The sequence below is a fragment of the Streptomyces sp. NPDC005485 genome, assembly GCF_040606085.1.
Taxonomy (GTDB): domain Bacteria; phylum Actinomycetota; class Actinomycetes; order Streptomycetales; family Streptomycetaceae; genus Streptomyces.
Genome location: NZ_JBEXDZ010000041.1, coordinates 1 through 57,671, shown reverse-complemented (window position 1 = coordinate 57,671; position 57,671 = coordinate 1). Strand labels below are relative to the sequence as shown.

Here is a 57,671-nt window from a genome sequence, read left to right as displayed (position 1 = left end):
CCTGGACTGGATCGTGTCCGCACTGGGTGCGGTGTCGGCGGGAGCCGTCCTCGTCCCGCTGAACACACGCTTCAAGGGCTCGGAGGCGGCGTACGTACTCTCGCGCAGCCGGGCGAAGCTGCTGTTCGTGACGGGAACCTTCCTCGGGACGTCGTACGTCGCCTCGCTGCGGCGGGCCTGCGCATCCGGCGGCGGCCGCGGCCCCCTGCCCGCTCTCCCGCACCTGGAGCAGGTGGTGGTCCTCGCGGACGACGCCCCCGCCGACTTCCGCACCTGGAAGGACTTCCTGGCGAGCGGGGACGGGGTGGGCGAGGCGCGGGTCCGGGAGCGGGAGGCGGAGATCTCGCCCTCGTCCCCCTCGGACATCATCTTCACCTCCGGCACGACGGGCCGCCCCAAGGGCGCGGTGATCACCCACGCGCAGACCCTGCGCGGCTACGAGATCTGGAGCGACCTGGCGGGCCTCAGACAGGGCGACCGCTACCTGATCGTGAACCCCTTCTTCCACACCTTCGGCTACAAGGCCGGCGTCATCGCCTGTCTGATGCGCGGCGCGACGATGGTCCCGCAGCCCGTCTTCAACATGGACACGGTGCTCGCGAACATCGCCTCCGAACGCATCTCGGTCCTCCCGGGCCCGCCCACCCTGCACCAGTCGCTGCTGGACCACCCCTCCCGGGAGGCGTACGACCTGTCGGCGCTGCGGCTGGTGGTGACGGGGGCGGCCGTGGTGCCCCTGCGCCTGGTCGAGCGCCTTCGGACGGAGCTCAGGATCGACACCGTACTCACCGCGTACGGCCTCTCCGAGGCGAGCGGCATCGTCACGATGTGCCGTCGCGGCGACGCACCCTCGGTGATCTCCTCGACCTCGGGCCGGGCGATCCCGGGCACGGAGGTCCGCGTGGTGGACTCCACCGGCACCGCACTCGCCCCCGGCGCGCCCGGTGAGGTCCTCGTCCGCGGCTTCAACGTCATGCGGGGCTACTTCGAGGACGCGGAGGGCACGGCGGCCGTCGTTACGGACGACGGCTGGCTGCGCACGGGCGACGTCGGTGTCCTGGACGCCGAGGGCAACCTCCGTATCACCGACCGCATCAAGGACATGTTCATCGTGGGCGGCTTCAACGCGTACCCGGCGGAGATAGAGCAACTGCTCGGCCTGCACCCGGACGTGGCGGACGTGGCGGTGATCGGGGTCCCGGACGGTCGGCTGGGTGAGGTCGGCAAGGCGTACGTGGTCCGCCGCCCGGAGTCCGTCCTGACGGGCGACGACCTCATCGCCTGGTCCCGCCGCGAAATGGCGAACTACAAGGTGCCGAGGGAGGTCGAGTTCGTCCGGGAACTGCCCCGGAACGCGAGCGGGAAGGTGGTCAAGGGGGAGCTGCGGGGGCGGTGACCCGGAGGGCTCGCGGACGCGCTACGGCCGCGTCGGCCAGAGCAGTGCCTGAGCGACGATGACGTTCTCACCGTCGAAGGTGACAGCCGGGCCTTCGTGCAACTCGTAGCCCAGGCCGATCATTTCGCTCACACGACGGCAGAACGAGGCGTCGTCCGGGCCGGTCAGAACGCGGTAGACGGGCAGTCCGTCCGGTGGTGTGCTCATGAGGGAAAGGGTCTCAGACAGACGGGGGCGGGAGGGGAGCCCGCGGTCGTTCACGGCATCCCGGTGGCTGCCTGAGCGAGGGCGGCGCGGATTTCCTCGATCATCTTCGCCGGGCGGTGGAAGACGTCCGTGGCGGTGCAGCGGAGGAGGAGGCGGACCTCGGGGCACTGGAGGACCTGGTTGAAACGGGCGATGTCGTCGCGGTGTGCGGCGCGGGTGCCGTGGTAGGCGTAGCCCTCGATCTCCACGGCCAGCCCTTGCGCCCGGAAGAGGAAGTCCAGGAAGCGGCGGCGGCCGTCGGGGGTTCGGAGTTCCGCCTGGCTCTCGGGGTGCAGGCCCGCGTCGTGCATGCGGAGGCGGGCGATGGTTTCGGCGGGGGAGCCGGCGTGGGGGTCGGCGAGGTGAAGGTGGCCGCGGGCGGCGGCTCCTCCCCGGCGAGGAGCTTCGAGTGCGGCGGCCAGGTCGGTGAGGCGGAGGAGCGGGGCGCGGCGTACGCCGGCGACGGTGCGGCGGGAGAGCGCGGAGTCGACGGCCACCAGGGCTTCGTCGCGGGGCTCCGTACGGAGGAGGTCGACGAGGGTGCGGCTGGGGATGGTGAGGCGCAGGCCCCAGCGGGTCACCGCCTCCCTGGGGGCGAGGGAGGCGCGGTGTACGCGTACGGTGCTTCCCCTCTTCCGGTCCCGACGGGTGGCGAGCTCCGGGTCTGTGAAGACCAGCGACTCGGTGCCGGGCGAGCCGAGCGTTTCGATCCGCCAGAGCGCGGCCGCCGTCCGGTGACTCGCGACGAGCTCGGGCTTCCGCAGCTGCGCCGCGCGGACCCGGTCGAAGAGGGTGACGTCCCGCCCCGGCTCGGCCCAGGCGCCGGGCGTGATCCGGGTCCAGCCCTCGGCGGCGAGGGCGCGCAGGAGGGAACGCGGCGTCCACCCGGCCTCCAGCGCCCGGCAGGTAAGCAGCACCCCACCACTCTGCACCAGCCCGCGCAACGCCTCCCCCCTCGTCATCCCCCCACCCTCCCGCACCCCCACCCGCCCCCGCCCCGCCTGTGCATAACCCGGCCGTGCTGTGGCCGTGCAGGAGTGAAGTGGAAGCTTTCGGCGGCAAAACTGCAGGATAAGGTGCCGAATTCCTCCAGTTACACCTTGCGGAGCAAGGGTGATCGGGGCCCGGAGGGGCGGGCGGGCATGCCTCGGCCGCGGTGGCTCCCCCTCCGCGCCACCGCGGCCGATCCCCGTCGGGATGGAGGTCTACTTGTTGTCCAGGTCCAGGGCCGGCGGGACGGGCGCGTGGCTGTCCATCGTGGTGACGGTGTCTCCGCTGGGCGGCGCGGGTGCGTGGCTGTCCATCGTCTTGATGGAGTCCTCGCCGGGCACAGGCGCGTGGCTGTCGTCCGTGGTCGCGATGAGGTTCGCGGGCGGGACAGGCGCGTGGCTGTCGAGAGTGGTGATGTCCTTGTTCTTCTCGGCATCGCTCATGGCTGAGTACTCCCATGGGATTGAAGGTCTGCTGTCGAGAACGCCCGTTCGGCGACTCCCCCGAGGGCCGCCGAACGGGCGTTCCAAGGCCGCTCACCATATCTGTGGGGCCAGTGCCGATCCGTCTGCCCCCCGACGCGACGGGTCGATGTACCGAGAGTGGCAGCAGCCCATAAACGTTCGATGAACGCCGCCCGGTGCCGCCTCAGGCCCCCGGTCTCAGGTCCGCGCCTCAGGCCGCCGCGATGGGTGTCAGAAGGCTGCGCAACTCGTCGGCTTCCGGAGCCCCCGCCGCCTCGTGGATGGACAGCGCCTCGTTCCAGCAGGCTCGTGCACGGTCCACCTGGCCGAGGCCGTTGAGGGACCTGCCCAGGAGGGTGAGGACGTTCGCACGCATCCAGTCCCCGCCGATGATGCCCGTGCTGAGCGCCTGTTCGGCGTGCTGGGCCGCCTGTGCGGGCCTGCGGGAGGACAGGTGAACCTGGGCGATGCGGAAGTGAGTCGTCCCCTCCCAGAGGCGCTGCCGGTTCTCGACGAAAATCGTGAGCGACTCCGTCAGCTGTTCCAGTGCCTCCGTGGCACGCCCCGCGTGCCCGAGGGCGATCCCCAGGGCGTACCGGGCGTTGGCGAGCCGCACGGTCAGGCCCAACTCGTCGTAGATGGCGATGCCTTGCTGGACGAGTTCGATCCCCGTCATGGTGCGGTCCATGGAGACGAGCACGCGTGAGAGGTTGCACAGGGCGCTGGCCTCGCCGGGACGGTTGTCGTCGGCGCGGAAGGCGTCGATCGCCTTGAGGAGGTGCGCTTCGCCCGCGGCGGGCTCGTTCTTGCAGATGGCGATGATGCCGAGTTCGTTGGGCGCGTTCCCGCTGGTCCAGGGGTCGTCCGCCGCGAGGCCGAGAGCGGTGGCCCGTTCGGCCTCTTCGGTGGCCTCGTCGAAACGGCCGGCAGTGCTCAGCACTTGGGTGAGCGTGACCCGAGCACGTCCCGCCGCCTGTGCGTCGCCCAGAGCGTCCGCCGCATCACGCGCGGCACGGGCGGCAGCCTCGTAGCTCAGCGAGCTGGCGCCGGACTCCGCCAGGTCCTTGGACGCCAGCAGGAGGTCGACGCCGCGCCGCAACGTGCCCTCCCCCAGCGACTGTTGCACGCAGGCCAGAATGCAGGCCGCCTCCGAATGCAGCCAGTCGAGGGCCTTTCCGTCGTCGCCGAACTCCTGGCCCGCCTGCTCGGTCACCTCAAGGTGATCCACGGTCCGGTCCCCGGGGCGCTCGATGGCGTACACCCGTGCCGCGGTGGCCAGATAGAAGTCCAGCAGCCTGGACATCGCCGCATACCGCTCGCTGGGCGGCTGCTCGTCCCTCTCCGCACAAGCACGCGCGTAGAGCCGTACCAGGTCGTGGTAGCGGTAGCGGCCGGGAGCCGCGGACTCCACGAGTGACGTGTCGACGAGGGACTCCAGCAGGTCCTCCGTCTCCTCGGACCCCAGGTCCAGTACGGCTGCGGCCGCGGCCAGTGAGATGTCGGGACCATCCGCCAGCCCCAGCAGCCGAAAAGCGCGAGCCTGCGCCGGCTCCAGCTGTCCGTACCCCAGCTCGAAGGTGGCCTTGACCGCCAGGTCCCCGGCCTGGAGTTCGTCCAGCCGGCGTCGCTCGTCGGCGAGTTTCGCGGCGAGTACCGAGACCGTCCACGTCCTGCGCGCGGCCAGTCGAGAGGCGGCGATCCGGATGGCCAGGGGGAGGAACCCACACGCCGCCACGACGTCCAGCGCGGCTTCCCGCTCCGAAGCGACCCGTTCCGCGCCCACGATCTTCGTGAAGAGCTGCAGGGCCTCCTCGGGGGACATGACGTCCAGGTCGACGAGGTGGGCGCCGGCCAGGTCCACCATCCGTACCCGCGAGGTGACCAGGGCGGCGCACCCCTCCGTCCCCGGCAGCAACGGCCTCACCTGGGCCGCGTCCCGGGCGTTGTCGAGGAGGACCAGCACGCGCCGTCCGTCGAGGACCGACCGGTACAGGCCCGCCCGCTCCTCCAGCGTGTCCGGGATCGCCGAGTCCGCGGTCCCCAGAGCCCGCAGGAACGCGCCCAGCACGGTTTCCGGCTCCGCCGCCCGCGCGCCGGCGCCCTGGAGGTCCACGTACAACTGCCCGTCCGGGAAGGCGGCCCGCGTCTGGTGGGCCACGTGCACGGCGAGGGTCGTCTTCCCCACGCCTCCGATGCCGGCCAGGGCCGAGACCGCCATCACGCTGCCCTCGGCGGTGGACGCGGAGGCGAGGACGTCGCTCAGTTCGGAGACGAAGGACGCCCGGCCGGTGAAGTCGGTGACGGTGGCGGGGAGTTGGGCGGGGCGGACGGGGGCCGCGGCGGGCTCGGCGGCGGGCGCCGAGGGTTCCGCGAGTGCCGGGTCCGCCTGGAGGATGCGCTGCTGAAGGTCGCGCAGGCCCGCGCGGGGGTCGACGCCCAGCTCCTCCGCGAGCAGGCGCCGCGTGTCGGCGTACACCGCCAGTGCCTCCGCCTGCCGCCCGCTGCGGTACAGCGCGAGCATCAGCAGCTCGCGCAGGCGCTCCTGCAGCGGGTGTGCCGCGGTGAGGGCCGTCAGTTCGGAGACGGCCTCCGCGTGGCAGCCCTGCTCAAGGTCCATGTCGAGGCGGGATTCGAGGAGTTGGAGACGCCACTCCTCAAGGCGTGTGCGCTGGGTTTCGGCGTACGGGCCGGGGACGGAGGCCAGGGGCTCGCCGTCCCACAGGCTCAGAGCCTTGTTCAGCAGGGCTCGCGCGTGGCAGAGGTCTCCGGCGTTGCGGGCCTTCTCCGCGTCCGCCGCGAGTTCCTGGGCGAGGGCCAGGTCCAGGGCGCCGTCGCCCAGTGAGCGGATGGCGTAGCCGCCGGACTCGCTGGCCAGGACGCCGGGGTCCAGCACCTTCCGCAGCCGGGAGGCGTACGTACGGACCGCGGCCAGTGCCTGGGAGGGAGGGTCCTCGCCCCACAGGGCGTCGATCAGCTCGGACGCGGTGGCCGTGCGGCCCTCGCGGAGCAGGAGGGCGGCCAGCAGGGCACGTTGCTGCGGGGACCCGGTGGGCAGGGACTCCGCCCCGCGCCAGGCGCGCACGGGGCCGAGCACGCCGAAGCGCAGTGCCGGCGCCGGTCCCTCGGCATGCTGCGGCTCCGGTACCCACTGCTCCGGTACACGCGGCACACCGTCCATCGCTGCCCCCTGCCGAACCCGCCGAACCTGCCGACCCTGCCGAACGTCATGACAAGGAAGCCAGTTTGCCTTGTTCATGGCGGATACGTCAGCCGTGGGAGACAGCGATCACAGGTGGGCGCATGGGACATCACAAGGTCCTCACACGGTCTTCTCACATGTTCGCGCAGAGTCGCACATATCCAGGGGTCCTCCCTGGACGGTGGACAGAGAGCTGACGGACCGTCAGTTCGGCGCTACCGTGGCCCGTATGGAGACCACGGAGAGCACGGAGACCCCTCAGGCGCCCCTGGCGACCTTCCCGAAGATCATCTCGGTCGACGACCACACGGTGGAGCCCCCTGACGTCTGGCAGGCCCGGCTCCCGAAGAAATACCTGGATGTCGGCCCCCGCATCGTCCGTGCCCCGCTGAAGGAGATGACGTTCCTCGGCGGCAAGTTCGCGCCGATCATGGGCAGTCCGGGTGAGGACGGGCCCATCGGCGACTGGTGGGTGTACGAGGACCTGCACCGGCCGCTCACCCGGCTCGACACCGCCGTCGGCTACTCCCGTGATGAGATCAAGCTCGAAGTCATCACGTACGAGCAGATGCGTCCGGGTTCGTACGACGTTGCGCAGCGTCTCGACGACATGGACGTCAACCATGTCCAGTCCGCCCTCTGCTTCCCGACCTTCCCGCGCTTCTGCGGCCAGACCTTCACCGAGGCAAAGGACCGTGAGCTGGGACTTCTCGGTGTCCGCGCCTACAACGACTGGATGGTGGAGGAGTGGTGCGGGCCGGCCGCGCGGGGGCGGCTGATACCTCTCACCCTCATTCCGCTCTGGGACGCCGAACTTGCGGCGGAAGAAGTACGGCGCAATGCCGCCCGTGGCGTACGCGCTGTCGCCTTCTCCGAGATCCCGCCCCACCTAGGGCTGCCCTCCGTCCACACCGACGACTGGGACCCCTTCCTCGCCGCCTGCGACGAGACCGGCACCGTCATCGCCATGCACATCGGCTCCAGCAGCCGCATGCCGTCGACGTCCGCCGACGCGCCGCCCGCCGTCGGCTCCACCATCACCTTCGCCAACTGCTGCTTCTCGATGGTGGACTGGCTGATGAGCGGGAAGTTCGAGCGCTTCCCGAACCTCAAGGTGATGTACGCGGAGGGGCAGATCGGCTGGATCCCCTACATCCTTGAGCGCGCCGACGTGGTGTGGGAGGAGAACCGCGGCTGGGGCGGGGTCGCCGACAAGGTCCACCGGCCGCCGTCCGAGCTCTTCGCCGACCATGTGTACGGCTGCTTCTTCGACGACGCCTTCGGGTTGAAGAACCTGGACGCCATCGGGGTCGGCAACGTCCTGTACGAGACGGACTATCCGCACTCCGACTCCACCTGGCCGGAGTCCCGGCAGGTCGGCGAGGCCCAGATGGGGCACCTGTCGGCGGACGTGGTCGACCGGATCGTGCGGCGCAACGCCATCGAGCTGCTTCAGCTGTCGGCGGACGGCCTCTGGACCCCCTGAGGGATCCTCGTTCATGCCATACCCTCCCACCCCTTGTCTGACGGCCCGTCAGCTACGACCATGGCGGCGACAGCCACCGTTTGACGGACCGTCAGCTGAAAGGTGTGTGGTCCCATGCAGGTGCTGCCCGAAGGGCGACTGGCCTACGGCATGCAGCTCCCGGTGCAGTCGCAGAGCACCATCTACGCGGAGGCGTGGGAGGCCGGCGCCGGACCGGACGACCTCGTCGAGATCGCCCGGGCCGCCGACCGCAGCGGCTTCGCGTACCTCGCGGGCTGCGACCACGTCGCCATTCCGCGCCGTCTCGCGGGCGCCATGAGCACCATCTGGTACGACCCGATCGCCACCCTCGCCTTCCTGGCGGGAGTCACGCGGCATGTCCGTCTCCTCAGCCATGTCGCCGTCGTCGGTCTGCGGCACCCGCTGCTCACCGCGAAGCAGTACGCGACCCTCGACCACCTCTCCGGCGGGCGGCTGATCCTCGGGGTCGGGGCCGGGCACGTACAGGAGGAGTTCGAGGTGCTGGGGGTGGACTTCGAGCGGCGGGGGGCCGTCCTCGACGAGTCCCTCGACGCGCTCAGGGCCGCACTCGGTCCGGATGAATACCCGGTCCACCACGGGAAGTTGTACGACTTCGAGGGGCTCGGGCAGCGGCCCCGGCCGGCGCAGGAGCGCGTGCCCCTGTGGGTGGGCGGGTCCTCGCCCGCCGCCGTGCGCCGGGCCGCCGTCCGGGGTGACGGCTGGCTGCCGCAGGGGGATCCGCGGGACCGGCTGCCGGCCCAGATCGGCCGGATCAGGGAACTGCGCGCACAGTCCGCCGTCCAGGGCCCCTTCGTCATCGGCGCGATCACCGAGCCGCTGTACGTGGGCGAGCCGGCGTGGGACGTGGGCCGCCGCACCCTCACCGGGCGCCCCGACGCTCTCGCCGAGTCGCTGCGGGCGTACCGCGCGATGGGCGTGGACCAGATCCAGGTGCGGTTCCGCAGCCGCGGCCGTAGCGAACTCATCGACCAGATCACCGCGTTCGGGGCCGAGGTCGCCCCCTGTCTCGACTGAGGAGTGGACATGGGCAAGCTGGACGGTCGCGTCGTCATCGTCACCGGCGCCGCGCGGGGACAGGGTGAGCAGGAGGCCAGGCTCTTCGCCGCGGAGGGGGCCAAGGTCGTCGTCGCCGACGTGCTCGACGACCAGGCGGAGGCGCTCGCCAAGGAGCTGGGGGCGCTGCACGTCCGTCTCGACGTGGGCAAGGAGGCGGACTGGACTGCCGCCGTGGCCGCGACGAAGGAGGCGTACGGCCGGATCGACGGGCTGGTGAACAACGCCGGGATCCTGCGCTTCAACTCCCTCGTGGACACCCCTCTCGACGAGTTCATGCAGGTCGTGCAGGTGAACCAGGTCGGCTGCTTCCTCGGCATCAAGGCGGTCGCGGGGGAGATCGCGGCGGCCGGCGGGGGCACGATCGTGAACACCGCCTCGTACACCGCGATGACCGGGATGGCGGCCGTCGGCTCGTACGCGGCGACCAAGCACGCCATCCTCGGGCTCACCCGGGTCGCCGCCATGGAGCTGGCCGCTCAGGGGATACGCGTCAACGCGATGTGTCCGGGCGCCATCGACACCGCGATGTCCAACCCGTCCCTGCTGGACCCGGACGCGGACGCGGAGGAGATGGCGAGGGCCATCGACGGTCTGTACCGCAAGCTCGTGCCGATGGGGCGGATCGGCAGGCCGGACGAGGTGGCGAAACTCGCGCTGTTCCTGACGTCGGACGACTCCTCGTACATCACCGGTCAGCCGTTTGTGATCGACGGGGGCTGGCTCGCCGGCGTCGCGGTCATCTGACTGGCCGTCAACTATTGACGGTCCAGGCGGCCGGTGCCACAGTCGGCGGCAGATGAATCTGACGGTACGTCAGAAAACTCGGCCACATGATCACTGGGGACGGTGAACCTCCTTGGAATTCGGGCTCTTTGTACAGGGATACGTGGGCAAACGCGCCGAGACCGACCCGCTCGCGGAGCACAAGGCGCTGATGGAGGAGACCGAGTACGTCATCCAGGCGGACAAGTCCGGCTTCAAGTACGCCTGGGCGTCCGAGCACCACTTCCTGGAGGAGTACTCGCACCTCTCGGCGAACGACGTCTTCCTCGGCTACCTCGCCCACGCGACCGACCGCATCCACCTCGGCTCCGGGATCTTCAACCCGCTCGCCCAGGTCAACCACCCGGTGAAGGTCGCCGAGAAAGTCGCCATGCTCGACCATCTCACCGAGAACCGCTTCGAGTTCGGCAGCGGGCGCGGGGCCGGCAGCCACGAGATCCTCGGCTTCCTGCCCGGTATCACCGACATGAACTACACGAAGGAAATCTGGGAAGAGACCATCGCCGAGTTCCCGAAGATGTGGCTCCAGGAGGAGTACCCCGGGTTCCAGGGCAAGCACTGGCAGCTCCCGCCGAGGAAGATCCTCCCCAAGCCGTACGGTAAGTCGCATCCGGCGATGTGGTACGCCGCCGGGTCCCCGCCCTCGTACGCGATGGCCGCCCGCAAGGGCCTCGGCGTGCTCGGCTTCAGCGTGCAGAAGGTCGCCGACATGGAGTGGGTGCTCCAGCAGTACAAGACGGCGGTCGTGAACGCCGAACCCATCGGGGACTTCGTCAACGACAACGTGATGGTGACGACCACCGCCATCTGCGCGCCCACGCACGACGAGGCGATCCGGATCGCGGTCAGCGGCGGCCTGCACTACCTGCCCTCGCTCGTCTTCCGCTACCACGACACCTTCCCGCGCCCCGAGGGCTTCCCCGTCTGGCCCGAGACGCTGCCCGAGTACACCCCCGAGTTCGTCGAACTCCTCATCGAGGAAGAGCTGTTGATCTGCGGCGATCCCGACGAGGTGCTCACCCAGTGCAAGCGCTGGGAGCAGGCGGGCGCGGACCAGCTCAGCTTCGGGCTGCCGGTCGGCGTCCCGAAGGAGGAGACCCTCCAGACGATCCGGCTGCTCGGCGAGCACGTCATCCCGAAGATCGACACGGACCCGGTGCACCGCACGACCCGGTTCCGCCAAGCGGCCCAGGGCTAGGGGGGCGCGCCATGCTCGACCACGTCATCAAGGGTGCCACCGTCGTGGACGGGACCGGCGCGCCCGCGTACACCGCGGATGTGGGGATACGGGGCGGCCGTATCGCCGCGATCGGCGACGTGGGTGAGGAGGAGGCGAGGACGAGTGAGGACGCGCGCGGCCTCGTCCTCGCCCCCGGCTTCGTCGACCCGCACACCCACTACGACGCCCAGCTGTTCTGGGACCCGTACGCCACCCCGTCCCTCAACCACGGCGTCACCACGGTCGCGGGCGGCAACTGCGGCTTCACCCTTGCCCCGTTGAACCCGGACCGCCCCGCCGACGCCGACTACACGCGCCGCATGATGTCCAAGGTCGAGGGCATGTCCCTGATCGCCCTGGAGGAGGGCGCGCCCTGGAGCTGGCACTCCTTCGGCGACTATCTGGACGCCCTGGAGGGGCGGATCGCGGTCAACGCGGGCTTCATGGTGGGGCATTGCGCGCTGCGACGGTACGTCATGGGGGCGGACGCGGTGGGCGGACAGCCGACGCCGGAGCAGTTGCGGCGGATGCTGTCGCTGCTGCACGACGCGATGGACGCGGGCGCCTGGGGGCTGTCCACCACCCAGTCGTCCACGCACTCCGACGGCGACGGTAAGCCGGTCGCGTCCCGGCACGCCGGTCCGGCCGAACTCCTCGCCCTGTCCCAGGCGGTGGGGGAGCACGAGGGCACCCAGATCGAGGCCATCGTCGCCGGTTGCCTCGATCAGTTCAGCGACGAGGAGATCGACCTTCTCGTGGACATGAGCGCGACCGCCGGGCGCCCCCTGAACTGGAACGTGCTGACCATCGACGCCTCCGTCCCCGAACGCGTGCCGCGCCAGCTGCTGGCAAGTGAGCGCGCCCGCAAGGCCGGTGGCCGTGTCATCGCCCTCACCATGCCGATCCTCACGCCCATGAACATGTCGCTCGGCACGTTCTGCGCGCTGAACCTGATCCCCGGCTGGGGTCCCGTTCTCGGCCTGCCCGTCCCCGAGCGGATCGCGAAACTCCGCGACGCCGACGTACGCGCCGAGATGCTGCGGCGCGCCGTCAGCAAGGAAGCGGGCGTCTTCCGGCGGCTCGCGAACTTCGGGCGCTACGTCGTCGGGGACACCTACAGCGAGGCCAACGCGGGCCTGACCGGGCGCGTGGTGAAGGACATCGCCGCCGAGCGCGGCCAGGACCCCTTCCACTGTCTGGTCGAGATCTGCGCGGCCGACGACCTGCGTACGGTGCTGTGGCCGATGCCCACCGACAACGACCCCGACTCCTGGGCCCTGCGCGCCGAGACCTGGCGCCATGAGGACGTGATGCTCGGCGGCTCGGACGCGGGCGCCCATCTGGACCGCATGTGCGGGGCCCCGTACACCACCCGTTTCCTGGGCGACTGCCTGCGCGGCCGGAAGCTGATGGGTCTGGAGCAGGCGGTGCGGATGCTGACGGACGACCCGGCGCAGCTCTTCGGACTGCGGGAGCGGGGGCGTGTGCAGGAGGGCTTCCATGCGGACCTCGTCCTCTTCGACCCGGAACGGATCGACGCCGGCAAGGCCACCCTGGTGCACGACCTGCCGGGAGACAGTCCGCGGCTGGACTCGAAGGCGATCGGCATAACCGCGGTGTGGGTCAACGGGGTCGAGGCGATACGCGGTGACGTCGTCACGGGCGCCGTACCGGGCAAGGTGCTCCGCTCCGGGCGGGACACGCGGTCGGTGACCACCAGGTGAGTCACGGACCGCGGGCGGAGGCCAAGTGATGGACAGGCAACGGCTGTTCATAGGCGGGGCGTGGGTCGAGCCGGACGGCGGGCACTACGAGGTGATCGACCCGGCCACCGAGGCGATCGTCGGGCGGGCGCCGGAGGCCTCGCGGGATCAGGTGCACGCGGCCACGGCCGCGGCCCGCGAGGCCTTCGAGACCTGGTCGCGCACCCCGGCCGAGGAGCGCGCCGCCGTCCTGGACCGGACGGCGGAGATCATCCAGCGCAATTTCCTCTCCTACGCCGACCTCGCCCAGGCCGAGAGCGGGGCGACGACGGGGACGGCGCGCGGGATGCAGGTCGGCGTGGGTGCGGCCCGCTTCCGGCGGTACGCGCGTGTGGAGCCCGTGGAGCAGGCCCTGCCCCCGCAGATCAACGAAGCGGGGCCCTTCGGCAGGGCGGCCGTCATGGGCGCGCTCGCCGTACGCCGGCCCGTCGGCGTCGTCACCTGCATCACCTCGTACAACAACCCCTGGGCGAACCCGGCAGGCAAGATCGCGCCCGCGCTGGCCATGGGCAACACGGTGGTCGTGAAACCGGCCCCGCAGGACCCGCTCTCCGTCTACCGGATGGCGGAGGCCCTGGAGGCGGCGGGGGCGCCGCCGGGCGTCGTGAACGTCGTCAGCGGCTCGCGTGCCGAGGTCGGCGAGGCGGCGGTCGACTCGCCCGACGTCGACATGGTCAGCTTCACCGGATCGACCGCCGTCGGGCAGCGCATCGCAGAGGTGTGCGGACGCCACATGAAACGGCAGTTGATGGAGCTGGGCGGCAAGGGCGCCGCGGTCGTGTTCGACGACGCGGATGTCGGGTCCGCGGTGTCGGGCATCGGCACGACGTTCTCCTTCTACAGCGGGCAGATCTGCACGGCACCGACGCGGGTGCTGGCGCAGAGGGGTGTGTACGACCGCCTTGTCGAGCAACTCGCCGCCTACGCCGGTCACTTGAAGGTGGGCGATCCGCGCGAGCAGGGCACGGTCGTCGGGCCGGTCATCTCGGCGGCGCACCGGGACCGGGTGGAGTCGTACGTCGAACTGGGCCGGAAAGAGGGCGCGCGGGTCGCCGCGGGCGGCGAACGACCGCCGTCCGATCACGGTTTCTACGTCTCCCCGACCCTCCTCGCCGACTGCACCCCCGACATGCGGGTGGTCCGCGAGGAGATCTTCGGCCCGGTCGTCGTCGTCCTCCCCTTCGACGAGGAGGGGGAGGCCATCGCCCTCGCCAACGACTCCGACTACGGCCTCATCGACTACGTCTGGTCCGGCGACGTCGCCCGCGCCTTCCGCGTCGCAGGCCGGCTGCGCGCCGGAGGCGTCGGCATCAACACCGTCGGCCGCAACATGGAGGCCCCGTTCGGCGGCTTCAAGAAGAGCGGGGTCGGGCGCGACGTGGGGTCGTACGCGCTGCACGCGTACAGCGAGGTGCAGGCGCTCGTGTGGCCGGGGTGAGGGAGCTGCTCCTCGCAACGCTGCCTCACCCGTCCAGATCCACCCGCACCGTCAGCAGCCCCGACCCCATCACCCGTACCCCCGCACTGTTGAGCCGGGGCAGCTGACGCAGGCGGGCCACGGCGTCGTCCTCGGGGAGGAGGCGGGCCGTGCCGGTGTGCCAGCGGGTGCGGATGCGGACGCGTACGCGCGGGTCGGCCTTGATGTTGCGGACGTACTGCGAGCGCTCGCCGAACTCGGAGACCAGCCAGAAGGAGTCGCCGATGCGGCGGCCGCCCACCGGGGTGCGGCGGGGGAGGCCCGAGGTGCGGCCTGTTGTCTCCAGGAGGGTCTGGGTGGGGAGGCGGCGCAGGACGGGGTTGCCGATGCGGCGCTGGAACGCGGAGACGAGCCGGTACTTGGTCTCGTTGCTGCGGGGTGACGTGGACATCGTGGCCTGGCTCCTGTCCTGGGTGAGGCGGGCTCCGTGGCCGGTGGCCGCGCACTCGCCCACTCCTGCTAGCCTCCCGGCCGACGTGATCATGTGCAACATCGGGGGATGACGATGGCCTTCAGGCGAACAGTGGTACATGTGGCCGCGCTTCTTGCGTTGGCCACGGGGTGCGGCGGTACGGGCGGCGACGAGCCCACGAGCCATCCGACCAAGGACACCAGCATCACCGCCGAGGCCGGGGAGCGGTTCACGCTCACGGTCGATGGCGAGAACTCCTCGACCCGCTCGCACTGGTACCTGGCCACGCCGAAGCCCGACAGTGCGGTGGTCCGCAGTCGCGGGCGGGAGTACAAGGCGGCCCCCGGCACCGAGAAGACGGTCGGTGCCGGCGGCAGCCTCACCTTCACCTTCGAGGCCATCGGCAAGGGCAGTACCGAGATCGTGCTGATGCACTGCACGTTCAACACCTGCAACGACAGCACCGCCTCCCCGGGCCCGCAGACGACCGCGCCCAGCACGGCAGAACCCGAGACCATCACGTACACCGTCACTGTCGGCTGAGCCGTCGGACCGGTCACTCGGGGCGCTTGAGCCGCCCCAGGAAGATCGGGTTGGTGAACGCCGCCAGCGCCCCCGGCAGCGGTCCGAGGGCTGTCTCGTGCCGTACTTCCGCGCGTACGTACGCCGCGTACTGCGCCGTCGTATGCCACTCCACCGTCGCGGAGCCGGAGACCGGGACGACCTCGCTCGTGAACAGGACGCCCTGGTCGGTGACGATGCGGACCGTGCAGCGCGGGGCGCCCGTGACGTCCAGGCGGACCGTCACCGGGGCGTCGGCGCCGACCTCCAACCGCCCGCCGATACCCGCGTGTTCGCCCTTGGGGCCCACCGCGGAGAAGGCGAGCGAGAGGGATTTGGACTCCGCGACGTAGGACCGCCCCGCGCGGATGCCCGCCTGGATCGCCTTGCGGGTCAGGTCGTCGGCGAGCACGACCGTCTGCGGGGTGCCGACCGGGTCGGGGTCGCGGTGGGCGTCGCTGTTGCCCATCGCCGGGAGCCAGTCGCGGCCCGGCCGTCCCTCGCGCACGGAGGCGACGAGCATGCCGTCCCAGTCGGCGAGCGCCACCTCGTCGTCCGGCGTGTACGGGCCGTTCCACACCTCGACCGCGTCCGCCTCGCCGAAGCCGAACTTCCAGTTGCAGCCGATGCAGGTGGCGTGCGGGTGGGCGGGGACGACGAGGCCTCCGGCGCGGCGGATCCGGCGGGCGTAGCGGCCGAAGCGGTTGTCGCGCGCCCGGTAGCGCCAGTCGACGAAGGTGCCGGGGTCGGTGCCGAGGGCCACCACGTGGCCGTTGCGCGTCGTGACCTCCTCGCCGAGCAGGATCAGCAGTTCGCCGTCGGGATGGGGGCCCGCCTGGTCCGCCCAATGGGGGTGCGAGGAATGGGTGTTGTGGTCCGAGGTGTTGATGAAGTCCAGGCCGGCTGCGCGGGCGAGGGCGGCGATCTCGGCCGGGGTGCGGCGGCCGTCCGAGTACCAGGAGTGCAGGTGGCAGTCGCCCCGGTACCAGGCGCGGCCCCGGCCCTTGGCGCGCGACGGCGGGTACACCGGCTTCGGCGCGACGCCCGGTTCGCCGTACGTCAGGGTGATCGTGATCTCGTACGGCAGTCCCTGCGGGGCCACCGTGTAGGGGCCCAGTGCGATGTGCCAGGTGCCGGGCCGGAGGGGGCCGGGAATGTAGCCCGGTGTCGCGTCGTCCGCGCGGACGAAGAACTCCGTGCGGGCCCCGCCCGACCAGCCGCGGAAGCCGGCGCCGCCGAGCTCGGTGCCGCGCTCGTCGAAGAGGCCGATGTCGAGGGCGTTTCCCGCGGTCCCGGCCGGGACGGACGGCTTCTCGTAGGTGTAGGCGACGTGCAGCTCCCGTACGCCGTGCGGAACCTCGACAGGGACGTACACGAAGTCCGGCGAGCCGATCGGCAGCGTGCCGCGGACCGTCTTCGTCTGCGGGTCCTGTCCGGCTGCCGCTGAAGCGAAGGTCACGCTTCCCAACGTAAGCGCCGCGGCGGCTCCCGTCACCAACAGCGCCCGTCTGCCCATCGCGTGGTCGTTGTCCTCACACATGCTGCTCCCAGGTGTCGTGGGGGACATGGGTGGTGCAGGGGTGGTACTCGGACCCTGGTATTCAGCCGTGAACTGCGGGGCAAGGGAAGGGGGTTGAGAGCTTTCGACTTGAAGGCGCGGGTGCTAGGAAGTGCGCATGCGGCCTCTGCGGATCGCCACGACGATCTTCCTCACCGATGAGACGATCACCCCGACCCGGCTGGCCCGGGAGCTGGAGCAGCGCGGTTTCGCCGGGCTGTACCTGCCCGAGCACACCCACATCCCCGTCGAGCGGGCGACGCCGTATCCCGTGGGTGGGGAGCTGCCACCGGAGTACGGGCGCACCCTCGACCCCTTCGTCGCGCTCGGTCAGGCGGCCGCGGTGACGCGGCGGCTGCGGCTGGGCACCGGCATCACGCTGATCGCCCAGCACGACCCGATCGTGCTGGCCAAACAGGTCGCGACGCTCGACCACCTCTCCGGCGGCCGTTTCACACTCGGCGTCGGCTTCGGCTGGAACGTGGAGGAGGCCGCCGACCACGGCGTCGACTGGCGCAGGCGGCGGGAGCTGGGCCGGGATCGGATGGCGCTGATGCGAGCGCTGTGGTCGGCCGAACCGGCGGCGTACGAGGGCGAGTTCGGGTCCGTACGGGCCAGCCATGCGCACCCCAAACCCGTACAGAAGCCGCGCGGTCCGGTGGTCGGGCCGCGCACGCTCGTCGGGGGCGCGGCGGGGCCGAAGCTGTTCGCGCACATCAGTGAGTACGCGGACGGCTGGATGCCGATCGGCGGGCGCGGCCTGGGCGAGACGCTCCCCGCGCTGCGCGCCGTCTGGGCGGAGGCGGGCCGCGATCCCGGAGCCCTCCAGGTCGTCCCGTCCGCCGTGCAGCCCACGCCGGGCAAGCTCGCGCACTACGCGGAGCTGGGCATCGAGGAGGTGGTGCTGCAGCTGCCGCCGGGCGACGAGAGGGAGGTGCTGCGGACACTGGACGCGTACGAACGGTATCTGCCCGGTGGGGACGCCGGTGCCGGTGCCGGTACGGATACGGGTGGCGGCGCCAGTGCCGCCGTGTAACGGTCCGCGACCGGGGACGAAACCGGCGGCTCCTGTCTGTGCTGATCAGCTCGATCGTATGCTCGAAGGATGACGACTTCCGCGACCTCCGGATCCGGCCCGACCGAGAACTCCATGCGTCGCGCCCTCAAACGCGCCCGTGACGGCGTCGCCCTCGACGTCACGGAGGCGGCGGTGCTGCTCCAGGCCCGCGGGGAGGCCCTGGAGGACCTGGCCGCGTCGGCTGCCCGGGTGCGTGACGCGGGCCTGGAGGCGGCGGGCCGCCCCGGCGTCATCACGTACTCGAAGAGCGTGTTCATCCCGCTCACCCGCCTGTGCCGGGACAAGTGCCACTACTGCACGTTCGTCACCGTTCCGGGCAAGCTGCGCCGGGCCGGGCACGGAATGTTCATGTCGCCGGACGAGGTCCTGGACATCGCCCGCAAGGGCGCGGCCCTCGGCTGCAAGGAAGCCCTCATCACCCTCGGCGACAAGCCCGAGGACCGGTGGCCGGAGGCGCGCGAGTGGCTTGACGCGCACGGCTACGACGACACGATCGCGTACGTACGGGCCATCTCGATCCGCATCCTGGAGGAGACGGGTCTGCTGCCCCACCTCAACCCGGGGGTCATGTCCTGGACGGACTTCCAGCGGCTGAAGCCGGTGGCGCCGAGCATGGGCATGATGCTGGAGACGACGGCGACCCGGCTGTGGAGCGAGCCCGGCGGACCGCACCACGGCTCGCCGGACAAGGAGCCGGCCGTTCGGCTGCGGGTGCTGGAGGACGCGGGCCGCTCGTCCGTCCCGTTCACCAGCGGGCTCCTCATCGGGATCGGTGAGACGTACGAGGAGCGGGCGGATTCCCTGTTCGCCCTGCGCAAGATCTCCCGTGCCTACCACGGCATCCAGGAGCTGATCATCCAGAACTTCCGCGCCAAGCCGGACACGGCGATGCGCGGCATGCCGGACGCGGAGCTGGACGAGCTGGTGGCCACGGTGGCCGTGGCGCGGCACATCATGGGCCCGGCGGCCTGCCTCCAGGCGCCGCCGAACCTGGTGGCCGGCGAGTACGGGCGGCTGATCGGCGCGGGGATCGACGACTGGGGCGGGGTGTCGCCGCTGACCATCGACCACGTCAACCCCGAGCGCCCGTGGCCGCGGATCGAGCAGCTCGCCCAGCAGTCCGCGGCCGCCGGCTTCGAGCTGCGGGAACGTCTCTGCGTCTACCCCGAGTTCGTGCAGCGCGGCGAGCCCTGGCTGGACCCGCGGCTGCTGCCGCACCTGCGGGCGCTGGCGGACCCGGAGACCGGGCTGGCCCTCCCGGACGCGGTGGTGGAGGGCCACCCGTGGCAGGAGCCGGAGGAGGCGTTCACGTCGTCCGGCCGTACGGATCTGCACGCGTCGATCGACACGGAGGGCCGCACCGGCGACCGCCGGGACGACTTCGACCTCGTCTACGGCGACTGGGACGCGCTGCGTGAGGCGGCGGCGCCCGGGATGGTGCCGGAGCGCATCGACACGGACGTGCGCGCCGCGCTCGCGACGGCCGCCGACGACCCGACGCGGCTGACCGACGCCGAGGCGCTCGCCCTGCTGCACGCGGACGGTCCGGCGCTCGACGCGCTGTGCCGCATCGCGGACGACGTCCGCAAGGCGGCGGTCGGCGACGACGTCACGTACATCGTCACGCGGAACATCAACTTCACCAACGTCTGCTACACCGGCTGCCGCTTCTGCGCCTTCGCGCAGCGCCGCACGGACGCGGACGCGTACACGCTGTCGCTGGAGCAGGTGGCCGACCGCGCCCAACAGGCCTGGGACGTGGGGGCCGTCGAGGTCTGCATGCAGGGGGGCATCCACCCGGACCTGCCCGGGACGGCGTACTTCGACATCGCGCGCGCGGTGAAGGAGCGCGTCCCCGGCATGCATGTGCACGCGTTCTCGCCCATGGAGGTGGTGAACGGCGCGACCCGCACCGGCCTGTCGATCCGCGAGTGGCTGACGGCGGCGAAGGAGGCCGGTCTCGACACCATCCCCGGCACGGCGGCGGAGATCCTCGACGACGAGGTGCGGTGGGTCCTGACGAAGGGCAAGCTGCCCACGGCGACCTGGATCGAGGTCGTCACGACGGCGCACGAGCTGGGCATCCGGTCCAGCAGCACCATGATGTACGGGCATGTCGACCAGCCCCGGCACTGGCTCGGCCACTTCCGCACGCTCTCCCGTATCCAGCAGCAGACGGGCGGCTTCACGGAGTTCGTCACCCTGCCCTTCATCCACACCAACGCCCCCGTCTATCTGGCCGGCATCTCCCGCCCGGGCCCGACGACCCGCGACAACCGCGCGGTGATGGCGATGGCCCGCCTCCTGCTGCACCCGCACATCCCCAACATCCAGACCAGTTGGGTGAAACTGGGCACGGAGGGTGCGGCGGAGATGCTCCGCTCGGGTGCGAACGACCTCGGCGGCACGCTGATGGAGGAGACGATCTCGCGGATGGCGGGCTCGTCGTACGGCTCGTACAAGTCCGTGAAGGAGCTGACAGCGGTGGCGGAGGCGGCGGGCCGCCCGGCGAAGCCGCGGACGACGCTGTACGGGGAGGTGTCGCAGGAGCGGCAGCGGGCGGCGGAGGCCTCGGACGGCCATCTGCCGGAACTGCTCCCGGTGTTGGACTGAGGTCGGACCGACAGCCGATCGAAGTTGATCGAGCGCGAGGGGAGAGAGGCCGGTGCCTGAACGACGACTGATTCCCCCGTGGACGTGGGTCACGGTGCTCACCGCGGCGGCGGTCGCGGTGGTCGCCGTCCTGGCCGTCCAGGCGAACCGGGGCCCCCACCCGGCCGCCGCGGACCGGGTGAAGGCGTCCCCGTCGGCGAGTGGGCACGCGTCCCCCGCGCCCGAGTCGACCGCCGTGCCGGGCGGTTCGGGCAGCGGCCGGCGCATCGTGTACTCGCTCAGCGGGCACCGGGTGTGGCTGATCGACGTGAGCGACCAGCCGCGCCGTACGTTCAAGGTCTGGCCCGGCACGGTGAGCCCGGGGCCGGGCGCGTACACGGTCGAGTCCCGCAAGGACGCGACGACCGGCTACGACGGCGTGAACATTGAGCACATCGTGTACTTCGCCGCCGACGCCGGAGTCTCCATCGCCTTCTCCAACGCCGTGAACGGCGCCTCACCCCCACCCCCGTCGGCGGCCCGCACGGGCGGCATCCGGATGCACAAGGCCGACGGGGCCGCGCTGTGGACGTTCGGGACGGTGGGGACGCCGGTTCGGGTGATCAAGTAGTCGACTGGCGGCCGGAGTTGTCCGACTTCCCGAACGGCAGGTGTACGACGAGCAGCGCGAACCCGCTCAGTACGAGCACCCGGGTTGCCGCGTCCAGGCCGTTCCAGGTCTTCGACTGCCACATGGAGAACCACTCCCCGCCGATGGCGATGAACCCGGCGCCGAAGAGCAGCATGAGCATGAGCAGGCCGTAGGTGGACAGTTGGCGGGCGCGGGCGTAGCTGTGGCGCGCCCAGAACCACGTACCCGCGATGAGGACAAGGGCGGCGACGGTCTCCCAGGCGATGATCGCGATGTAGGCGGCGTCCTGAAGTCCCGTGTTCGTGATGGCTCTCCACATCAGGTCGTCGTCCTTGAACGTGGTGTCCATGGCCAGGACGTGGCGGACGAACTGCTGGTTGGTGCCGAAGTCGGTGATGTTGCCGAAGGCGACGAGGGCGATGTAGAGGGCGACGGTGGCGGTGAGGAGAGTGGCGGCGAGGGGGAGGGCGCGTGAGGCGTCAGAGGTTTTTGGGACGGAAGGGGTTTTAGAAGCCATGGGGGGTTCCTTCCCTGCGCCGCCCCGTGCGAGGTAGGCGGATTCGGCCAGAATGGCGGCGCGTGAGGCTTGAAACGGGCGGATGATCGTGATCGGGGGCGCTGTCATGAGTAGCAGAACTCATGACCTGGGTCCGCGGTACGGGGGAGGATCCTGCCATGACGATGATCAGGACGGCCCGGGTGCGGGCCGGGATGGTGCTCCCGGTGGCGGCGCTGGCCGTTTTCGCGGTGGGTTGCGGCACGGAGCAGTCGGCCGCCGATGCGTACCGGAGTTCGCATCCGACGCCGACCGGGGTGTCGAAGGAACCCGTCCCGTCGGACACGCCCTGCCCCGGTGAGACGGCCCCGCCGACCCCAGCGCCCAGCGCGTCCCTCCCGACGCCGACGCGCTCACCCGGCGCGAGCGGCCCGGCCGTTCCGATCCCCGACCACTACGCCGAGAACCACGGTTTCATGGTCCCCTTCCCGCTGCACGGACAGGCCCGCTGTAACGGGCTCAAGGCAGCCGAGCGCATCAAGGCCGCACTCGAACCCCTCCGTGCGCGCGGTGACTTCACGGCGCAACACACCAGGCGTGCGCTCACCGGTCTCGGCTACGGTGCAGGTCAGGTGGAGGTGATTGAGTCCGGCGGCGTCGCGGTGAGCTTCCTCGTCGACGCGTCCACGAAGACCTCCACGCTGTGCCTGGAGGGGAACATGAACCGGGCGGTCGCCGAGACGGACGCCTTCGGCGGCTATCCCGACCACACCGGCTGCGACCAGCCGAGCGGCGGCCACTGACACCTCTGCCAGACTTTCGGACGGACCGATCTACGGGGTGAGGCGGATGAGGCCGACGCGGCCGTCGATGCAGGAGCTGATCCGGCAGCGCAGGCGGGCCGGCTTCGTGGGCCGTGGCACCGAACGAGCCGCGTTCCGGACGAACTTCGATGTTCCGCCGCAGGACGAGCGGCACCGTTTCCTCTTCCATGTGCACGGGAACGCGGGGGTCGGCAAGACGTTCCTGGTGCGGGAGTTGGAGCAAGTCGCGCGCGAACGCGGGGCGTTGACGGCGTACGTCGACGACAGCGTCGGCAGTGTGCCCGAGACCATGGCGGCGCTCAGCCGGCAATTCGCCGCGCAGGGACACCGGTTCAAGGAACTCGACCGGCTGCTGGCCGCGCACCGGGAGCGCCGCCACGAGGCCGAGGCGGCGGCGATCACCACGCTGGAGCCGTCGGAGCCGGAAGGGCCGTCCGCGGGCAGCAGGGCGGCGGCGCGGGCCGGGCTGGTGGGGCTGGGCATGGTTCCGGGGGCCGCCCCGTTCGTGGGCGTTCTCGACGCCGATCGACTCGCCCAGGGAGCCGACCGGTTGCGGGCCGGGATCAGCGCCCGGTTCCGCAATCCGGAGGACGTGCAGCTGGTGCTGTCGCCGGAGCGTGTGCTGAGCCCCGTGCTGCTCGCCGAGCTCGCCGATGCCGCGGCTGTCACGCCTTGGGCGGTCCTGTTCTTCGACACGTACGAGAGGACCGGGCCGTTCCTCGACGGCTGGCTGCACGAGCTCATGACCACCGACCGGCACGGCGCGCTGCCCGCCAACGTGATCGTGGTGACGGCCGGACAGCTCCCCTTCGACACCGCCCGCTGGGGCGGCTTCGCGGACTTCGTGGCGGACATCCCGCTCGCGCCGTTCACGGAGACGGAGACGCGGGGGCTGCTCGCCGACAAGGGGGTCGTGGCCGAGCCCGTGGTGGCGGAAGTGCTCCGGCTCACGGGCGGGCTCCCGGTGCTCGTCTCCACCCTCGCCGAGACCCGGCCCGCCGACCCGGACGACGTGGGCGATCCGAGCGCGACGGCCGTGGAACGGTTCCTGAAGTGGGAGCAGGACCCCGTGCGCAGGGCCGTCGCCCTGGCGTGCGCGTTGCCCCGGCGGCTCGACGCGGATGTGTTCCGGGCGGCGGTGGAGTGCCCGCAGGACGAGGCCGAGGGGCTGTTCGCGTGGCTGCGGGGGCTGCCGTTCGTCAGCGATCGCGGGGACCGGGTGCAGTACCACGACGTCGTACGGGCGCCGATGCTGCGGTTGCAGCGGATGCGGTCGCCCCGGGGGTGGGCGGAGCGGCAGCGGCGGCTCGCGGAGGTGTTCGCGCGCTGGCGGACGGAGGCCGAGGACGGCCGGCCGGCCATCGAGTTGTGGGCGGACGAGGGATGGCGGGAGCTGCGCCTGGCGGAGACGTATCACCTGTTGTGTGCGGGAGTGCGGGGCACGTTGCCGGAGGTGCTGGCGCAGTTCGTCCTGGCGTGTGATGCCGGTGAGATAGCTGCCCGGCGGTGGGCGCGGGCGCTGGCCGACGCGGGCCAGGACGCCGACGCGCAGGACGCGGGCCGATGGGGGAGGGAACTGACTCAGGCGCTCGCCTCCGACGGCATAGCCGCCGCGCTTGAACTGGTGCTGCACCGGGCGGGGTTCAACGACGCGGCTCAGGCGTTCGCCCGGACGATGCGGGGCCGGGAGCTGCAGCGCGCCGGAGCCTACGAGGAGGCGCTGGCCGAATTCGACCGGGCCGTCGAGCTGAACGCCGAGCTGGTGGTGGCCCACATCGGCCGGGCCGTGACCCGCGCGGGCCTGGACGCTTACGAAGAGGCGATCGCTGACCTGGACCGGGCTGTCGAGCTGGACCCGGACCGTGCCCTGGCCTACTCCACGAGGGGCGAGTACCACCGCATCCAGCAGCGCTACGACAAGGCGATCAGGGATCTGGACGAGGCGATCCGGCTGGACCCCACGGACAACTTCGCGTGGGCCTCCCGGGGCGCCTCCCGCTCCGCCCGCGGAGAGTTCGACGCGGCCCTCGCGGACCTGGACCGGGCGCTGGAGCTGAAGCCGGACTACGCCTGGGCACTGGTGCGCCGCGCCCAGGTATGGCGTGGGCTAGGGGACCCCGTACGGCAGCTCGCCGACCTCGACCGGGCCATCGTTCTGCAACCCGACTGGGCCTGGAGCGCCTGCCATCGAGGAGACCTTCTCCGCATCGCGGGCCGCTACGAGGAAGCCCTGACCGACTACGACCGGGCCATCGAACTCGACGACGAGTACGCGTCGGCGTATGCGAGCCGTGGCGCCTGCCGACGCGTGCTGGGGCGCTGTTCCGAGGCACTCGCCGACCTGGACCGAGCCGTGGAACTCAACCCGGACTACGCCTGGGCGCTCAGTCAGCGGGCGCTGGTGCACTGTGAACTCACGTCCTACGAGAAGGCATTGGCCGACGTCGACCGGGCACGGGAGCTACGGCCCGACGACGCGGGGCTGCTCACGTTGCGAGGCGGAGTACTGAACGCTCTGGACCGGTTCGACGAGGCACGCGCCGACCTGGACCGCGCTCTTGGACTGGCTCCCGACCACGCGGAGGCCTACAGCCTGCGGAGCACGGTTCTGCTGCGGCTCGGGCTCGCGCCGCAGGCGCTGGCGGATCTCGACCGCCGCCTCGGACTCGTGGCGTCCGCGCCCTTGGACGAGGACGAGGCCGTCCGGCTGACCGAGCTGACCGAAGCGCTCCTGCGCGCCCCGGACACGGACCGGTTGCTCCTCGCCCCCCTCCTTGCCCGGCTCACCTCGGCACGGGATGGCACGCGGACCTCGCGGACCACGGACTGACGCTCGAACCGGCGGCCGAGGCGGAGGCTGGGCGATCGCGGCCATAAGCGACCACTCGGGACCACTCCGGCCACATCCCGCATACCGTTCCACCCCCTAAACCGACCGTTCCCGTTCGATTACAGTGCTGAGCTGTCGACGTATGGGCGGTTTCTCGGGAGGTCTCGGTGGGTGTGGCAGCCGGTGCCGTCTGGGGCCGTGGTGAGCAGCAGGACTTCCGTAGCCGGGTGCGCGGGACCTTGCTCGGGGCGGCCGTCGGGGATGCGCTCGGGGCGCCCATCGACGGGCTCGACCTGGAGGGGATCCGGGAGGAGCACGGAGTCGCGGGGCTCGTCGACCTGACCTTCGGGCACGGCCGGCGCGGCGCGGTCACGCACCGCACGCAGCTCACGCTGTTCACCCTGGACGGGCTGATACGCGCCCAGGTGCGCCGTGACACCGGCGCCTGGCATCCGCCGACCGATCTGCACCGGGCCTATCTGCGCTGGGCGGCCACCCAGCGCGACTGGGGGCCCGACGAGCGGCGAAAGGACGACGGGTGGCTCGCGCGCGAGGAGTGGCTGTACGCCCGCCGTGAGCCGGACCTGGCCTGTCTGCTCGGGTTCGGTGACGAGACCATGGGGACGCTGGACGCGCCCAAGAACCCGGGGGAGCCGGGGCCCGAGGCCGCCGCGCGGTCCGCGCCGTTCGGGCTGCTCGTCGGCTGGGAGCCGCAGCTCGTGATGCAGCTCGCCGTCGAGTGCGCCGCGCAGTCGCACGGGCACCCCGTCGCCTACCTGTCCGCGGGGGCGTACGCCGTCATCGTGCACGGGCTCGCCCGCGGCGACAGTCTCGACGCCGCCGTGCAGCGCGCGCTCTCGCTGCTGACCGCACGGCCCGGGCAGCAGCCGGTCACGGACGCCCTCCAGCACGCGCTGGGGGCCGTACGGCAGGGGATGCCGACCCCCGGGCGGGTGGAGGAGCTGGCCGGGGACGGTACGGCGGAGGGGCTCCTCGCGGTCGCCGTGTACTGCGCGCTCGTGGGGGAGGATGTACGGCACGGGCTGTGCCTCGCGGTGAACCACGGGGGGCCCTCCGGCGCGGCGGGTGCCCTCACGGGCGGGCTTCTCGGGGCGCTGCACGGCGAGACGGCCCTGCCGCCGGCCTGGCTGGCCGAGCTGGAGGGCCGTCCCACGATGCTCGTCCTGGCGGACGACTTCGCGATGGAGATGACGCAGGGGCCTGCGTTGCACGGACCCGCGGGGTCCTCGCCGGGGTGGCTGGCGCGGTACCCGCGGGGGTGATCGGTGCGGGGTGGCGCGGCGGGGTCTTCTTCGCCCCCTCCGCCCCTGCCCTGCCCGTCGTCCTGGGGGCTGCGCCCCCTTTCCCCTTGTCGCGTTGTCGCGCTTCGCGCTCGTCCTCAAACGCCGGACGGGCTGGTGGTATCCGCTCCGTCCGCCTGGACCGGTACCGTCGCCGCCGCCGAACCGTCGTCGTCCGTGTTGATCTTCTCGATGATCGCGTCCCGCTCCGGGGTGGCCTCGGGCTTGAGGAAGCCGATGAGGATGTAGAGGACCAGGGAGATGGCCATCGGCACCGAGACCTGGTACTCCAGCTTCACATCCGTGCGCTGGGAGAAGTCCAGGTTGTAGTTGACGAGGAAGAAGGCGAGGAGGCCGCAGGCCCAGCTCGTCAGCGCCGCCGTCGGGCCGGACTTACGGAACGGCCGCAGCAGGCCCAGAATGAACGGGATCGCGATCGGGCCCATCAGACCGGCGACCCACTTGATGACGACCGTGATGATGTCCTTGAACGTCGGCGAGTTGACCTGGGTGGCCACCGCCATGGAGAAGCCGAGGAAGGCGACGGTCGTCACGCGTCCGGCGATCAGACCCGCCCGGCTGTCCCACGCCCGCGCCGTCTTCGAGAGGACCGGCGCCACGTCCCGCGTGAACACCGCCGCGATCGCGTTCGCGTCGGAGGAGCACATGGCCATCGTGTGCGAGAAGAAGCCGACGACCACTAGGCCCAGCAGACCGTGCGGGAGCAGCTGGTCGGCCATCAGCCCGTACGCGTCCGACCCGTCGGGCTTCTTCGCCGTCACCAGCAACGGGGCCAGCCACATCGGGATGAAGAGGATCACCGGCCACACGAACCACAGCCCGGCGGACAGGAACGCGGACCGTGTGGCCTGCTTCGCGTTGCCCGTCGCCATGTAGCGCTGCGCCTGGTTCCACATGCCGCCGTTGTACTCGAAGAGCTTGATGAAGAGGTACGCGATGAAGAAGACCGTGAGGTACGGGCCCGCGAAGCCGTCCGCGTGACCGTGCAGCTTCGGCGAGTCCAGCGCCTTCGACAGACCGCCCTGGTCGGAGATCTTGTTCAGCGCGATGATCAGCATGGAGAGCCCGGCGAGCAACTGGATGATGAACTGCCCCAGTTCGGTCAGCGCGTCCGCCCACAGGCCGCCGATCGTGCAGTAGACCGCCGTGATGCTACCGGTGATGATGATGCCCTGGGTGAGCGTGACGCCGGTGAAGACGCTCAGCAGGGTCGCGATCGCGGCCCACTTGGCGCCCACGTCCACGATCTTCAGCAGGATGCCGGACCAGGCGAGCGCCTGCTGGGTGGGGACGTTGTAGCGGTCCTTCAGGTACTCCAGCGGGGAGGCCACATGGAGTCGGGAGCGCAGTCGGTTGAGCCTCGGCGCGAACAGCTTCGCGCCGATCGCGACGCCGATGGCGATGGGGAGCGCCCAGGTGACGTACGACGTGATGCCGTACGTGTAGGCGATACCGGCGTACCCGGTGAACATCACCGCGCTGTAGCCCGACATGTGGTGCGAGATGCCGGACAGCCACCACGGCATCTTGCCGCCCGCGGTGAAGAAGTCGCTGACGCTGTCCACACGCTTGTGGGACCAGACACCGATCGCCGTCATCACGCCGAAGTACGCGACCAGGACGGCCCAGTCGAGACCGTTCATGTGCCCCCTTCCAGGGTCCGCCTTATGAACTCCGCCCAGCAGGCTGGCACTTCGCCTGAGCGGGGTAAGGGCGAGGAAGGCCGCGAAGTGCCCGCTCATCGTGGGTGGCGTGGTGCGGGCACGACAAGCGAGCGTAAGGTCAAGAGCAGGCAAAAATGTTCGCCTTGCTGACCTTGGTTCATACACATGAACATGCGAAGTGGCGCAAAAGGGTGGGTCAGCGCATCAACTCCCCCGCGTTCACGAGCAGGGACTGTCCGGTGATCGCCCGCGCCCGGTCGGACGCCAGGAAGACCGCGGCATCCGCCACGTCCCCGTCCGTGGCCAGGTCGGGCAGCGCCATCCGCTCGGTGAGCCGCTGGAGCACGTCCGCCTCAGGTACGCCTTCGGTGTGCGCGGTGAACTGGACGTACGCCTGGACCGGCGGGCCCCACATCCAGCCCGGGAGCACGGTGTTGACGCGGATGCGGTGCGGGCCGAGCTCCCGGGCGAGCGAGTACATGGCGCTGGTCAGGGCGCCCTTCGAGGCCGCGTACGCCGCCTGCCGCACCTGCGTCGGGGCGGCCACCGACGACTGCGTGCCGACGATCACGACCGAGCCGCCCGACACCTTCAGTCCGGTCAGACAGGCGCGCGTCATGCGCAGCGTGCCGAGCAGGTTGACGTCGAGGACCGACTGCCAGGTGGCGAAGTCCGCGTCCTCCAGGCCGCCGAAGTGGCTGTCCCAGGCGGCGACATGGACGACGGCGTCGATCCGCCCGAAGCGCTCCGTGGCGAGCGCGGCCAGTGCCTCGCACTGTGCCTCGTCGGTGATGTCCGTGGCGCGGTACGCCGTGTGCGCGCCGTCCGGGTCGAGTTCGGCGGCGGCCTTGGCGAGGTTCGTCTCCGTGCGCGCCCCGAGCACCGCGTTGCCGCCGTCGCGCACGACGGCCGCCGCGACCTGATGGCCGAGCCCGGCGCCGACTCCCGACACGACGACGGTCTTGCCCGTGAGCAGTGACATCGAGGTCCTCCCCTTTTTTTGGCTCGGTTCACCTCCGGGGCGCAGAAGCCCCCCTTCGGCTCGCTCGCCGTGGCTCTGGCGCATTGTCTGACGGGGCGTCAGAGTATGGGCGCACGGCAGAGGAAGGAAGAGCGAGGAAGAGCCGGAAAGAGTAGGAAAGAGCAGGAAGGGGAGCGTCATGGGTGAAGAGACACGCAGCGAGACGTACGCGGAACTGGCCGCCCTCGGCCCGTACGGGGTCCGTCCCGGCCACGCCCTGATCACCATGGTCGAACCGCACCCGGGCCATGAGTTCGCGTACAACCGCTGGTACGAGGACGACCACTACTACGCCGGTGCGATGGCCATGCCCTGGATGTACGCCGGGCGCCGCTGGGTGGCCACCCGTGATCTCCAACTCCTGCGCTACCCGGAGAAGTCGGCGGTCGCCCAGCCCGTCACCGCCGGCTGCTACCTCTCCACGTACTGGGTCACCCAGGGCCGCTACGACGACCACATGAAGTGGACCGTCGGGATCAACAAGCGGCTCAATCGCGACGGTCGGGTCTACCAGGACCGTACGCACGTCTTCACGGCCTTCCAGGACCACGAGGCGACGGTGTACCGCGACGGGGCGGCGGGGCCCCGCGACTTCCACGCGCTCGACCACCCGTACGCGGGGCTGGTGGTCGAGGTGATCGACGCCGAATCGGCCGAGCAGCGGGCCGAGTTGCTGGAGTGGCTCAGGTCCCGCCATCTGCCGGGGCGCCTCGCCGGCTCCCCGTCCGCCCTGGTCACGGTCTTCCGCCCGACACCGCTGCCCGGCGACCGCATGACCTATGTCAAGCAGGTCGAGGGGGTCGACACGAGGCTGACCCTGCTGTGGTTCCTGGAGGCGGACCCCCGGGAGTGCTGGGAGGGCTACTTCGCGGACCTCGGCACCGCGGTGGCCGAAGGGGGTCTGGGGAAGGTCGAGTTGGTGGCGCCGTTCATTCCCACGCTGCCCGGGACGGACAAGTACGTGGATCGCCTGCGCTGAGCCCGGTTCGTCCGCGAGGGCGAACCGAGGCACAGAGAAAAGGGGAGGGCCCCCTCGGCCGGGACGGCGGGCCAGTCGAGAGGGCTCTGTCGGTTGTTCCTCGGTGGATTTTCAGTGATTCCTATGAAGTTGTGGTTGGTGGTCATGGGTCACGCGAGGTCAAAGGCTCCCCGGCCGACCTCGGCCACGAAGGTGTTCCACGAGCCGGCGGGGAACGCCAGCGTGGGACCGTGGGGGACCTTGGAGTCCCGTACCGCCATTGCCGCGAGAGCCGGGGACTTGACCTCGACGCACGCGCCGTTGCCCGCGGAGTAGGAGGACTTCGTCCACTGCTCCGTGGCACCCTGAAGAATTGCCATTTTTGCTCCGGTAGCCAGTTGTCGAGTTTCGCTGTCACCGGACCGGGGGTTCCAACCGGAACCCACAGTTCGGTTTGCGCCAACCTTGTTGCGTGGTGGCGTGATCGACGCTACTCGCCAACATCGGTGTGCGATGTGGCTATTCACTCGACTGGATGGCATATTCCAGTGGGGACTTACGCCGTGACGTGACGAAGGTGTATCGTGCGCCACTTTCGTCCCGAGGCGCTCCCGAAGGGCCTCCGATGCGTCCCGAGTGGCCCCGGAGCGGAGTCTCAGCGGGCGTACTCCTTCGCGATGTCCGTGATGAACTGGCGCGATTGATCCACATTCAGGGCCTGTGCCCTGAGGTGTTCGTACATCACGCTGTATTTCTGGACGTCGGCCGCTTTCTCCAGATAGAGATCGCTGGTGACGCCCTCGATGTAGACGACGCTGGAATCCGCCGCGTCGGGGAACTCCAGGATCGCGTACTGGCCGTTGAGGCCGGGGTGCGCCCCCACCTCGTACGGCAGGACCTGCACGGTGATGTGCGGGAGCTGGGACATCTCGGCGAGGTGCTCCAGCTGTTCGCGCATCACCAGACGGCTGCCGACCACCCGGTGCAGCGCCGCCTCGTCGAGCACGGCCCACAGGCGCAGTGGGGATTCCTCGGCGGAGACACGTTCCTGCCGGCGCAGGCGCACCTGGACGCGCTTCTCGATGTCGGCCGTCGACGTCTCGGGCAGCGCCCCCTGGATGAGCGCCTCGGCGTAGGGGCGGGTCTGGAGCAGGCCGGGGATGATCTGCGGTTCGTACGCCCGCAGGGATGCCGCGTCGGTCTCCAGACCGATGTAGACGCTGTACGGGATGTCGCCGAAGGAGTGCCACCAGCCCTGCTGGCGGGAGTCCTTGGCCATCTGCATGAGCGAGTCGACGATCCGTACGTCCTCGACCTCGTAGACCCCGCACAGGTCGCGGACGTCGCGCTGACTGATGCTGCGCCGCCCGTTCTCCAGGCGGCTGATCTTCGACTGCGAGACGAGGAGCCGTTCGGCGACCTCTTCGGCCGTCATGCCCTTGAGCTCGCGGAGCCGACGCAGCTCCTGGCCCAGCCGACGGCGCCGGACGGTGGGATTTACATTGGACGCCACGGGACGTGCACCTCCGGCTGCGTGCCTGTACTTGTGTACGTGCAACTTTGCGTATCTGCTGTTGAGCAGACTGCCACCAAGGTGCTTTCTACCGCTGGAAAACAGCGGATATGCGCTGGGCAGGCGCCCGTTCGGGATCTGGCCGGTATCCGTGCCCGCGCGGGCGAGCGGTTGCCCGCGCATACGGCTGCCCGCTGTCCGCTTGCCGGGACCCGAACATGCGGCTGCGCGGGGCAGCGGGCCGTGTCGTCGTCCGGACGTACGGCGTTGCTGCCCCGCGCGAGCCAGCGGCTCCCGAACCGGTCGTGGGGACTGCGGTGCGGCGCTGATGACGTAACTGGCGGTGCGAGCGGTGCTGGTGCTGCGGGTGCTGCGGTCGTGTCGGCTGCCGTGGTACTGCGGCTCAGTGAGCCACGGCGCGTGCCATGGATCCGTGGTGCGGTTGCATCGGAACACCCCGGGCCGGTTCCGGTGCGGACCTGACGCCGGCGGTGGCCGGACGGCCTGCCGGTGCCGGGCTGCGGCGCGGCTGTGCGGCCACACCGTTCTGAACGTCCATGACCGCGTGGGCCACGAGGCCGCCCATGGGGTCATGCCTGATCAGATCCCGTAGCCGGGAGCGGGACGAGCGTCCCTCGTTCCCCGGATACAGGTGCTTGCCGAGTCCGACCGCGTGGGCCAGGGCGGCGAGCGCCGCGGTCCGCGGGTCCGGTGGAACACCGGTGCGGATCGCGTTGTCCAGCCGGGCCTTGATCTCCCGGCTGATCTCCGTGTCCGTCGCTTGGTAGCGAGTCGTCGGCAGCACCCCGCACATCTGGCCGGCCACGGCATGCACCATGCCGCACCTCTCCAGATGCGAGAGGTAGGTCTGACGGAGTCCCAGCCGGGGCCCGCCAATCCAGTTCACTGCGCGTACGGGTGCTCCGCGTCGGCGAAGCAGTTCCAACGCACAGTCCAGTGTTGGATCTCCAGTCGGCCGTGGGGCTACCACGGCGATACGATCCCCGTCTGGGGCTATCCGTCCGGCCAGCGCCAGCTCCACTAGCTGTGCTCCGGCCAGACCGAGGTCGAGCGACTGCGGCTGTGCGGTGGTACCCGTGGTCGGGTCCAGCGCCAGCAACAGAAGCTCCTCCGGAATTGTTCTGCGGCTCCTGCCCATCCATGCCTCCCCGCGTGGATGAATGACAGGGTGACCCCTCTCACATCGGTCTGTCGAGAGTGCGTGACCGGAATGTAGTGGAACCGGTAGGTATGTCGTTCTCGTCTACCGGAGGGGTTACGCCCGCGCACAGGACACTGGTGCATGGTTCGGACAGTGCGTCCGGGCCGGGTTATACGGGGTTTTACGGGTTCATGGTTCGGTTGGGCGCCGGTGGCCGGCGCATGGAGGAGGCATCGGTGGCGGGCGAGTCCCCCGACAGGTCGAAGCAGCACGAGTCGTCGACGTCGTCGGCAGAACCGACGTCGGGGACCCCGGCCGCGGTTCCGGGCCCGACCCGGCCCACCGCGTCGGCCTCGACCTCGGCTCCGGCCGACCCCCGCTTGGCGGTGGCCCGCGAGACCGCTCCGGCGTCGCGGCTGGAGCGGTCGGAACCGGTGCAGGCCGACCGGGCGACGGCGGTGTTCTCGACCCGGGCCGTCGCTGCCCGAGCGTCGGGCGCGGAGGGTTCCGACTCCGCTTCGGGCGCGGAGGGCTCCACCGGGGCCGACGCGGCCGGTGAGAGCGCGGAGGCCAAGGGTTCCGGTGACGCCCGGCTGCGGGCCGCTGTGGCCGCGTGGGTGGCGGTGGCGGACACGGAGGAGCGTGAGGGCGGCTCCGAGGACGAGGGCGCCGACGCGGAGTCCGTGGCTGCGGCTGCGGCTGCGGGCGGCGAGCAGGCCTCGGCTGCCGGTGACGCCGACGAGGCCGCTGATGCGCCGCAGGCGTCCGACGCGGCCGATTCCGGCGATGCGGACTCGGGCGAGGGCCCGAAGGGCGAGGCTCCCCAGGACGCCGAGAACCCTGAGGACGGGGCTTCGGGGCCCGCCGCGGACGTCGAGCCCGAAGCCGAGGCCGAGACGGCCGATGAGCCGAAGGCCGACGTGACCGATGTGACCGAGGCCGAGGCTGACCCGAACGACGTCGAGGACGCCACGGACGCCCAGGCCGTCGGCGACGGCAAGGCCCCGGAGAACGCTGCTTCCAAGCCTGCCGACGCCGGGTCCGACGCGAGCGACGTCGAGGACGCCAAGGCTCCGGAGAGCGCCGCCGCGGGCGCCAAGGCTCCGGAGGATGCTGCTTCCAAGCCCGTCGTCGACCGGGCGACGGGTGTTTTCCGGGCTGTGAAGGTCCCGGTCGCGGAGGAGCCTGCCGACGCGGGGTCCGACGCGAGCGACGTCGAGGACGCGAAGGTCGCCGCGGATGATGCCGCGGCTTCGGAGGGCGCCGCTTCCAAGGCTGACGTCGAGCCTGACGCCCCGACGGGCGCCAAGGCTCCGGAGGATGCTGCTTCCAAGCCCGTCGTCGACCGGGCGACGGGTGTTTTCCGGGCTGTGAAGCCCCCGGTCGTGGACGAGCCCGTCGACGCCGAGCCCGGCGCCCCGGCGGACGCGGAGCCCGAGGACGCGGCTCCCGAGGACGAGGCTCCCGAGCCCTCCTCCGAGGACACCACCGACGAGCCGAAGGCCGACGCCAAGGCTCCCGTCGACCAGCCCACCGCCGTCTTCAAGGCCCCGCGGCGCCCGGCCGTGGACCAGCCCACCACCATGCTCAAGCTGGGCGACGTCAAGCCCCCGGCCGACAAGGCCACGGACAAGGCCAAGCCCACCCCGACCCCCGAACCCGAAGCCGAAGCCGAGCGCACCAGCAAATTCGTTGCGCTGAAGCCCCTCGACGAGCCCGCGCCGCCGAAGCCGAAGGGTGCGCCCGCGGCCACGTCGGGCTCGTCGACGGCCACCACCGCCTTCCCACAGGTCGGCCCGGAGCGGACCACGCAGCAGCCGCTGCCGCCGAAGCCGCCGCTGGATCTGCTGGCCGAGCTGACGAACACGCCCCCGCGGCCGGAGACCCCGGTGCGGACGATCGTGCGGCGGGTCAAGATCTGGACCCCGCTGGCCATTCTGCTCGCCGTGATCTTTGCAGTCGTACAGGCCGTACGTCCGCTGCCGGCGCCGAGCCTCACGCTCACCGCCGACGACACGTACACCTTCAAGGGCGGCGAGCTCGACCTGCCCTGGCCGGGGCAGGGCCAGTCGGCCATCGAGGTCGAGGGCGTGGGCAGCCTCGGCACCGACGGCAAGCAGACGCCCCAGGCCATCGCGAGCGTCGCCAAGATCATGACGGCGTACGTGATCCTCCACGAGCACCCGCTCAAGGGGAACGAGGGCGGCCCGCAGATCACCGTCGACCAGCAGGCCGAGGACGAGTCGAAGAACGAGGACGAGTCGACGGCGGCCATCACCAAGGGCCAGAAGTTCACCGAGCGGCAGGTGCTGCAGATGCTGATGATCCCGTCCGGGAACAACGCGGCACGACTGCTGGCCCGTTGGGACTCCGACAGTGACACCTTCGTCGGGAAGATGAACGCCGCGGCCAAGAAGCTCGGCATGACCCACACGACGTACACGGATCCGAGCGGTCTGGAGAAGACGACCGTGAGCACGGCGACCGACCAGCTCAAGCTGGCGAAGGCCGTCATGCAGGACAAGGTGTTCCGCAGCATCGTCGGGATGGCCAGCGCTCAGATCCCGGGCCTCGACAAGCCCATCTACACCACCAATGACCTGCTGACGAAGCAGGTCGGCGTGATCGGCCTCAAGACCGGTTCGTCGACCCCGGCGGGCGGCAACCTCGTGTGGGCGGCCACCAAGACCGTCGACGGCCAGACGCAGACGGTCTACGGCGCCGTGCTGAACCAGAACGCCGGCACGGGCAGGGTCTGGGACAGCCTCCAACTGTCCCTCACCAACAGCCAGAAGCTGATCGACAAGGTCCAGAAGAGCCTGACCTCCGCCATGGTGGTGAAGAAGGGCGACGTCGTCGGGTACGTGGACGACGGGCTCGGCGGCAGCACCCCGGTGGTCGCCACCAAGAACATGAAGGCGGTCGGCTGGCCCGGCCTGAAGACCAGCATCTCGATCGGCGCAGATGGCGAAACGGTCCCGCACTCCGCCAAGGCCGGCACGGTCGTCGGCAAGCTGACGGTCGGCGACGGATCGAACCACGCGGTCACCATTCCCGTCGCCCTCAAGTCGGCCCTCGCCGAGCCGGGCTTCGCAGCGAAGCTCAAGCGCGTGAGCTGACCGCGTATGCGGCGTGTGCCGCGCATACCGGTGCGTCGGCGGGGGCAGCCCCGCCGACGCACCGGGCGCGTACCGCAAGCACCACAAGCACCGCACCTGCGCAGGAATCGCCTCGAATGCGCTGCGAGCGTGGCGTAAACGCTGCTCACTCCGTCAGGGGCCACCCACCCGGGCGCTCCCCGGCGGGGTGCGTGCTAGCGTCGCGAGATCGGGGCAGGTCGCGGGCCACGGGTCCCGGCCGGACGAGACCGGACGAGATACGGGACACGGGGAGTGCCTTGCAGTGGCCACAGCGGAGCCGAGACATGCCGACGACGCCGATCCTGGCCCAGGATCCGGCCCTCGAATACCGCTGCGCGCCCGCACCCCGGAGTCGCCCGCCGCACCGGTAGGCCCCACCGAGCCCGAGCCGGCCACCAAGGCCGCCAAGGCTGCCGGGACCGCCGATGACGCCGATGACGTCAAGGCTGCCAAGACCGTCGACGACGCCGAGTCCGCCCTGCGCAACCGTGTCGTGAGCTTCGCCCGCCGGTACCCCGTCCTCCTCGCGACTGCCCTGTCCGGCGTACTGCACCTCGTCTGGTTCTTCACGTTCGCCAACAGTGGCGGGGACCTCGCGGCGCAGGACGCGTGGGCTGAGTTCGTGGGGCGGCATCCGGACTCGGCGTACAACCTGGCCTGGTACGGCGGCATGCACCCCGTGTCGTACAGCGTGGTGTCGCCGTATCTGATGTCGGTCCTCGGTGTCCGTACGACGATGATGATCGCCGGGACCATCTCGGCGGGCCTGCTGACGATGATCCTGATCCGCAGCCGGGTCGTGCGGAACCCGCTGTGGCCCACGCTGGCCGGGGTCTTCGCGCTGCTGTGCAACGCGATCTCGGGCCGGGTGACGTACGGCCTGGGTCTGGTCTTCGGGCTCGGCGCGACCGCCATCGTCTTCTGCTGGCCGCACCGCTGGCGCTACAAACGCTGGGCGAAGGCCCTGTGCGCGGCGCCGCTCGCCGCCCTCGCGACCGCCGCGTCGCCCGTCGCCGGGCTGTTCGTCGGCCTTGTCGCCGTGGCCCTCTTCCTCCAGAAGCGCCGACCGGGCGCGTACGCCCTCGGGATCGCGCCCACCGTCGTGGTGGCCGTCTGCGCCTGGATGTTCCCCTTCTCCGGCACACAGCCGATGGCCATCGGCTCGGCCTCGCTGCCGTTCCTGTACGCCGTCCTCGTCTTCGCGCTCGTGCCCAAGGAGTGGAAGACGGTACGGATCACGGCGGCGGTCTACGGCGTCGCCGTGTTCGGCGTCTGGCTGATCAGCTCGCAGATCGGTTCCAACATCTCGCGGCTCGCGATGCTCTTCGCGGGGGCGGTGCTGCTGGCGGCGCTGCCGTTCGCGGTGCCGCGCTCGCGCAAGTGGTACACGATCGTCCTCGCCTTCGCCGGGTTCGTCGGCTGGGTCGGCTTCAAGGCCGTCGACGACATCGTGCACACGACGCCGGAGGCGTCCTGGGCGCGCGAGCTGGCGCCGCTGGTCAACCAGCTCCAGGTGGTCGGCGCCGAGAAGGGGCGGGTCGAGGTCGTCCCCGCGCGCTCGCACCGCGAGGCCTCCGCGCTCGCCCCGTACGTGAACCTCGCCCGCGGCTGGCTCCGCCAGGCCGACATGGAGCGCAACCCCCTCTTCTACGACGACACCCTCAACTCCGCGAACTACCACGAGTGGCTCCAGCGCTGGGCCGTCCACTTCGTGGTGCTGCCCAAGGGGGAACCCGACGGGGACGGCGGTCAGCGTGAGCGGCAGCTCGTGCAGCGCGGCATGCCGTATCTGAAGCAGATCTGGGGCGACGCGAACTGGCAGCTGTTCGAGGTGACCGACCCCACGCCGATGGCGTCGCCGCACGCCACCGTCGACAGTGCCGAGCAGGGGGAGCTGACCATCGAGGTCGGTGAGCCCGGGCGCGTCCTCATCCGCGTCCCGTACTCGCCGTGGCTCAGCCTCGTCGACGCCGAGGGCAAGAGCCTCAAGCCGCCGCAGGAGACCGAGGGCTCCAAGCATCGGGAGGAGGGCACGCCGAAGACGTTCGACAACGTCAACGGGTGCCTGATGGAGGCGGAGGAGAACGCGTCGGGGGACAAGTGGACGGTGCTGTTGGCCCCTGGCAAGGGCACGTATCGCCTGGCGGCGCCGTACCAGTTGCCTCGGGGGACCCCCTGTCCGGAGGAGCTGCACTGAGGGGAGGGGCGTCGGGTGACTGAGGTCGGGTGATCGGTGGCGGGTGGGCCGGGAGGTTTTTTCGCCCCTCCGCCCCTACCCGTCCCGTTGTCCTGGGGGCTGCGCCCCCTCGCCCCCCAATCGCGCTGACGCGCTCGTCCTCAAACGCCGGACGGGCTGGGAATCCCGCCGGACGGGCTGGGAATCCCGCCGGACGGGCTGGGAATCCCGCCGGACGGGCTGGGAATCCCGCCGGACGGGCCGGGAATCCCGCCGGTCGGGCTGGAAATTCCGCCGGTCGGGCCGGGAATCCCGCCGGTCGGGCCGGGAATCCCGCCGGTCGGGCTGAAGCCCTTCACCGGGAACGCCACGTCGCACACCGCGTCCTCCGGTCCCGCCGCGTCCCAGTCGGTGAAGTAGACCTCTCGGCAGGGGCCCGCGTAGTCGAGGTCGTGTTCGGACATCCAGGCCTCGACGGCTTCGAAGGCGGCGAGGATCTGGGGGTGGGCGACCTGGGCCTTGGTGATGCGGGTGCAGGCGAGACGGTGGGCGGGTTCGATGCGGACGGCGGTGGTGCGGGGGCGGCCGTGGGATGCCGCCCAGGCCCGGGCGAGGGCCTCGTCGGCGACCGGTACGCACGACTCGACGGGGCCGTCGCTCTCGGTCGACACCTCGGAGTGGTAGACGACGAAGGGCGCACCCGTGATGCCGCCGCACTCAAGTGCGGCCTCCTCCAGGCGCCCCAGCGAGGCGGGGATCCACACGGGCAGCTCGTCCGACAGCGTGTGCCGCGACTCGGTGAGCACCACCTGCTCCGGCACGTCCACCGTCTCGACCACGAACTTCTCGTACATATCGGAACTCCCTGACAGTCGGCCACGGAGGTACTCGGCCAGCGTCCGCTGCGAGGCGAACCGCGCCTCGGCCTGCGCCCAGTAGGCGGTGAGCCGGTCGGACGCCCGCGCTCCGTCCAGCCGCACCAGCTCGGCGATGTGCGCGAGAGGCATGTCGAGCTGGCGCAGGAGTGCGACGAGGCGGGCGCGTTCGGCCTGCTCGGCGCGGTAGTAGCGGTAACCGCTGACCGCGTCGACGTGCGCCGGGGGCAGCAGACCGAGGCGGTCGTACAGCCGCAGCGCCTTCGGCGAGAGCCGCGCGCGGGCGGCGAACGCGCCGATCGTCAGCAGCTGCCGTCCCTCTTGCCGCTCCACGCGCTGCTCGTCCACGAGGCCATCCTCCGTCACCGGGCGCCTTCCGCCCGGCGAGGAGGACGGTGTCCCTTGCCCCAGGGGCAAGGTCAAACGGCGAGCTGCTTCTCGACTGCCGCCACGATCTCCGCCGACTCCGGCTCGGTCTGCGGCGAGAAGCGGGCGACGACCTCGCCGTCCGTGCCGATGAGGAACTTCTCGAAGTTCCAGCGGATGTCGCCGGTGTGGCCCTCGGCGTCGGCGACGTCGACCAGGCGCTCGTAGAGGGCGTGCCGGCCCTCGCCGTTCACCTCGACCTTCTCGGTCAGGGGAAACGTCACGCCGTATGTGGCCGAGCAGAACTCCGCGATCTCCTCGGAGGTGCCGGGCTCCTGGCCGAGGAACTGGTTGCAGGGCACGCCGAGCACGGTGAAGCCCTGGGCGGCGTACCGCTCCTGGAGGCGCTCCAGGCCCGCGTACTGCGGTGTCAGGCCGCACTTGGAGGCCACGTTCACGAGGAGCACGGCCTTGCCGCGGTACTGGCCGAGGTCGGCGGAACCGCCCTGGAGGGAATCGATCTCTACAGCGAGCACAGAGTTGTCGTTAGTCATACCCGGAGCCTAACCAGCGTGGACGGAGCGCTCGAAGAAGGTCTCCAGTACGACGGTGGCGTGCGTTCCGCTGACCCCCTCGATCGCGTACAGCCGCCGCAGCACGTCCTGGAGCCGCTCGGTCGTCGCGGTGCGCACCTTGACCAGGACGGAGGCGTTGCCGGCGATGACATGGGCCTCCTCGATCTCGGGCAGCGCGGCGAACGCCTCGGCGGACTCGCCCATCCAGGCCGACGAGTCGACCATGACGTAGGCGAGGACCCCGAGGCCGAGCGCCGCCGGGTCGATGTCGACGGTCGTGGCCCGGATGACCCCGTGCTCGCGCAGCTTGCGTACGCGCTCGTGCGCGGCCCCGGCGGACAGGCCGACCTCCTTGCCCAGCACGGCGTACGACCGGGTGGCGTCCTGTTGCAGCAGGGCCAGCAGCCGACGGTCGATGTCATCCACTTGCTTCATTCAATAACCATATCTGGTTCGGTGGATCGCGTGCTACGTTGAATGAAATTCTGTACCGAGCCGAGGGGGAACCGTGTCAGGTCAGATCGTCAACGGGGTGTACGAGGTCCTGGACGACCGCTTCCGTACCGGCCGCTGTGCCATCGGCGACAGCAGGCTGGAGGTGCTGCACGACGGGAGCCGCTGGGCGGAGGGCCCGCTGTACGTTCCCGCCTGGCGCCAGCTGATCTGGAGCGACATCCCCAACGACCGCATCCTGCGCTGGGACGAGCAGACCGGCGAGGTCGGCGTCTTCCGCGCCCCGGCGGGCCACAGCAACGGCAACACCCTGGACCGGCAGGGCCGCCTGATCACCTGCGAGCAGGGCAACCGCCGGGTCACCCGCACCGAGCACGACGGCACGGTCACCGTCCTCGCCGACCGCTACGACGGCAAGCGGCTCAACAGCCCGAACGACTCGGTCGTACGCTCCGACGGCTCGGTCTGGTTCTCCGACCCGGACTTCGGGATCAGGAGCGACTACGAGGGCCACCGGGCCGAGAGCGAGATCGGCGCCTGCAACGTCTACCGGATCGACCCGGTGACGGGCGAGGTGCGGCTGGTCGCGGACGGCTTCATGGGGCCCAACGGCGTGATCCTCTCCGCCGACGAACAGCAGTTGTACGTCTCCGACTCCAGCGCCGGCCGCATCCACGTCCACGACGTGCACGACGACGGCACCCTCTCGGACGGCAAGGTGTTCGCCGAGGGCAAGGACGGCGTCCGCTTCGACAACATCCGCTTCGACGACGACGGCCGGCTGTGGGCGGCCGCCCTCGACGACGGCGTGCACTGCTACGACCCCGACGGCACCCTCATCGGCCGGATCGTCGTCCCCGAGACCGTCTCCAACATCACCTTCGGCGGCCCGAAGAACAACCGCATGTTCATCACCGCCTCGACGTCCCTGTACTCGCTGGTGGTGTCGGTGACCGGCGCGCCCCGCATCTAGGGGGTGTTTGAAAGTCCCGCACAGCACCCGCGGCGCCCGGCACGCACCCTCGGCACGCACCGAACACCGCGGGCACCGCAAGGATTTCAAAACACCCCCTAGGAGGCCTGGGCTGCCTTGACCACGACCTCGCCCGCCGGTGTCCGGTAGTACAGCACCGAGCGCCCCGCCCGACGCCGCTGCACGAGCCGGGAGTCGAGCAGCACCTTCAGATGCCGTCCGACCGAGCCGAGCCCCTGGCCGGTCAGGGCGACCAACTGGGTGGTGCTCAGCGGGGAGTCGAGGAGGACGAGGACGCCCGCGCGGGCCGGGCCGAGCAGCGCGCCCAGGGAGGCGGGCGCGCAGGCCGGGCCCGTCTCCGCGAGCGCCCCCGAGCACGGGTAGACCACCGCGTACCGGTGGGGCTCCTCCCAGGCCACCCAGCCGATCCCCTGCGGGGTGACCGGCACGAAGAACAGCTGCGCGCCGGAGATCTCCCGCGGCGGGTACTCATGGGTGTTGACCTGGAACCTGCTCTCGCCGAGCCAGCGTGTCCCCGGCCGCAGGCCGTCGAGGACGGCGGCCCAGCCGCCCTGGCTCAACCGGGCGGTACGGGCGATGACATCGGCTTCGAGGACGCGTCGGCGCCGGTCCCAGTAGGGGCGTATCGCGGACGTCCAGACGTACGTGATGAGGTCCGCGGCGCGCTCGGGCAGGTCGTCGCGGCCTCGGAGCAGGTCGGGGAGCGGGCCGCGCAGGGACACGAGGAGCTGGGCCCGCGCGTCCGCCCCCGGCACCTCGCGTATCCGTGCGACCTCCGTCTCGAAACCGGTGTCCTCACCCGTGGCCGGCGGCGTGAGGAAGTCGGCGGTCCAGCTCCGGCCGAGCCCGGCGCGGATCGTCGCCGCGGTGACGGGGTCGCGCTCCAAGTGCCGCCGGTAGGCGGGCAGATGGGCGTCCAGCCAGGCCCGCTCGCCGGGGTGGGAGGCCGTCCCGGAGTGCAGCAGCCGCAGTCCGGCGAAGGTCTCGGCCAGCGGGGACACCACGAAACGGCTCCCGGCGAGGGTGTCGGCGTTGATCTGCCACCAGCCCATGCCCGGCCCCCCTGCCTGCCCGCTCGTTGGTTTCGTGTCTGCGCGAAACTCTAACGACCCGTTCCGGGGCCGCCGGAGACTCCCCGCATGCGCAGCTACTCCGACCTCTTCCGCACCCGCGAGTTCACCCCGTTCTTCCTGGCCTCCGCACTCCAGGGCGCCGCCCAGACGGTGGGCGGCCTGGCGCTGGGCACGCTCGTCTACGAGGACACCGGCTCACCACTGCTCTCGGCGCTGAGCATGTTCGGCCCGTCCCTCGCCCAGGTCCTCGGCGCGACCACCCTCCTCTCGGCGGCGGACCGGCTCCCGCCGCGCGCGACCATGACCGGCATCTCGCTCGCGTTCGCCGCCTGTACGGCGGTGATGGCGCTGCCCGGCCTGCCCATCGGCGTGGTCTTCGGACTCCTGCCGGCGCTGGGCCTGGTCACCTCGCTGGGCGGCGGGGTCCGCTGGGGCCTGCTGAACGAGATCCTGCCGAAGGGCAGCTACCTGCTCGGCCGCTCGGTCTTCAACATGCTCAACGGCATCATGCAGATCACCGGCTTCGCGACAGGCGGTGTCCTCGTCGCCGTCCTCTCCCCGCGCGCCACGCTCCTCACGGCCGCCGCGCTCTATTTCGTGGGCGCCCTGGCCACCCGCCTCGGCCTCGCCCGCCGCCCGTCCCGCGCGGCCGGCCGCCCGTCCGTCGCGCAGACCTGGCGCACGAACGCCGTCCTGTGGTCCTGCGTCCCCCGCCGCCACGTCTACCTGCTGCTGTGGATCCCCAACGGCCTGGTCGTCGGCTGCGAGTCCCTCTTCGTCTCCTACGCCCCCGACCGCGCGGGCCTGCTCTTCGCCTTCGCCGCGTTCGGGATGTTCGTCGGCGACGTGACGGTGGGACGGCTCCTCGCCCCACGCGTGCGCCGCCGCATGGGCATCCCGCTGCTGCTGCTCCTGGCGACGCCGTACCTGCTCTTCGTCCTCCGTCCCGCGGTGGGCGTCGCGGCGGTCTGCGTCGCTCTCGCCTCGGTCGGCTTCGGCGCCAGTCTCGTCCAGCAGGAACGCCTGATGGACCTGACTCCGGACGAACTCAGCGGTCACGCCCTCGGGTTGCACTCCTCGGGCATGCTCACCATGCAGGGCGTCAGCGCGACACTGGCCGGCGCCGCGGCCCAACTGACGTCGCCCGGCACGGCGATGACGGTCATGGCCGCCGGGTCGCTCACGGCGACAGCGGCCCTGGCGGCGGCGGGCAGGCGGGAGAAACGCCGTCCGGGCGACGGGGGTGACGGCGAGGGCGGGCCGGTCGGTGTCCTCGGAGCCGCGGACGTGGCTACCTAACCGCGCGGGGGACCACGGTGCGCAGGATCTCCTCGATGCGGTCGGTGATGTCCGCGCGGTCGTTGAGGACCCAGGAGATGTGCTGGGCGCCGAAGAAGGCGGAGACCAGGACGCGTGCGGTGACGCCCGGGTCGGAGTCGGCGGGCACCTCGCCCTCGTCCCGGGCCTGCTGGAACCAGCTGGTCAGCGACTCGGTGTAGCCCAGGTACGGCATCGGCATGTCGGCGCCGATGAGGGAACGCTCGATCTGCAGGCGGGCGCCCGCCCGGACCACGGTGTCGTCGCGGAAGGCGAGGGCCGTGCGGACGAGGAGTTCGCGCACGGCGTCGAGCGGGGACAGGGCCGAGTCCTGCACGTCCTGCTTGATCACTTCGAGGAGGTGGTAGAACTCCTCGGCCACGGCCTGGGCGAGCGCCTCCTTGTTGGCGAAGTGGAAGTAGACGGCTCCCTTGGTGACACCGGCGAGTTCGGCGACGTCCAGGACGGTGACGGCGGGGAACCCCTTCGTCGCGAACGCCTCGGCCGCCGCGTCGAGCACCTGCCCGCGGGTGCGCACGGCGCGCTCCTGCTTGAGGCCGGTGTCCTTGTGCCGGGGGGCGGTGGCCCGGGCCCCTCGGGAGGTGCTGTCCGTGGCCATGGTGGGGTCCGTCCTCGATGCGCCGACACGATCGGTTCCGTGAAATATACCTTCGGGAACGTATGGTAATCCGCTGCCCGGCCGCTTCCGCCGGCCGGGATGCCGGGGCCGCCGCCCGCGTGATCAGGGGGCCGGTGCTGTCCCGCGGGGTGCGCGCGGCAGCAGCAGCGCCGTGGCGGCGGCCGTCACGAGCAGCATTACGGCGCCGGTCACGAAGCTGGTGTCCATGCCGTGCCGGAAGCGGGAGGTGTCGGCGATCAGCGCACCGAACGCCGCCACCGCGAGGCAACTGCCCACCTGGCGCGCGGTGTTGAGGAGCGCGGCCGCGGTGCCCGCCCGCTCGGCGTCGACGTTCTCCAGGATCGCGGCGGTCAGCGACGGTACGGCGAGGCCGCCGCCCAGGCCGATCGGGACGAGGAGGAGGACCGGGACGACGAGCGAGGTGTGCGGGGCGACCGTGAGCATCAGCAGCGCGCCGCCCGCCATGATCAGCTGGCCGGTCACCATCGGGACCCGGGCTCCCTTGCGGGCGGCCAGCCTGACGCCCGCCATGTTGACGACGGAGATCAGCGCGCACATCGGGATGAACATGGCGCCCGCGCCGACCGGCGACGCGCCCCGCACCTGCTGGAAGTACATGCCGAGCAGGAAGATGGCACCGTAGAACACGGCGTTGAGGGTGAAGCCGGCCGCCAGGCAGACCAGCACCGTACGGGACCTGAAGAGAGCGAGCGGGACCATCGGCTGCTTGCTGCGCGACTGCGTGGTGACGAAGGCGACCGCTGCCGCGGCGGCCACCACCAGCGTGACCGGCACCCTCGTGCCGCCCCAGCCCGCGTGGCCGCCCTCGATCACGGCGTACGTCAGACCGGCCAGGCTCACCACCACGGAGAACTGTCCGAGCAGGTCGACCGGGGCCCGGCGGCGCGGGGAAGGGGCGATGCGGGTCAGCAGGGCGAGGCCGACCGCGCCCACCGGGAGGTTCAGGTAGAACACGGCGCGCCAGCTCAGACCGCTGGTGAGCATGCCGCCGACCACCGGGCCGACGGCGACGGCGACGGAACCGGCCGCCGTCCAGATCGCGATGGCCCGCGCCCGCCTTCCCGCGTCGGTGTAGGACTGGCGGATCAGCGCGAGCGACGCCGGCACCATCAGCGCGGCGGCACCGCCCTGCACCATCCGGGCGCCGATCAGCGTGCCCAGGTCGGGTGCGACACCGCAGCCCAGCGAGGCCACGGTGAAGGCCCCGAGGCCCCAGGCGTACGCCCGGCTCGCCCCGACCCGGTCGGAGAACGTGCCGGCGGACAGCATGAACGCGGCGAACATCAGCGTGTAGCCGTCGACGATCCACTGCAGGTCCGCCATCGAACCGTGCAGACTGCCGGCGATGGCGGGAAGGGCCACGTTGACGACCGAGCCGTCGAGGGAGATCACGAAGAAGGCGAGCAGCGCGGCGGCGAGGACGGTGTGCGGGGAGCCGGGGGAGCGGCTCGTCCCCGCAGCCTGCACGGTCGGTGCGGCCCGGGTGGGCATGGCCATGTGAACTCTCCTCGGACGTGGGCGCGTTGAACGGTCGAAAAAAATTCCTTCGCGAAGGTATCACTTGAGCGGGGGTGACGACAGGGGGCTTAGCACCACTGCGCTCCGCGCCCGGGCCACGGCACAATGGGGGCGTCGCCGACGTGCGGTCAGCGCAGCGTCAGTTGGGCGTCAGCGCCGACCGCGACTGTTGTTGCCATGACGTCGATCGTGGCAGTCTCCAGCTGTCTTCCCGACACCATCCCGATCGCTCGGTTCCAGAAGGAACTGCAGCTGACGGATGTCCAGCTAAGGCGGTACGAGCGCTTCTACGGGCTGTCCGAGGTCTGCCGTGACCCCGAGGCGACCGAGACGGAGCTGCTGCTGCGCGCCGCGGCCAAGCTCGTCGAGCTGCGCGGGCAGGAACAGCGCGTCAAGTACGTCCTGCAGGCGCGGACCATGCCGTCCCCGCTGCCGTATCCGCTGACCTCGCTAGGTCCGGTGCAGGCCGAACTCGGCCTGGAGCACGCCGCCGCGTTCGTGGTGTCCCACCACGCCTGCGCCTCGGGGCTGCTCGCCCTGGACATGGCCGGGACGCTGCTCGCCGCCGACCCCGATCCGGACGCGCTCGCCCTCGTCCTCGCCGGTGAGAAGGCGTGCACGGCCCTGACGCAGTCCATCCCGGACGTCACCGTCATGGGCGAGGGCACCGTCGCCTTCCTGGTGAGCGCCGACCGCACCGGCCGCGACCGGATGCTCGGCTACGCGGCCCGCACGTACCCGCAGTTCGGCGACGAGTTCATCATGGGCGAGAGCGCGGCCAAGGAGTTCCAGGACCTGTACGGGCCCGGGCTGTGCGAGGTGATCGGCGCGGCCCTGGAGGAAGCGGGCTGCGGCCTCGACGACCTGGCCCTCGTCCTGCCGCACAACGTCAACCGGCTGTCGTGGATCGGCGTCTGCAAGGCGCTCGGGCTGCCCCTGGACCGGGTCTTCCTCGACCTGGTGGCCGAGACCGGGCACTGCTACTGCGCCGATCCCTTCATCAACCTCCAGCAGGCCGCCGAACTGGGGCGGCTGCGCCCCGGCGACCGCTACCTGATGACCAGCGTGGGGCTCGGGGCGACCTTCGCGGCCATGGTCTTCGAACACTGAGCCCGCTTCCGCACCGCCCCGGGCCAGTCCCGGGGCGGGCGCACACGAGAAAAGACGAGGTCGACATGCATCTTCCGTCCTCCGGATTCAGCGGGCGCCTCAAGCGTGCCGTCACCGGGGCCGCAGACACCCCCCTGGTGTTCCTGGGCAACTTCGAGGTGGAGAACCAGTGGGCCGTGGGCGAGCCCGCGCTGCCGAGGGTCGCCTCGCACGCGGGCAGCGCCGTCGTGAACCGCATGGACGAGTTCGCGCTGCTGCTCGGCGGCAAGGACGACCACGTCGTCCTCAAGACGGCCCTGGACGAGGGCTACCGCGTCTACCTGGAGGGCCTCGGCCTCGCGCTGCCCACCGTGCACGTCGTGGCCGGACAGGACCCGCAGCGCACCGTCAGCGAGGACGCCCTCGCCGACCCGGAGCTGCTGCGCACCCTCGCGGCGCTCGGCGCGGACGGTGCCCGGCTGACCGCGCACGGCATCTCCACCGTGGAGGAGGAGCTGTCCGAGCGCACCGGACTGCGCCTGGGCGCCCCCTCCGCCGCCATCTGCAAGCGGGTCAACAGCAAGGTCTACAGCCGTCGGCTCTCCGACGAGCTGGGCATCCGGCAGGCGCGCGGCTGGGCCTGCGAGACCCTCCCGGAACTGGCGGCGGCGGTCGAGGCGGCCGGTGAACTGCTCGCAGCGGGCCGCAAGGTCGTCGTCAAGGACGCGTTCGGGGTGTCCGGCAAGGGCATCGTCGTCCTCGACAGCGAGAAGCGGCTCGCCCGGCTGCACCGGATGGCGGTCACCCAGGCCGAGCGCGCGGCGGCGGCCGACGGCACGGCGCCGCGCACCGCCCTCGTGATCGAGGAGTGGGTCGCCAAGCGCGCCGACCTGAACTACCAGTTCACGGTGGGCCAGGACGGCTCCGTGCACTTCGACTTCGTCAAGGAACTCCTCACCGAGGGCGGCGTCCACAAGGGCCACCGCATGCCGGCCCGGCTGACCGCCGACCAGGTCACCGAGATCGCCGGGACCGCGGACCTGCTGGGCGAACGGCTCGCAGCCGACGGCTACTTCGGCGTGGTCGGCGTCGACGCGATGGTCGACCCCGACGACGGTCTCTACCCGGTCGTCGAGATCAACGCCCGCAACAACATGTCCACCTACCAGAACGTGGTGCACGAGGGCCTGGCAGGACCCGACGAGGTCGCCGTCGCCCGACACTTCTCCTTGCGCCTGACCCGGCCGCTGCCCTTCGCCGAGCTGCGTGAGGTCCTGGACGGGCTGCTCCTGGAGGAGCGCGGCACGCGCGGCCTCTTCGTGAACAACTACGCCACCGTCAACGCCGCCGCGGCAGGCGCCGGTGAGAGCGGCTTCGAGGGCCGGCTGTACGGCGTCCTCGTGGCCGCCTGCGACGACGACGTCGAGGCCCTCGACACCGACATCACCCGCCGCCTCGCGGCCCACACGGAACGGAGCTGAACGTGAGCGTCGCATTCGAGGTGCAGGGCCTCGGCATCACCGGGCTCGCCGAGGAGTTCGGCACCCCCCTCTACCTGTACGACGGCGAGGAGATCAGCACCCGCTTCCAGGGGCTGCGCACTCACCTGCACCCCGCCCTGGAGGTCTTCTACTCCCTCAAGGCCAACCCGAACATCTCCGTCTGCTCGCTGCTGCACCGCTGCGGCGCCCGGGCCGAGGTGTCCTCGCTGACCGAGCTGGTCACCGCACGCCGCGCGGGCGTGGCGCCGTACGACATCATCTTCCTCGGCCCCGGCAAGAGCCGCGCCGAACTGGCAGCCTGTCTCGACGAGGGCATCTACGCCGTCGTGTGCGAGTCGCTCGGCGAACTGGCCCTCATCGACGAGGTCGCGCGTGAACGCGGTGTCGTCGCCCCGGTCGCGCTGCGCGTCAACCCGAGCTTCACCGTCAAGGGTTCGGGCCTGACGATGGGCGGCAAGCCGCGGCAGTTCGGCATGGACGAGGAGCAGCTGCTCGCCGAGGCCCCCGACCTCGGGGCCCGCCATCCCGGCGTACGGCTCATGGGCGTCCAGGTCTACCTGGGCACGCGCATCCTCGGCGAGGACACCGTCGTCGAGAACACCCGGCGGATCCTGGAGCTGGCCGACCGCATCGCCGGGCACTTCGGCTTCCCGCTGGAGATGGTCGACGTCGGCGGCGGCCTCGGCATCGCCTACTTCGACAACGAGAAGGACCTCGACCTCGCCGAGCTGACGGCCCAGCTCAACCCGCTGATCGCCGGCTTCAGGGACACGCACCCCGACACCCGCATGATCATGGAGCTGGGCCGCTTCCTCGTCGCCGCGTCCGGCACCTATGTGACGCGCGTGCGTTACACGAAGACGTCGATGGGGGAGAACTTCGCCGTCACCGACGGCGGCACCAACCACCACATGGCGGCGGTCGGCATCGGCTCGTACGTGAAGCGGAACTTCCCGATGGCCGCCCTGGAGCGCCTCGACGAGCCCGCCACCGAGCCCTGGCACATCACAGGACCGCTGTGCACGCCCAACGACGTCATCGGCAAGAAGGTGCCCATGCCGGCGCTGCGGGCCGGCGAGCTCGTGGGCGTACAGCGCTCCGGCGCGTACGGGCCGACGGCCTCGCCGGTGCACTTCCTCAGCCACGGCTACCCGGCCGAGGTCCTCGTCCTGGACGGGCGGGCGCACCTGATCCGCGAGCGCGACGACGTCGAGGTGATGCTCGGCCGCCAGCGGCTGTACGACGCCACCGAGACCACCGGCGAACCCGCCGGTGCCGAAGACAACTGACCGCAACCCACGGATCCAAGGAGAAGAACCACATGAGCGAGAACACCGCAGTCGCCGTCGCCGGTGCGGAGCGCGCCCCCTACGTCGACGCCGTCCGCAAGGGCCTGTCGGAGGTCCTCAACAAGGACGTGTCCGGCGCCGAGGAGAGCGTGCGGCTCTTCGACGAGCTGGGCCTCGACTCCAGCAGCGCGCTCGAACTGCTGATCACCATCGAGGAGCTCCTCGGTGTGCAGTTCGACGCCGAGGAGCTGGAGATGACGCACTTCGAGACGGTGGGCTCGCTCGCCGACTTCGTCGCGGCGGAAGCGAGCGCCTAGGCATGTTCCGTACGACTGCGCCCGTGCGGCGCCCTCGCGCGACGGCGGACGCACCGGCGGCCGTGCCCCGGGTCGTCCGGGCGGCCCGGCACACCGCGGCGGGCCCGGGCGTGCCGTACGAACCGGTCGGTGTGCGGGAGGAGTTCTTCCGCGAGATGGGCGCCCCCTACTCGGTGCCCTTCGACCCCGAGCGGTACGCCGACGGGGGCCGGCGCACCTCGGTGGAGCTGGCGAACGGCGCCCTGGACGCGCTGGGGCCGCTGTCGGCCGAGGAGTGCCCCGAGGTGGTGGTCGTCGCCTACGCCACCCCGGACTTCGACCACGCCGAACTCGTCGCGTCCTGTCTGAAGGGCCGCCTGCCGGGCGAGCCCCTCTCGTTCGCGCTGTCCGACCAGGGTGTCCTGGCGCCGTTCAGCGCACTGCGGGTGGCGGTGGAGTACGCGCGGCGGTGCGGCTTCCGGCGGCTGCTGCTGATGGTCGTCGACCAGGGCACGCAGCCGTTCACCGTGCCCGGGCGGGAACACGACCCCGTCCGGGCGGACACGGCGGTGGCACTGCTTCTGGAGTGGGACGGGGGCGGCGGCGCCGTCCGCGGCATGGCGCAGGGACGGCCTTCGGACGCGGTGTTCGCCGAGTGGGACCGGGCGGCCGCGGTGGTCGCGGGGGCGGGACTGACCGCGGAAGCGGCCGGGGGACGGGTCGAACTGCCGTCGTGGGAAGGCGAATTGACCAGTGCCCCGCCGGGTCAGCCGTGCACCGGCGTCTGGACGGCGCTCCTCGGGACGGCTGTCGCGGCGCCGGCCCGGGGCCGGCATGTGGTGGTGGCCGACTACGACCGGGAACGCGACTTCCTGGCCTATTGCACGCTCGATGCGGGGGAGTTGGGGTCCGATGACGGTTCCGGCCGAGGTGCGTGAGCACTGGCGGGAGGCTCGGGTGAGCGCGCGGGCGGACGGCCTGGTGCCCGCGCTGACCCTCCTGGTCCGCGCCCTGTCCCCCGGCGCGTCGCCGCGCGGGCCGCGCGGCCACGCCGTACTGCCCAAGGAGCTCCTGGAGGAGTTCGCCGCGATGGAGGCGGAGGACGCCCGGCGCGAGCAGCAGGCGGAACAGGGCACGGGCGCAGGCGACGGCGCAACCGGCGACGGGCACGAGCGTCGCCGGCTCAGTGAGTTCAGTGAGCTCAAGGAGTCCCGGGACGACGACGGTCCCGTGCCCGGGCTCGCCGTGCTGCGGCCCGGCGAGGGCGACGCGGATGCCGTCGCCGGGTCCGTGTCACCGTCCGCGTCCCGCGACTGGAGCACCGGACTGGCCTGGCTGCGGCTCGGCGTGTCCGAGCGGCTGCGGGACGCCTCCATCGCGTATCTGGCGCTGCGCCAGGTCGAGGGGACCTCGCTGCTGATGCAGCAGATGGTCAAGGGCGCGCTCGCCGACGTACTCATCGAACACCTGGAGATCGAGGGCTTCCTCGACGACCTCGCCGACGGCATCGACCGCGTCGCCGTGCCGCTCGGCCCCCGCCCGCCGATCGACGAACGCGAACTCACCCGGCTGCAGGCGCAGATCACCCGGGCCGACCGGACGCTGCTGCGGCTGCTGGGCGCCCACGGCTTCACGGCGGAAGGCCCGGGCATGACCGCGCACGCCTCGGAACTCCTCGCAGACGTGTACTGCGGCGGCACGACGGAGGCGGACGCGTGATCACCCTGCCCGGCTCCCTCGCCACCACTCAGCAATACGTCCGGCGCTGGGCCGACGACCTGCGCGCGGGCGCCCTGGAACTCGACCGGGACCCCGACGCCATCCACCGCTACCTCGATCTGCCGGCCGTACGGTTCCTCGCCGGGCACGAGGTGCCGCCCGACTGGGACCGGGCCGGCCCGGAGGCGGGCAGCGGGCCCGCGCACGGCCTGGCCACCCTCGAACGGGTGCTGGTGAGCGAGGAGTTGGCGCGCGGCGACGCCGGGATGATGCTGGCCTCGCCGGGCGCGTCGATGTGCGGGGTGCTGCTGAGCGTCCTCGGCAGCCAGGAGCAGCGGGACTGGGTGTACGGCATTCTCGCCGAGCGGCCCCGCTGGACCTGCTTCGCCCTCACCGAGCCCGAACGCGGCTCCGCCATCGGGGAGATGACCTCCACGCTGACGCCGACCGGTGACGGCTCGTACGTCCTCGACGGGGAGAAGCGCTACGTCGGCAACGCGGCCCGCGCCGACGTGGGTGCCGTCTTCGCCCGGGTCGCCGGTACCGAGCGGCTCGGCGTGCTGGCCGTCCTGGTGGACACCTCCGACCCCGGGTTCCGTGCCGAGCCGCTGCCCACGGTCGGGCTGCGCGGCGTGCAGCTGACGCGGATCACGCTCGACTCCGTGCATGTGCCGGCGGAGCGGGTGCTCGGTGCGCATCTGCCTGCGACGCGCCGGGGCATGTGGAGCATCGTCGCCGTCTTCAACCAACTGCGCCCGAGCGTCGCCGCGATCGCCCTCGGGATCGCCCGGGCCGCCCATGAGTACGTCGCCGAGCACCGCGGGCGGCTGCGCGGAGCGGAGCGGGACCTGTACGAGGCGCTCGGCCAACGGATCGACGCGGCACGCCAGTTGACCTACCGCGCCGCCCTTGCCGTGGACGCGCGGCCGTCCGCCGGGCATCTCGCCTCGGCGGCCAAGGCCAGGGCCTGCGAGCTCGCGGAGGAGGTGACGCTCGCGGCACCGGGCTTCTTCGGGCCCGGCGCCCGGGTCGACCACCCCCTGCTGGACAAGCTCGCCCGGGACGCGCGCGGCGTGGAGTTCATGGAAGGGACACGCACCATCCAGAAACTCAACCTCTTCCAGGGGCTCCACACAGGAAAGGTGGGCCGGAACTGAACGGGACATTCCGCGAAGGCGGCATCGATCAGGTGGAGGTCTGGCACATTCCGCTTGACGGCCCCGACGGCGGCGGGGGCGGACCGGCCGGCGACGAATACCCCGCGGTTTGGTCCGCGTGGGAAGACCTCCTCGACGACGACGAGAAGACGCGCGCCAGGATGGGAGTACGGCCCGGAATGCGGCGGCGCTTTGTGATCGCGCACGCCGCCGCCCGGATCGTCATCGGCGAGCGTCTCGGCCGTGCGCCGCAGGCGGTGCGATTCACCCGCGGCCGCTGGGGAAAGCCCCGCGTCGAGGATGCGGGGCAATTCCACTTCAGCCTCTCGCACTCGGGCGACATCGCCCTCGTCGCGCTGGCCGCGAGGCCGGTCGGGGTGGATGTCGAGCTGGCCCGCGCGGAACTGGACATCATGCGACTTTCCCGGCGTTACTTCCCAGGGAACGAGCGTGAGTTGGTCGAGCGGGAGGGCCCCGACGCCTTCGGCCGGCTGTGGACCAGAAAGGAGGCCTGTGTGAAGGCGGCGGGCGGCCGTCTCACCCAGGGAATGGCACTCGCCGTCGCCGACGCCGAGTGCCAGGCTGTCGTACGTGCTCTGCACGGTCCGCTTCCCGGGCCTTGGAGAGTTGCGGATCTGTCACTCCCCGAGAACTATTCGGGGGCCGTCGCGCTGTTGGGCGACGGCCCCTTTTGCGTGTCGCGGAAAATGTGGTATTCAATTCCGCCAGTGGAACCCGACGCCAAGGGGATCGGGCGAGGTGTCAAGTAGAAGAAACTCCCCCCCACACCGGCGTACTTGTACCCGTGATCGTGTGCCACGGCGTCACTAGATTTGAGTACGTCAGAGCGCACGGCAATACACCGGTCAAAACCCGGAAGTCAGGCCCGTGTCACGCGATTCCGGGCATTTTGTTTGAGGAGGGGAGAGTAATCGTGGGAGGCAGCAACCTGATCACCAGGACTGCTCGGTGGAGCGCCGTCCATCCCTGGTGGGCGATGACGCTCTGGGTGGTGTTCGTCCTGGGTGCGCTGGTGGTCGGAGGTGCGACCGGTACACGGGCGGCCACCAACTCGGACCTGTCCATAGGCCAGTCCGGCCGGTCGGCCGAGATCGCCAAGAGCGGCGGCCTGCAGGACCGGGCGGTGGAGAACATCCTGGTCACGCCCTACGAGGGCAAGCTCGACGCCGACCGGGCGCGAGCGGCCGCCGAGGACGCCGCTGCCGCCCTGAAGAGCGAGAAGGGCGTCGCCTCGGTCGGCGCCCCGGTGCCCGCGCCGGACGGCTCGGCCCTGCTGGTCCCCGTGACCCTCAAGGGCGACCCCGAGACGGCCGCCGACCGCGTCCAGCCGCTGCTCGACAAGGTGGCCGCGACCCAGCGCGCCCACCACGACGTACGCGTCGAACTCGTCGGCGCCGGCTCCATCAAGGCCGGCCTGAACGACCTGCTGGAGAAGGACCTCGGGCGGGCCACCGTGCTGAGCCTGCCCGTGACGCTGATCGTCATGGTCTTCGTCTTCGGCGCGATCGTCGCCGCGAGCGTCCCCGTCATCCTGGGCATCTCGTCGGTGCTCGCCGGACTCGGCCTGTGGGGCGTCGCCTCCCAGCTCGTCCCCGACCCGGGCCCGGTCACCCACATCATCGTGCTGATGGGCATGGCGATCGGCGTCGACTACTCGCTCTTCTACCTCAAACGACAACGCGAGGAACGGGCCCTGGGCGCCGACAACATCGACGCCATCGAGATCGCGGCGGCCACCTCCGGCCACTCCGTGCTCACCTCGGGCCTGGTCGTCATGGTCTCCATGGGCGCGCTCTACCTCGCCGGGCACATCGCCTTCGAGTCGATGGCCACCGGGGCGGTCCTCGTCGTCGCGATCGCCATCCTCGCCTCGCTCACCGTGCTGCCGGCGATGCTCTCCAAGTTCGGCCGCTACCTCGACAAACCGCGGGTACCGCTGGTGTGGCGGCTCACCCAGAAGGGCGGCGTCAAGCCCCGCCTGTGGTCGGCGATGCTCAAGCCGTCGCTGCGCCACCCGGTCATCGCCCTCGTGCTCTCGGTCGGCGCGCTGCTCGCCCTCGCGGTGCCGGCCCTCGACCTGCGGCTCAAGGCGACCGGCATCGACGACCTGCCCAAGTCGATCCCCGCGATGCAGGCCAACGAGCGGCTGACCCGGTCCTTCCCGAGCCAGGCCGACACGCACATCATCGCCGTGAAGGTGCCCGCCGGGGAGGCGAAGCAGCTGCACTCCGCGGTGATCGAGCTGGTCGACCGGGCCGCGAAGGACAGCCTGTTCGTGCACACCCCGGCGCCCGAGATCCGTACCTCGAAGGACGGCACGGTCAGCACCATCGCCGTCGGCACGCGCTTCAACAGCAGCTCCGACAAGGCGCGGCAGTCCCTGACCGTGCTGCGCGAGGACATCGCGCCGGACACGGTCGGCACGGTGCGGGGCGCCGAGTTCGCGGTCGGCGGCAGCGATGTGGCGTACGACGTGGACTACCGCGCGAACGTGGTGGAGAAGATGCCGTGGGTGCTCGGGGTGGCGCTGCTGCTGACCTTCCTGGTCATGGCCATCGCCTTCCGGTCGATCACGCTCGCCCTGATCACCGTGGTCCTCAACGTGCTGTCCGCGGTCGCCTCGTTCGGCCTGCTCGCGCTGATCTTCCAGCGGACCTGGGCCGAGGGCATCCTCAACTTCGAGTCCACGGGCCGGGTGGTGGCCTGGCTGCCGCTGATGCTCTTCGTGATCCTGCTCGGACTGTCGATGGACTACCACGTCTTCGTGGTCAGCCGGATCAGGGAGGCGGCGCGTGGCGGGCTGTCCATCCGGGACGCCGTCGAGCAGGGCATCACGCGTACGGCGGGTGTCGTGACGAGCGCCGCGGTGGTCATGGTCTGCGTGTTCGCACTGCTCGCCTCGCTGAACTTCATCGAGATGAAGCAGATGGGCGTAGGCATGGCGTGCGCAGTGCTGCTGGACGCCACGCTCATCCGGATCGTCGTCCTGCCGGCCGTGGTCACCCTGCTGGGCTGGAAGACCTGGTGGCCCTCGCGGCTCGCGCACCAGGACGAGAGCAGGCCGGCGGTGATCCCGGCGTCGGTGGCGGAGCGCGCACCGGTGCTGTGACGGTGACGCAGAACACAGTGGCCTGACGGCAGTTCGCAGGAGCCGCCGAGTATTGGCTTCCACGCGTGGCTGTGAGGATGGGGCTCGGCCCCTCCTCACAGCCACGCTTTCGTGTGCGCGCCAGTTCCGTTCAGCATTCAACAGTGAGTTTCAGGTGTTCAACTTGTTAACCCTGTGGCCAAAGTTGTGGAAGTTGTAGACTCGCGGTGCGTTCGGCGAGGACGGGGACCGGCTGGCCTGTTTGGCTCAGCTCCGACTTTCTGCTAGGCGCACCACGGGGGAAGCAGGGCGATCAGGGGGAGTGACGCATGCACGGTGACGACGGCGCGCCGTCGGAGCGTTGGATGAAGGAGCTCACCCGTGTCGGCGCGTTGTCCGAACGGGAGATGCAGGTCTTTTCTCTGCTGGGTGCCGGGCATTCCAACCGCGGCATCGCGGCCCGGCTCCATGTCACGGAGCGCACCATAAAGGCGCATGTCGCGAGCATTCTGGCCAAACTGGAAGTGGAATCACGGCTTCAGGTGGGCCTCGTGGCCCAGGCGTACCAGCTCATGTACGAAGGTACAGTGCCGAATCGGCCGGGTGTGACCGATAATTGATCAAGTTCCAATTGACTCCCAGGTTTTCCCCTGTGTCAGGCCGGGCGGAAGAAGCGAGTCGCGGTTCCGCATGCCGGCTTGAGATCGCGAGATGGGAGCTCGCGGCTGCAATTCATAGGTAGGGACGGGGTTTTGGTGTACATCTCAATATTGGGTCCGATGCTCGTGGGTGACGGTGACAGAACCGTCGGCCTGCGGGCGAAGAAGATACGCGTCATGCTCACCATGCTGGCGTTGAATCCGGGTCAGGTTGTCGCTTTCGACGAGCTGATCGACGAACTGTGGGGCGAGGCACCGCTCAAGAACGCGCGGAACGCCCTGCAGGCGAATGTGAAGCGCATGCGCAAGTCCCTGGGCGAACTCGGGCTCGACAGCCCGGAGAAGCCGCTCATCCGCACCGTCGACAACGGCTACCTTCTGGAAGCCCCCGACGACGCGCTGGACGCCTACCGCTTCCTGCGTACGGCGGAGAAGGGGGCGAGCCTGGTCAGCCGGGAGCCGCAGGAGTCCATGGACCTGCTGCGCAAGTCCCTTTCCATGTGGCGGGGCCCTGCCCTGCTGGACGCGAGCGACGGTCCGCGGTGCCGAGCCGTGGCGCTCCGTCTCGACGAACAGCGCAAAACTGCGAGGGAAGACCTCATCGAAGCACAGCTCCAGGCCGGCGAAGCGGGGGTCGTCGTGGCTGAGCTGAAGCAGTTGCTCGCGCAGTATCCCGAACGGGAGCGGTTCAGCGAGCAGTTGATGATCGCGCTCTACCGGTGTGGACGCCAGTCCGAGGCCGTCGACATCTTCCACCGCACCCGCAAGTGGCTCGACCAGGAACTGGGGCTCAAGCCGAGCCGCCGACTGCACCACGTCTACCAGGCGATCCTGGTGCAGGACCCGTCGCTGTGCGACATGTGACGCGACCAGCGGGGGCAGCAGCTACCGTTTCCGGTTCCTCCACCCGTCGGCGCCCGACGCCGAGGGGCGTACGAC

47 protein-coding genes and 1 pseudogene (1 of these 48 running past the window's edge) are annotated in these 57,671 nt (G+C 70.8%); 30 read left to right on the top strand and 18 right to left on the bottom strand.

From position 1 onward, the window contains the following. Positions 1 to 1,396: the 3' portion of a FadD3 family acyl-CoA ligase gene (locus tag ABZS97_RS16635; protein WP_356138269.1), read on the top strand. The gene continues 203 nt to the left of window position 1, outside the view; 1,396 of the gene's 1,599 nt are visible here — the last part of the coding sequence; its start codon lies off the left edge, out of view; its stop codon occupies positions 1,394 to 1,396. Positions 1,397 to 1,417: 21 nt separating this feature from the next. Here ABZS97_RS16635 and ABZS97_RS16630 read toward each other — a convergent pair whose 3' ends face one another. The 4 genes from ABZS97_RS16630 to ABZS97_RS16615 form a co-directional block, all read right to left on the bottom strand. Next, entirely contained in the window at positions 1,418 to 1,603 is a 186-nt protein-coding gene (locus tag ABZS97_RS16630) for a DUF1737 domain-containing protein (protein WP_356138267.1), read from the bottom strand. A 50-nt stretch (positions 1,604 to 1,653) separates the two neighbouring features. Further along, entirely contained in the window at positions 1,654 to 2,604 is a 951-nt protein-coding gene (locus ABZS97_RS16625) for a hypothetical protein (protein WP_356138265.1), read from the bottom strand. A gap of 243 nt (positions 2,605 to 2,847) precedes the next feature. Further along, positions 2,848 to 3,075 carry a sigma-like protein gene (locus ABZS97_RS16620; protein ID WP_356138263.1) on the bottom strand — a complete coding sequence of 76 codons (228 nt, stop codon included), beginning with the start codon at positions 3,073 to 3,075 and terminating at the stop codon, positions 2,848 to 2,850. Positions 3,076 to 3,307: 232 nt separating this feature from the next. Beyond that, complete coding sequence (locus ABZS97_RS16615) at positions 3,308 to 6,274, bottom strand: BTAD domain-containing putative transcriptional regulator (protein WP_356138261.1); 2,967 nt, start codon at positions 6,272 to 6,274, stop codon at positions 3,308 to 3,310. 250 nt (positions 6,275 to 6,524) lie between these two features. Between ABZS97_RS16615 and ABZS97_RS16610 the strand changes: the two genes are divergently transcribed. The 6 genes from ABZS97_RS16610 to ABZS97_RS16585 all read left to right on the top strand — a co-directional run bounded on the left by ABZS97_RS16610 (position 6,525) and on the right by ABZS97_RS16585 (position 14,082). Next, positions 6,525 to 7,781, top strand: coding sequence for an amidohydrolase family protein (locus ABZS97_RS16610; RefSeq protein WP_356138259.1), 1,257 nt, complete (start codon positions 6,525 to 6,527; stop codon positions 7,779 to 7,781). A gap of 114 nt (positions 7,782 to 7,895) precedes the next feature. Beyond that, a complete protein-coding gene (locus tag ABZS97_RS16605) occupies positions 7,896 to 8,837 on the top strand; it encodes an LLM class F420-dependent oxidoreductase (RefSeq protein ID WP_356138256.1) in 942 nt (313 codons plus the stop codon). Between the two features lie 9 nt (positions 8,838 to 8,846). Next, entirely contained in the window at positions 8,847 to 9,623 is a 777-nt protein-coding gene (locus tag ABZS97_RS16600) for a glucose 1-dehydrogenase (protein WP_356138254.1), read from the top strand. A 112-nt stretch (positions 9,624 to 9,735) separates the two neighbouring features. After that, complete coding sequence (locus ABZS97_RS16595; RefSeq protein WP_356138252.1) at positions 9,736 to 10,860, top strand: LLM class flavin-dependent oxidoreductase; 1,125 nt, start codon at positions 9,736 to 9,738, stop codon at positions 10,858 to 10,860. Positions 10,861 to 10,871: 11 nt separating this feature from the next. Then, positions 10,872 to 12,605: a D-aminoacylase gene (locus ABZS97_RS16590; protein ID WP_356138250.1), complete on the top strand. Its 1,734-nt coding sequence runs from the start codon at positions 10,872 to 10,874 to the stop codon at positions 12,603 to 12,605. Between the two features lie 28 nt (positions 12,606 to 12,633). Next, the gene (locus ABZS97_RS16585) at positions 12,634 to 14,082 is read left to right on the top strand and encodes an aldehyde dehydrogenase family protein (RefSeq protein ID WP_356138248.1); all 1,449 of its coding nucleotides are present in this window, start codon (positions 12,634 to 12,636) and stop codon (positions 14,080 to 14,082) included. A 25-nt stretch (positions 14,083 to 14,107) separates the two neighbouring features. Here the strand turns inward: ABZS97_RS16585 and ABZS97_RS16580 are convergent, their stop codons facing one another. After that, entirely contained in the window at positions 14,108 to 14,512 is a 405-nt protein-coding gene (locus tag ABZS97_RS16580; protein WP_356138246.1) for a nitroreductase family deazaflavin-dependent oxidoreductase, read from the bottom strand. Between the two features lie 141 nt (positions 14,513 to 14,653). Here ABZS97_RS16580 and ABZS97_RS16575 point away from each other — a divergent pair, with 141 nt between their 5' ends. Continuing rightward, a complete protein-coding gene (locus ABZS97_RS16575; RefSeq protein WP_356138244.1) occupies positions 14,654 to 15,076 on the top strand; it encodes a protease inhibitor I42 family protein in 423 nt (140 codons plus the stop codon). A 13-nt stretch (positions 15,077 to 15,089) separates the two neighbouring features. Here ABZS97_RS16575 and ABZS97_RS16570 read toward each other — a convergent pair whose 3' ends face one another. Beyond that, positions 15,090 to 16,634: a CehA/McbA family metallohydrolase gene (locus ABZS97_RS16570; RefSeq protein WP_356138242.1), complete on the bottom strand. Its 1,545-nt coding sequence runs from the start codon at positions 16,632 to 16,634 to the stop codon at positions 15,090 to 15,092. 145 nt (positions 16,635 to 16,779) lie between these two features. Here ABZS97_RS16570 and ABZS97_RS16565 point away from each other — a divergent pair, with 145 nt between their 5' ends. The 3 genes from ABZS97_RS16565 to ABZS97_RS16555 all read left to right on the top strand — a co-directional run bounded on the left by ABZS97_RS16565 (position 16,780) and on the right by ABZS97_RS16555 (position 20,953). Next, positions 16,780 to 17,688 (top strand): LLM class F420-dependent oxidoreductase, encoded by a 909-nt coding sequence (locus ABZS97_RS16565; RefSeq protein ID WP_356138284.1) that lies wholly within the window; start codon positions 16,780 to 16,782, stop codon positions 17,686 to 17,688. Between the two features lie 69 nt (positions 17,689 to 17,757). Further along, a complete protein-coding gene (locus tag ABZS97_RS16560; RefSeq protein WP_356138239.1) occupies positions 17,758 to 20,343 on the top strand; it encodes a bifunctional FO biosynthesis protein CofGH in 2,586 nt (861 codons plus the stop codon). A 52-nt stretch (positions 20,344 to 20,395) separates the two neighbouring features. Then, positions 20,396 to 20,953, top strand: a complete 558-nt coding sequence (locus tag ABZS97_RS16555) for a L,D-transpeptidase (RefSeq protein ID WP_356138237.1) — start codon at positions 20,396 to 20,398, stop codon at positions 20,951 to 20,953. On the opposite strand, the gene ABZS97_RS16550 is transcribed toward ABZS97_RS16555, so the two are convergent. Further along, positions 20,946 to 21,491 (bottom strand): DUF2165 domain-containing protein, encoded by a 546-nt coding sequence (locus ABZS97_RS16550; RefSeq protein WP_356138235.1) that lies wholly within the window; start codon positions 21,489 to 21,491, stop codon positions 20,946 to 20,948. The two genes, ABZS97_RS16555 and ABZS97_RS16550, sit on opposite strands and share 8 nt — an antisense overlap. A 158-nt stretch (positions 21,492 to 21,649) precedes the next feature. Between ABZS97_RS16550 and ABZS97_RS16545 the strand changes: the two genes are divergently transcribed. The 3 genes from ABZS97_RS16545 to ABZS97_RS16535 all read left to right on the top strand — a co-directional run bounded on the left by ABZS97_RS16545 (position 21,650) and on the right by ABZS97_RS16535 (position 26,407). After that, on the top strand, positions 21,650 to 22,273 hold the full coding sequence (locus ABZS97_RS16545) for a hypothetical protein (RefSeq protein WP_356138233.1): 624 nt from the start codon (positions 21,650 to 21,652) through the stop codon (positions 22,271 to 22,273). 46 nt (positions 22,274 to 22,319) lie between these two features. After that, positions 22,320 to 25,124: a tetratricopeptide repeat protein gene (locus ABZS97_RS16540; protein WP_356138231.1), complete on the top strand. Its 2,805-nt coding sequence runs from the start codon at positions 22,320 to 22,322 to the stop codon at positions 25,122 to 25,124. Between the two features lie 167 nt (positions 25,125 to 25,291). Continuing rightward, positions 25,292 to 26,407, top strand: a complete 1,116-nt coding sequence (locus tag ABZS97_RS16535) for an ADP-ribosylglycohydrolase family protein (protein WP_356138229.1) — start codon at positions 25,292 to 25,294, stop codon at positions 26,405 to 26,407. Positions 26,408 to 26,523: 116 nt separating this feature from the next. On the opposite strand, the gene ABZS97_RS16530 is transcribed toward ABZS97_RS16535, so the two are convergent. Both ABZS97_RS16530 and ABZS97_RS16525 read right to left on the bottom strand, forming a co-directional pair. Then, positions 26,524 to 28,089, bottom strand: a complete 1,566-nt coding sequence (locus tag ABZS97_RS16530) for a sodium:solute symporter family protein (protein ID WP_356138227.1) — start codon at positions 28,087 to 28,089, stop codon at positions 26,524 to 26,526. Between the two features lie 217 nt (positions 28,090 to 28,306). Beyond that, the gene (locus tag ABZS97_RS16525; RefSeq protein WP_356138225.1) at positions 28,307 to 29,092 is read right to left on the bottom strand and encodes an SDR family oxidoreductase; all 786 of its coding nucleotides are present in this window, start codon (positions 29,090 to 29,092) and stop codon (positions 28,307 to 28,309) included. A 178-nt stretch (positions 29,093 to 29,270) separates the two neighbouring features. On the opposite strand from ABZS97_RS16525, the gene ABZS97_RS16520 reads away from it, so the two are divergent. Then, positions 29,271 to 30,110: a hypothetical protein gene (locus ABZS97_RS16520; protein WP_356138223.1), complete on the top strand. Its 840-nt coding sequence runs from the start codon at positions 29,271 to 29,273 to the stop codon at positions 30,108 to 30,110. 149 nt (positions 30,111 to 30,259) lie between these two features. Here ABZS97_RS16520 and ABZS97_RS16515 read toward each other — a convergent pair whose 3' ends face one another. From ABZS97_RS16515 to ABZS97_RS16505, 3 genes are all read right to left on the bottom strand, one after another. Next, entirely contained in the window at positions 30,260 to 30,469 is a 210-nt protein-coding gene (locus tag ABZS97_RS16515) for a DUF397 domain-containing protein (RefSeq protein WP_356138221.1), read from the bottom strand. Between the two features lie 275 nt (positions 30,470 to 30,744). Continuing rightward, positions 30,745 to 31,602, bottom strand: a complete 858-nt coding sequence (locus tag ABZS97_RS16510) for a helix-turn-helix transcriptional regulator (protein ID WP_356138219.1) — start codon at positions 31,600 to 31,602, stop codon at positions 30,745 to 30,747. A 403-nt stretch (positions 31,603 to 32,005) separates the two neighbouring features. Next, complete coding sequence (locus tag ABZS97_RS16505; RefSeq protein WP_356138217.1) at positions 32,006 to 32,761, bottom strand: GPP34 family phosphoprotein; 756 nt, start codon at positions 32,759 to 32,761, stop codon at positions 32,006 to 32,008. A 224-nt stretch (positions 32,762 to 32,985) separates the two neighbouring features. On the opposite strand from ABZS97_RS16505, the gene ABZS97_RS16500 reads away from it, so the two are divergent. Both ABZS97_RS16500 and ABZS97_RS16495 read left to right on the top strand, forming a co-directional pair. Continuing rightward, entirely contained in the window at positions 32,986 to 35,883 is a 2,898-nt protein-coding gene (locus tag ABZS97_RS16500; protein WP_356138215.1) for a serine hydrolase, read from the top strand. Between the two features lie 283 nt (positions 35,884 to 36,166). Then, positions 36,167 to 38,101 (top strand): MFS transporter, encoded by a 1,935-nt coding sequence (locus ABZS97_RS16495; protein ID WP_356138213.1) that lies wholly within the window; start codon positions 36,167 to 36,169, stop codon positions 38,099 to 38,101. A gap of 335 nt (positions 38,102 to 38,436) precedes the next feature. Here the strand turns inward: ABZS97_RS16495 and ABZS97_RS16490 are convergent. The 3 genes and pseudogenes from ABZS97_RS16490 to ABZS97_RS16480 all read right to left on the bottom strand — a co-directional run. After that, positions 38,437 to 39,288 (bottom strand): annotated as a pseudogene (locus ABZS97_RS16490) (MerR family transcriptional regulator); the annotation flags it as partial. 86 nt (positions 39,289 to 39,374) lie between these two features. Then, positions 39,375 to 39,875 (bottom strand): glutathione peroxidase, encoded by a 501-nt coding sequence (locus ABZS97_RS16485; protein ID WP_356138211.1) that lies wholly within the window; start codon positions 39,873 to 39,875, stop codon positions 39,375 to 39,377. 9 nt (positions 39,876 to 39,884) lie between these two features. Further along, on the bottom strand, positions 39,885 to 40,322 hold the full coding sequence (locus ABZS97_RS16480) for an Lrp/AsnC family transcriptional regulator (RefSeq protein ID WP_356138282.1): 438 nt from the start codon (positions 40,320 to 40,322) through the stop codon (positions 39,885 to 39,887). Positions 40,323 to 40,404: 82 nt separating this feature from the next. Here ABZS97_RS16480 and ABZS97_RS16475 point away from each other — a divergent pair, with 82 nt between their 5' ends. Beyond that, positions 40,405 to 41,322, top strand: coding sequence for an SMP-30/gluconolactonase/LRE family protein (locus tag ABZS97_RS16475; RefSeq protein ID WP_356138209.1), 918 nt, complete (start codon positions 40,405 to 40,407; stop codon positions 41,320 to 41,322). Between the two features lie 98 nt (positions 41,323 to 41,420). Here the strand turns inward: ABZS97_RS16475 and ABZS97_RS16470 are convergent, their stop codons facing one another. Further along, positions 41,421 to 42,395 carry a winged helix-turn-helix domain-containing protein gene (locus ABZS97_RS16470; protein WP_356138207.1) on the bottom strand — a complete coding sequence of 325 codons (975 nt, stop codon included), beginning with the start codon at positions 42,393 to 42,395 and terminating at the stop codon, positions 41,421 to 41,423. A gap of 87 nt (positions 42,396 to 42,482) precedes the next feature. On the opposite strand from ABZS97_RS16470, the gene ABZS97_RS16465 reads away from it, so the two are divergent. Further along, entirely contained in the window at positions 42,483 to 43,715 is a 1,233-nt protein-coding gene (locus tag ABZS97_RS16465; RefSeq protein ID WP_356138205.1) for an MFS transporter, read from the top strand. Here ABZS97_RS16465 and ABZS97_RS16460 read toward each other — a convergent pair. After that, positions 43,708 to 44,352 (bottom strand): ScbR family autoregulator-binding transcription factor, encoded by a 645-nt coding sequence (locus ABZS97_RS16460; RefSeq protein ID WP_356138203.1) that lies wholly within the window; start codon positions 44,350 to 44,352, stop codon positions 43,708 to 43,710. The two genes, ABZS97_RS16465 and ABZS97_RS16460, sit on opposite strands and share 8 nt — an antisense overlap. A gap of 123 nt (positions 44,353 to 44,475) precedes the next feature. After that, complete coding sequence (locus ABZS97_RS16455; RefSeq protein ID WP_356138201.1) at positions 44,476 to 45,891, bottom strand: MFS transporter; 1,416 nt, start codon at positions 45,889 to 45,891, stop codon at positions 44,476 to 44,478. Between the two features lie 198 nt (positions 45,892 to 46,089). Here ABZS97_RS16455 and ABZS97_RS16450 point away from each other — a divergent pair, with 198 nt between their 5' ends. From ABZS97_RS16450 to ABZS97_RS16400, 11 genes are all read left to right on the top strand, one after another. Continuing rightward, positions 46,090 to 47,022, top strand: a complete 933-nt coding sequence (locus ABZS97_RS16450; RefSeq protein WP_356138199.1) for a 3-oxoacyl-[acyl-carrier-protein] synthase III C-terminal domain-containing protein — start codon at positions 46,090 to 46,092, stop codon at positions 47,020 to 47,022. A gap of 65 nt (positions 47,023 to 47,087) precedes the next feature. Beyond that, a complete protein-coding gene (locus tag ABZS97_RS16445; RefSeq protein ID WP_356138197.1) occupies positions 47,088 to 48,482 on the top strand; it encodes a hypothetical protein in 1,395 nt (464 codons plus the stop codon). A 2-nt stretch (positions 48,483 to 48,484) separates the two neighbouring features. Next, positions 48,485 to 49,792: a type III PLP-dependent enzyme gene (locus ABZS97_RS16440; protein WP_356138195.1), complete on the top strand. Its 1,308-nt coding sequence runs from the start codon at positions 48,485 to 48,487 to the stop codon at positions 49,790 to 49,792. A gap of 32 nt (positions 49,793 to 49,824) precedes the next feature. Beyond that, positions 49,825 to 50,109 (top strand): acyl carrier protein, encoded by a 285-nt coding sequence (locus ABZS97_RS16435; protein ID WP_356138193.1) that lies wholly within the window; start codon positions 49,825 to 49,827, stop codon positions 50,107 to 50,109. Between the two features lie 2 nt (positions 50,110 to 50,111). Next, the gene (locus ABZS97_RS16430; protein ID WP_356138191.1) at positions 50,112 to 51,026 is read left to right on the top strand and encodes a hypothetical protein; all 915 of its coding nucleotides are present in this window, start codon (positions 50,112 to 50,114) and stop codon (positions 51,024 to 51,026) included. Then, positions 51,001 to 51,807 carry a hypothetical protein gene (locus ABZS97_RS16425; RefSeq protein ID WP_356138188.1) on the top strand — a complete coding sequence of 269 codons (807 nt, stop codon included), beginning with the start codon at positions 51,001 to 51,003 and terminating at the stop codon, positions 51,805 to 51,807. The genes ABZS97_RS16430 and ABZS97_RS16425 overlap by 26 nt, the downstream gene beginning before the upstream one ends. Beyond that, the gene (locus ABZS97_RS16420; protein ID WP_356138186.1) at positions 51,804 to 52,964 is read left to right on the top strand and encodes an acyl-CoA dehydrogenase family protein; all 1,161 of its coding nucleotides are present in this window, start codon (positions 51,804 to 51,806) and stop codon (positions 52,962 to 52,964) included. Before ABZS97_RS16425 ends, ABZS97_RS16420 begins: the two co-directional genes overlap by 4 nt. 194 nt (positions 52,965 to 53,158) lie before the next feature. Further along, positions 53,159 to 53,734: a 4'-phosphopantetheinyl transferase superfamily protein gene (locus ABZS97_RS16415; protein ID WP_356138183.1), complete on the top strand. Its 576-nt coding sequence runs from the start codon at positions 53,159 to 53,161 to the stop codon at positions 53,732 to 53,734. 164 nt (positions 53,735 to 53,898) lie between these two features. Next, positions 53,899 to 56,094 carry an MMPL family transporter gene (locus ABZS97_RS16410; RefSeq protein ID WP_356138181.1) on the top strand — a complete coding sequence of 732 codons (2,196 nt, stop codon included), beginning with the start codon at positions 53,899 to 53,901 and terminating at the stop codon, positions 56,092 to 56,094. Positions 56,095 to 56,402: 308 nt separating this feature from the next. Then, positions 56,403 to 56,693 (top strand): helix-turn-helix transcriptional regulator, encoded by a 291-nt coding sequence (locus ABZS97_RS16405; protein ID WP_356138178.1) that lies wholly within the window; start codon positions 56,403 to 56,405, stop codon positions 56,691 to 56,693. A gap of 159 nt (positions 56,694 to 56,852) precedes the next feature. Beyond that, positions 56,853 to 57,596 carry an AfsR/SARP family transcriptional regulator gene (locus ABZS97_RS16400; RefSeq protein ID WP_356138176.1) on the top strand — a complete coding sequence of 248 codons (744 nt, stop codon included), beginning with the start codon at positions 56,853 to 56,855 and terminating at the stop codon, positions 57,594 to 57,596. Positions 57,597 to 57,671 lie beyond the last annotated feature (75 nt).

Coding starts and splice junctions, on each gene's coding strand:
- ABZS97_RS16630 (WP_356138267.1), bottom strand. CDS start 1,603: ATGAGCACACCACCGGACGGACTGCCCGTCTACCGCGTTCTGACCGGC.
- ABZS97_RS16625 (WP_356138265.1), bottom strand. CDS start 2,604: ATGACGAGGGGGGAGGCGTTGCGCGGGCTGGTGCAGAGTGGTGGGGTG.
- ABZS97_RS16620 (WP_356138263.1), bottom strand. CDS start 3,075: ATGAGCGATGCCGAGAAGAACAAGGACATCACCACTCTCGACAGCCAC.
- ABZS97_RS16615 (WP_356138261.1), bottom strand. CDS start 6,274: ATGGACGGTGTGCCGCGTGTACCGGAGCAGTGGGTACCGGAGCCGCAG.
- ABZS97_RS16610 (WP_356138259.1), top strand. CDS start 6,525: ATGGAGACCACGGAGAGCACGGAGACCCCTCAGGCGCCCCTGGCGACC.
- ABZS97_RS16605 (WP_356138256.1), top strand. CDS start 7,896: ATGCAGGTGCTGCCCGAAGGGCGACTGGCCTACGGCATGCAGCTCCCG.
- ABZS97_RS16600 (WP_356138254.1), top strand. CDS start 8,847: ATGGGCAAGCTGGACGGTCGCGTCGTCATCGTCACCGGCGCCGCGCGG.
- ABZS97_RS16590 (WP_356138250.1), top strand. CDS start 10,872: ATGCTCGACCACGTCATCAAGGGTGCCACCGTCGTGGACGGGACCGGC.
- ABZS97_RS16585 (WP_356138248.1), top strand. CDS start 12,634: ATGGACAGGCAACGGCTGTTCATAGGCGGGGCGTGGGTCGAGCCGGAC.
- ABZS97_RS16580 (WP_356138246.1), bottom strand. CDS start 14,512: ATGTCCACGTCACCCCGCAGCAACGAGACCAAGTACCGGCTCGTCTCC.
- ABZS97_RS16570 (WP_356138242.1), bottom strand. CDS start 16,634: ATGTGTGAGGACAACGACCACGCGATGGGCAGACGGGCGCTGTTGGTG.
- ABZS97_RS16560 (WP_356138239.1), top strand. CDS start 17,758: ATGACGACTTCCGCGACCTCCGGATCCGGCCCGACCGAGAACTCCATG.
- ABZS97_RS16550 (WP_356138235.1), bottom strand. CDS start 21,491: ATGGCTTCTAAAACCCCTTCCGTCCCAAAAACCTCTGACGCCTCACGC.
- ABZS97_RS16545 (WP_356138233.1), top strand. CDS start 21,650: ATGACGATGATCAGGACGGCCCGGGTGCGGGCCGGGATGGTGCTCCCG.
- ABZS97_RS16540 (WP_356138231.1), top strand. CDS start 22,320: ATGAGGCCGACGCGGCCGTCGATGCAGGAGCTGATCCGGCAGCGCAGG.
- ABZS97_RS16530 (WP_356138227.1), bottom strand. CDS start 28,089: ATGAACGGTCTCGACTGGGCCGTCCTGGTCGCGTACTTCGGCGTGATG.
- ABZS97_RS16525 (WP_356138225.1), bottom strand. CDS start 29,092: ATGTCACTGCTCACGGGCAAGACCGTCGTCGTGTCGGGAGTCGGCGCC.
- ABZS97_RS16520 (WP_356138223.1), top strand. CDS start 29,271: ATGGGTGAAGAGACACGCAGCGAGACGTACGCGGAACTGGCCGCCCTC.
- ABZS97_RS16515 (WP_356138221.1), bottom strand. CDS start 30,469: ATGGCAATTCTTCAGGGTGCCACGGAGCAGTGGACGAAGTCCTCCTAC.
- ABZS97_RS16505 (WP_356138217.1), bottom strand. CDS start 32,761: ATGGGCAGGAGCCGCAGAACAATTCCGGAGGAGCTTCTGTTGCTGGCG.
- ABZS97_RS16500 (WP_356138215.1), top strand. CDS start 32,986: ATGGAGGAGGCATCGGTGGCGGGCGAGTCCCCCGACAGGTCGAAGCAG.
- ABZS97_RS16485 (WP_356138211.1), bottom strand. CDS start 39,875: ATGACTAACGACAACTCTGTGCTCGCTGTAGAGATCGATTCCCTCCAG.
- ABZS97_RS16470 (WP_356138207.1), bottom strand. CDS start 42,395: ATGGGCTGGTGGCAGATCAACGCCGACACCCTCGCCGGGAGCCGTTTC.
- ABZS97_RS16465 (WP_356138205.1), top strand. CDS start 42,483: ATGCGCAGCTACTCCGACCTCTTCCGCACCCGCGAGTTCACCCCGTTC.
- ABZS97_RS16460 (WP_356138203.1), bottom strand. CDS start 44,352: ATGGCCACGGACAGCACCTCCCGAGGGGCCCGGGCCACCGCCCCCCGG.
- ABZS97_RS16455 (WP_356138201.1), bottom strand. CDS start 45,891: ATGGCCATGCCCACCCGGGCCGCACCGACCGTGCAGGCTGCGGGGACG.
- ABZS97_RS16450 (WP_356138199.1), top strand. CDS start 46,090: ATGACGTCGATCGTGGCAGTCTCCAGCTGTCTTCCCGACACCATCCCG.
- ABZS97_RS16445 (WP_356138197.1), top strand. CDS start 47,088: ATGCATCTTCCGTCCTCCGGATTCAGCGGGCGCCTCAAGCGTGCCGTC.
- ABZS97_RS16435 (WP_356138193.1), top strand. CDS start 49,825: ATGAGCGAGAACACCGCAGTCGCCGTCGCCGGTGCGGAGCGCGCCCCC.
- ABZS97_RS16430 (WP_356138191.1), top strand. CDS start 50,112: ATGTTCCGTACGACTGCGCCCGTGCGGCGCCCTCGCGCGACGGCGGAC.
- ABZS97_RS16425 (WP_356138188.1), top strand. CDS start 51,001: ATGACGGTTCCGGCCGAGGTGCGTGAGCACTGGCGGGAGGCTCGGGTG.
- ABZS97_RS16405 (WP_356138178.1), top strand. CDS start 56,403: ATGCACGGTGACGACGGCGCGCCGTCGGAGCGTTGGATGAAGGAGCTC.
- ABZS97_RS16400 (WP_356138176.1), top strand. CDS start 56,853: ATGCTCGTGGGTGACGGTGACAGAACCGTCGGCCTGCGGGCGAAGAAG.